Origin of the sequence: Pseudomonas sp. p99-361 (assembly GCF_003935475.1) — a bacterium.
Classification (GTDB): domain Bacteria; phylum Pseudomonadota; class Gammaproteobacteria; order Pseudomonadales; family Pseudomonadaceae; genus Aquipseudomonas; species Aquipseudomonas juntendi.
This window is the reverse complement of record NZ_RHQO01000005.1, coordinates 93,439-135,998: the sequence shown is the minus strand read 5'-3', so window position 1 is coordinate 135,998 and position 42,560 is coordinate 93,439. Positions and strand designations below refer to the sequence as shown.

The 42,560-nt window shown below is 63.5% G+C and carries 39 protein-coding genes; 27 read left to right on the top strand and 12 right to left on the bottom strand.

Features of this window, described 5'->3' with window-relative positions; genetic code table 11:
* Positions 1 to 227: 227 nt before the first annotated feature.
* The 4 genes from leuA to EGJ22_RS04370 form a co-directional block, all read right to left on the bottom strand.
* Positions 228 to 1,901 carry a 2-isopropylmalate synthase gene (gene leuA, locus EGJ22_RS04385; RefSeq protein WP_009683414.1) on the bottom strand — a complete coding sequence of 558 codons (1,674 nt, stop codon included), beginning with the start codon at positions 1,899 to 1,901 and terminating at the stop codon, positions 228 to 230.
* Positions 1,902 to 2,323: 422 nt separating this feature from the next.
* Complete coding sequence (locus tag EGJ22_RS04380; RefSeq protein WP_115293443.1) at positions 2,324 to 3,151, bottom strand: M23 family metallopeptidase; 828 nt, start codon at positions 3,149 to 3,151, stop codon at positions 2,324 to 2,326.
* Positions 3,152 to 3,154: 3 nt separating this feature from the next.
* Positions 3,155 to 4,534 carry an exodeoxyribonuclease VII large subunit gene (gene xseA, locus EGJ22_RS04375; RefSeq protein ID WP_125920147.1) on the bottom strand — a complete coding sequence of 460 codons (1,380 nt, stop codon included), beginning with the start codon at positions 4,532 to 4,534 and terminating at the stop codon, positions 3,155 to 3,157.
* A gap of 32 nt (positions 4,535 to 4,566) precedes the next feature.
* The gene (locus EGJ22_RS04370) at positions 4,567 to 5,451 is read right to left on the bottom strand and encodes a LysR family transcriptional regulator (protein ID WP_009683417.1); all 885 of its coding nucleotides are present in this window, start codon (positions 5,449 to 5,451) and stop codon (positions 4,567 to 4,569) included.
* A gap of 97 nt (positions 5,452 to 5,548) precedes the next feature.
* Between EGJ22_RS04370 and EGJ22_RS04365 the strand changes: the two genes are divergently transcribed.
* The 4 genes from EGJ22_RS04365 to guaA all read left to right on the top strand — a co-directional run bounded on the left by EGJ22_RS04365 (position 5,549) and on the right by guaA (position 10,227).
* Positions 5,549 to 6,304 (top strand): sulfite exporter TauE/SafE family protein, encoded by a 756-nt coding sequence (locus EGJ22_RS04365; protein ID WP_009683418.1) that lies wholly within the window; start codon positions 5,549 to 5,551, stop codon positions 6,302 to 6,304.
* Between the two features lie 47 nt (positions 6,305 to 6,351).
* Positions 6,352 to 6,906, top strand: coding sequence for a hypothetical protein (locus tag EGJ22_RS04360; protein WP_054912857.1), 555 nt, complete (start codon positions 6,352 to 6,354; stop codon positions 6,904 to 6,906).
* Between the two features lie 147 nt (positions 6,907 to 7,053).
* Positions 7,054 to 8,523 (top strand): IMP dehydrogenase, encoded by a 1,470-nt coding sequence (guaB, locus tag EGJ22_RS04355; RefSeq protein ID WP_003255025.1) that lies wholly within the window; start codon positions 7,054 to 7,056, stop codon positions 8,521 to 8,523.
* A gap of 126 nt (positions 8,524 to 8,649) precedes the next feature.
* Positions 8,650 to 10,227 carry a glutamine-hydrolyzing GMP synthase gene (gene guaA, locus EGJ22_RS04350; protein ID WP_009683420.1) on the top strand — a complete coding sequence of 526 codons (1,578 nt, stop codon included), beginning with the start codon at positions 8,650 to 8,652 and terminating at the stop codon, positions 10,225 to 10,227.
* A gap of 66 nt (positions 10,228 to 10,293) precedes the next feature.
* Here guaA and EGJ22_RS04345 read toward each other — a convergent pair whose 3' ends face one another.
* Entirely contained in the window at positions 10,294 to 11,238 is a 945-nt protein-coding gene (locus EGJ22_RS04345; protein WP_125920146.1) for an AraC family transcriptional regulator, read from the bottom strand.
* A gap of 173 nt (positions 11,239 to 11,411) precedes the next feature.
* On the opposite strand from EGJ22_RS04345, the gene EGJ22_RS04340 reads away from it, so the two are divergent.
* The 5 genes from EGJ22_RS04340 (at position 11,412) to tadA (ending at position 15,948) form a co-directional block, all read left to right on the top strand.
* A complete protein-coding gene (locus tag EGJ22_RS04340; protein WP_009683422.1) occupies positions 11,412 to 11,846 on the top strand; it encodes a hypothetical protein in 435 nt (144 codons plus the stop codon).
* 19 nt (positions 11,847 to 11,865) lie between these two features.
* Positions 11,866 to 12,525 (top strand): hypothetical protein, encoded by a 660-nt coding sequence (locus tag EGJ22_RS04335; protein ID WP_009683423.1) that lies wholly within the window; start codon positions 11,866 to 11,868, stop codon positions 12,523 to 12,525.
* A 12-nt stretch (positions 12,526 to 12,537) separates the two neighbouring features.
* The gene (locus EGJ22_RS04330) at positions 12,538 to 13,983 is read left to right on the top strand and encodes a M48 family metallopeptidase (protein WP_009683424.1); all 1,446 of its coding nucleotides are present in this window, start codon (positions 12,538 to 12,540) and stop codon (positions 13,981 to 13,983) included.
* A 103-nt stretch (positions 13,984 to 14,086) separates the two neighbouring features.
* Positions 14,087 to 15,469: a multicopper oxidase family protein gene (locus tag EGJ22_RS04325; protein ID WP_054890219.1), complete on the top strand. Its 1,383-nt coding sequence runs from the start codon at positions 14,087 to 14,089 to the stop codon at positions 15,467 to 15,469.
* A complete protein-coding gene (tadA, locus tag EGJ22_RS04320; RefSeq protein WP_009683426.1) occupies positions 15,469 to 15,948 on the top strand; it encodes a tRNA adenosine(34) deaminase TadA in 480 nt (159 codons plus the stop codon). The genes EGJ22_RS04325 and tadA overlap by 1 nt, the downstream gene beginning before the upstream one ends.
* A 109-nt stretch (positions 15,949 to 16,057) precedes the next feature.
* Here tadA and mltF read toward each other — a convergent pair whose 3' ends face one another.
* Positions 16,058 to 17,515 (bottom strand): membrane-bound lytic murein transglycosylase MltF, encoded by a 1,458-nt coding sequence (mltF, locus tag EGJ22_RS04315; protein WP_029885513.1) that lies wholly within the window; start codon positions 17,513 to 17,515, stop codon positions 16,058 to 16,060.
* Positions 17,516 to 17,804: 289 nt separating this feature from the next.
* Here mltF and purL point away from each other — a divergent pair, with 289 nt between their 5' ends.
* Together purL and EGJ22_RS04305 are read left to right on the top strand one after the other, a co-directional pair.
* Entirely contained in the window at positions 17,805 to 21,704 is a 3,900-nt protein-coding gene (gene purL, locus EGJ22_RS04310; protein WP_125920145.1) for a phosphoribosylformylglycinamidine synthase, read from the top strand.
* 3 nt (positions 21,705 to 21,707) lie between these two features.
* A complete protein-coding gene (locus tag EGJ22_RS04305) occupies positions 21,708 to 22,019 on the top strand; it encodes an NIF3 1 (RefSeq protein ID WP_009683429.1) in 312 nt (103 codons plus the stop codon).
* A 118-nt stretch (positions 22,020 to 22,137) separates the two neighbouring features.
* Here EGJ22_RS04305 and EGJ22_RS04300 read toward each other — a convergent pair whose 3' ends face one another.
* From EGJ22_RS04300 to EGJ22_RS04290, 3 genes are all read right to left on the bottom strand, one after another.
* On the bottom strand, positions 22,138 to 24,198 hold the full coding sequence (locus EGJ22_RS04300; protein ID WP_125920144.1) for a PhoX family phosphatase: 2,061 nt from the start codon (positions 24,196 to 24,198) through the stop codon (positions 22,138 to 22,140).
* A gap of 143 nt (positions 24,199 to 24,341) precedes the next feature.
* Complete coding sequence (locus EGJ22_RS04295; protein ID WP_009683431.1) at positions 24,342 to 24,896, bottom strand: murein L,D-transpeptidase family protein; 555 nt, start codon at positions 24,894 to 24,896, stop codon at positions 24,342 to 24,344.
* A 22-nt stretch (positions 24,897 to 24,918) separates the two neighbouring features.
* Positions 24,919 to 25,470: an NUDIX hydrolase gene (locus tag EGJ22_RS04290; protein WP_009683432.1), complete on the bottom strand. Its 552-nt coding sequence runs from the start codon at positions 25,468 to 25,470 to the stop codon at positions 24,919 to 24,921.
* A 124-nt stretch (positions 25,471 to 25,594) separates the two neighbouring features.
* On the opposite strand from EGJ22_RS04290, the gene EGJ22_RS04285 reads away from it, so the two are divergent.
* The 5 genes from EGJ22_RS04285 to purT all read left to right on the top strand — a co-directional run bounded on the left by EGJ22_RS04285 (position 25,595) and on the right by purT (position 28,878).
* The gene (locus tag EGJ22_RS04285; RefSeq protein WP_009683433.1) at positions 25,595 to 26,194 is read left to right on the top strand and encodes a CoA pyrophosphatase; all 600 of its coding nucleotides are present in this window, start codon (positions 25,595 to 25,597) and stop codon (positions 26,192 to 26,194) included.
* Positions 26,195 to 26,238: 44 nt separating this feature from the next.
* Positions 26,239 to 26,763, top strand: coding sequence for a gamma carbonic anhydrase family protein (locus tag EGJ22_RS04280; protein ID WP_009683434.1), 525 nt, complete (start codon positions 26,239 to 26,241; stop codon positions 26,761 to 26,763).
* Positions 26,756 to 26,950, top strand: coding sequence for a DUF1289 domain-containing protein (locus EGJ22_RS04275; protein ID WP_029885507.1), 195 nt, complete (start codon positions 26,756 to 26,758; stop codon positions 26,948 to 26,950). The genes EGJ22_RS04280 and EGJ22_RS04275 overlap by 8 nt, the downstream gene beginning before the upstream one ends.
* A gap of 202 nt (positions 26,951 to 27,152) precedes the next feature.
* Positions 27,153 to 27,620, top strand: coding sequence for a VUT family protein (locus tag EGJ22_RS04265; RefSeq protein ID WP_047150237.1), 468 nt, complete (start codon positions 27,153 to 27,155; stop codon positions 27,618 to 27,620).
* A 76-nt stretch (positions 27,621 to 27,696) separates the two neighbouring features.
* Positions 27,697 to 28,878 (top strand): formate-dependent phosphoribosylglycinamide formyltransferase, encoded by a 1,182-nt coding sequence (gene purT / locus EGJ22_RS04260; protein ID WP_125920143.1) that lies wholly within the window; start codon positions 27,697 to 27,699, stop codon positions 28,876 to 28,878.
* Between the two features lie 134 nt (positions 28,879 to 29,012).
* On the opposite strand, the gene EGJ22_RS04255 is transcribed toward purT, so the two are convergent.
* The 3 genes from EGJ22_RS04255 to EGJ22_RS04245 all read right to left on the bottom strand — a co-directional run bounded on the left by EGJ22_RS04255 (position 29,013) and on the right by EGJ22_RS04245 (position 32,609).
* Positions 29,013 to 30,311 (bottom strand): MFS transporter, encoded by a 1,299-nt coding sequence (locus tag EGJ22_RS04255; RefSeq protein ID WP_125920142.1) that lies wholly within the window; start codon positions 30,309 to 30,311, stop codon positions 29,013 to 29,015.
* Between the two features lie 273 nt (positions 30,312 to 30,584).
* Positions 30,585 to 31,790, bottom strand: a complete 1,206-nt coding sequence (locus tag EGJ22_RS04250; protein ID WP_009683439.1) for a transporter associated domain-containing protein — start codon at positions 31,788 to 31,790, stop codon at positions 30,585 to 30,587.
* A gap of 9 nt (positions 31,791 to 31,799) precedes the next feature.
* Positions 31,800 to 32,609: an inner membrane protein YpjD gene (locus EGJ22_RS04245; RefSeq protein WP_125920141.1), complete on the bottom strand. Its 810-nt coding sequence runs from the start codon at positions 32,607 to 32,609 to the stop codon at positions 31,800 to 31,802.
* 366 nt (positions 32,610 to 32,975) lie between these two features.
* On the opposite strand from EGJ22_RS04245, the gene ffh reads away from it, so the two are divergent.
* From ffh to EGJ22_RS26250, 11 genes are all read left to right on the top strand, one after another.
* Entirely contained in the window at positions 32,976 to 34,352 is a 1,377-nt protein-coding gene (ffh, locus tag EGJ22_RS04240) for a signal recognition particle protein (RefSeq protein WP_009683441.1), read from the top strand.
* Positions 34,353 to 34,599: 247 nt separating this feature from the next.
* Positions 34,600 to 34,851 (top strand): 30S ribosomal protein S16, encoded by a 252-nt coding sequence (rpsP, locus tag EGJ22_RS04235; protein ID WP_008094480.1) that lies wholly within the window; start codon positions 34,600 to 34,602, stop codon positions 34,849 to 34,851.
* 5 nt (positions 34,852 to 34,856) lie between these two features.
* Positions 34,857 to 35,393, top strand: coding sequence for a ribosome maturation factor RimM (gene rimM / locus EGJ22_RS04230; protein WP_009683442.1), 537 nt, complete (start codon positions 34,857 to 34,859; stop codon positions 35,391 to 35,393).
* A gap of 3 nt (positions 35,394 to 35,396) precedes the next feature.
* Positions 35,397 to 36,149, top strand: coding sequence for a tRNA (guanosine(37)-N1)-methyltransferase TrmD (gene trmD / locus EGJ22_RS04225; RefSeq protein ID WP_003252146.1), 753 nt, complete (start codon positions 35,397 to 35,399; stop codon positions 36,147 to 36,149).
* 42 nt (positions 36,150 to 36,191) lie between these two features.
* On the top strand, positions 36,192 to 36,542 hold the full coding sequence (rplS, locus tag EGJ22_RS04220; protein WP_003252148.1) for a 50S ribosomal protein L19: 351 nt from the start codon (positions 36,192 to 36,194) through the stop codon (positions 36,540 to 36,542).
* Between the two features lie 95 nt (positions 36,543 to 36,637).
* Positions 36,638 to 37,045: an acyl-CoA thioesterase gene (locus tag EGJ22_RS04215; RefSeq protein WP_009683444.1), complete on the top strand. Its 408-nt coding sequence runs from the start codon at positions 36,638 to 36,640 to the stop codon at positions 37,043 to 37,045.
* A gap of 171 nt (positions 37,046 to 37,216) precedes the next feature.
* Positions 37,217 to 38,113, top strand: a complete 897-nt coding sequence (gene xerD, locus EGJ22_RS04210; protein WP_009683445.1) for a site-specific tyrosine recombinase XerD — start codon at positions 37,217 to 37,219, stop codon at positions 38,111 to 38,113.
* A 152-nt stretch (positions 38,114 to 38,265) separates the two neighbouring features.
* Positions 38,266 to 39,009 (top strand): DsbC family protein, encoded by a 744-nt coding sequence (locus tag EGJ22_RS04205; RefSeq protein ID WP_009683446.1) that lies wholly within the window; start codon positions 38,266 to 38,268, stop codon positions 39,007 to 39,009.
* Between the two features lie 82 nt (positions 39,010 to 39,091).
* Positions 39,092 to 40,396, top strand: coding sequence for a homoserine dehydrogenase (locus EGJ22_RS04200; protein ID WP_009683447.1), 1,305 nt, complete (start codon positions 39,092 to 39,094; stop codon positions 40,394 to 40,396).
* A 168-nt stretch (positions 40,397 to 40,564) separates the two neighbouring features.
* Positions 40,565 to 41,974, top strand: a complete 1,410-nt coding sequence (gene thrC / locus EGJ22_RS04195) for a threonine synthase (protein WP_009683448.1) — start codon at positions 40,565 to 40,567, stop codon at positions 41,972 to 41,974.
* A 177-nt stretch (positions 41,975 to 42,151) separates the two neighbouring features.
* A partial coding sequence (locus EGJ22_RS26250) for a response regulator transcription factor (protein ID WP_148100463.1) occupies positions 42,152 to 42,560 on the top strand: 409 nt, incomplete at its 3' end.

The following is a 42,560-nucleotide window of genomic DNA, read 5'->3' as shown; positions in this document are numbered from 1 at the left end:
CCTGTCACAGGCGTTACTGGCCCGAAACAAACGTAGGAGCGAGCGCAGCTCGCGATGCGCCGCGCGGGCGGCGCTCGCTCTAACAGGCGCTGCATACCCTGTGGCAAACACCTGTCAGCCCTGATGCGATCCCCGTGGGAGCTGGCTTGCCAGCGATAGGCCCAGTACAAGGCCAACAAAAAAGCCCGCATCAAACGATGCGGGCTTTCTCATTCAGCAGGCAGGGCTCAGGCCGCTTTGGCTTCCTGCTGGCTCAACGAGCGGTTCAGGGCGCTGAACAATGCCTTGAAGCTGGCGGTGGTGATGTTTTCGTCGATACCCACACCGTGCACCGGGCGGCCACCGGCCACGCGCAACTCGATGTAGGCCGCCGCCTTGGCGTTGGTGCCAGCACCAATCGCGTGCTCGTTGTAGTCCATGATCTCCACGGCAACCGGCAGGCCGGCAACCAGGGCTTCCAGGGCGCCATTGCCCTTGCCGCGCCAGTGCAGGGTGGTTTCGCCTTCGCCGGCGACTTCCACTTCCACGGCGCTGTGGCCGTTTTCTTCCTGCAGGCGGTGGCTGACCAGGGCGTATGGCGCGTTGGCCTGCAGGTATTCCTTGTGCAGCAGGCTGTAGATTTGCTGAGCGGTCATTTCCAGGCCCAAACGGTCGGTTTCACCCTGCACAACCTGGCTGAACTCGATCTGCATGCGGCGCGGCAGGCTGATACCGTACTCTTGCTCGAGCAGGTAGGTGATGCCGCCTTTGCCCGACTGGCTGTTGACGCGGATGACCGCCTCGTAGCTGCGGCCGATATCGGCCGGGTCGATCGGCAGGTACGGCACTTCCCACAGCTCGCCTTCCTGCTGCTTGGCGAAGCCCTTGCGGATGGCGTCCTGGTGCGAGCCGGAGAACGCAGTGTGTACCAGGTCGCCGACATAAGGGTGGCGTGGGTGCACGGGCAGCTGGTTGCACTCTTCGACCACCTTACGCACGCCGTCGATGTCGGAGAAGTCCAGCAGCGGGTCGATACCTTGGGTGTACAGGTTCAGTGCCAAGGTCACCAGGTCGACGTTACCGGTCCGCTCGCCGTTGCCGAACAGGCAGCCTTCGGCGCGATCGGCGCCGGCCATCAGGCCCAGTTCGGTGGCGGCAATGCCGGTGCCACGGTCGTTGTGGCAGTGCAGGCTGATGATCACGCTGTCGCGGCGGCTGACATTGCGGCAGAACCATTCGATCTGGTCGGCGTAGATGTTCGGCGTGGAGACTTCCACGGTGGCCGGCAGGTTGAGGATGACCTTGTGCTCTGGCGTCGGGTTCCACACCTCGATGACCGCGTCGCACACCTCCTTGGCGAATTCCATTTCGGTCGCGCTGAAGGTTTCTGGCGAGTACTGGAAGGTCCAGTGGGTTTCGGGCTGCTGGGCGGCATACTTGACGAACAGCTTGGCGGCATTCACCGCGATGTCTTTCACGCCTTGCTTGTCCTGGTTGAAGACAATGCGGCGGAACGCCGGGGAGGTGGCGTTATACAGGTGGACGATGGCCTTTTTCGCGCCACGCAGCGACTCGAAGGTACGCGCGATCAGGTCTTCACGGGCTTGGGTGAGAACCTGGATCGTGGTGTCGTCCGGGATGTGGCCGTCTTCGATCAGGGTGCGCACGAAGTCGAAATCGGTCTGCGAGGCAGACGGGAACGCCGCTTCGATTTCCTTCACGCCCACCTGGACCAGGGTCTTCCAGAAGCGCAGTTTCTTCTCCGAATCCATCGGCTCGATCAGCGACTGGTTGCCATCACGCAAGTCGGAGCTGCACCAGATGGGCGCTGCGGTGATGGTCTTCGACGGCCAGGTGCGGTCAGGCAGGTCGATAGTCGGGAAGGCGCGGTATTTTTTCGAAGGGTCTTTGAGCATGGACATGGAAGCAATCCTTTTGTGTGCGGCCGAAATCGGGCCTGCCGAGCGATAACAAGATGAAGAGGCGAGGCGACGCGATTCAGCCTGGTAGTCGTGCGCTGACCAGGCTGAGGCTGCGATGTTGTCGGAGCAGGATGAGGGTGCTGAAGGTTTTCATGCCTTCAAACTTAACCAGTGGGGTGGGGGATGGCAAGCGTTCGGAAAAAATTGAGAGGAATGCTTAAAAAAAGCGTATGAGCGAGATTTTATGGCTGGATTCACCCTTGGGGTTGTTCATTGTTGCGCGGTAGTTTTAGCTGGCGCAACACAGTGGAACCCCGTTGACCAATTCTCGCCTCATCGCCGGCAAGCCAGCTTCCACAGCACTGTCACAGGGCTGAAACGCTGTGGAGGCGGGGTTTGTCGGCGAGTCTGGCGCTGCGGTCTCAGGGCTGAAACGCGCCGATGAAAATCGCCGGATCCACCCGCGCATCGTTCAGGCTCACGTTCCAGTGCATGTGCGGCCCGGTAGCCCGGCCGGTTGAGCCCACGCGCCCGACTACCTCGCCCCGGCGCAGTTGCTGCCCCACCTGCACATCGATCTTCGACATGTGGCAGAACATGCTGATGAAGCCCTGGCCGTGGTCCACGAATACCGTACGGCCATTGAAGAAGTAATCTCCCACCAGAATCACCTTGCCATTGGCCGGGGTCTTGATGGGCGTACCTGCCGGCACCGCGAAGTCCAGCCCGGCATGCGGGTTGCGTTCCTCGCCATTGAAAAAGCGACGCACGCCGAACTTGCTCGACAACGGGCCGTTGACCGGCTTGTCGAGGATCAGGTTGCTGGGCAGGGCAGGGCTGAAGCTGCGGTAGGCCTTGATCTGCTCGGCCAGCTCGCGGTCGATGCGCTTGAGGTCGGCGGGGTTCGGGTTGACCTGGCGGGTGTTCTTCAGGGTAATGCGCTGTTCGGGGTACTTTTTGCTACCCACGCTGAACGGCAGGTTGCGCCCGCCTTGGCTGAGCACGGCAGTACCCGGCTTCTGGGTCAGCGGGATTCCGACAATGGCCAACCAGTTCTCCTGCTCCTTGACCACCAGCACCGGCTTGCCGTCGAAGCGCGCTTCGGGGGCGCTGGCGGCAGGGCCGAGGTTGACCACCGCCACGCCGCCGGGCACCGGCTTGTTCAGCGCACGCGTGATGTAACTGGCCTGGGCGCCGCCGGCCAGCAGTAACAGGGAAAGGGCGAACAGGGTGGCAAGCAGGCGGGGCATGTGTCAGTCCAATAGCGAAAGGGTGACCGGAGTCAGGTGATTGTCTTCCACGCGCACCAGCAGCTCGCCCTGGTCCAGGCGTGCCGTAAGGCGTTGGCCGTTGCGGGTCTGTTCGGCGCTGCGAATCGCCTGGCCCTGGTCGTCGAGCAGGATGCTGTAGCCGCGCGCCAGTGTGGCCAGCGGGCTGACCACCTGCAGCGTCTGCAGCTGGGTCTGGAAGCGCTGGCGGCGGTCCTTGAGCAGTTCGCGCATGGCCCGTGGCAGGCGCTCGGCCAGGCTGTCCAGGCGCTGGGCCAGCAGTTTCAGGTTGCGCCCCGGGTGTTGCGCAGCCAGGCGGGTTTCTGCCCGCGCCAGACGCTCACGGCGCTGGTTGAGGCTGAGCAGGAACGCCCGGCGCAGGCGCATGTCCAGGTCGTCCAGGCGCTGGGCCTGCTGGCGCAAGCGCTCGCCTGGGTGGCGCAGGCGCCTGGTCAGCGAGTCCAGGCGCAGGCGGTCATGGCTCAGGCGGTTCTGCATGCGCAGCAACAAGCGCCGCTGCAGCCCGTCCAGGCGTTGGCGAATACCACTGCTGTCGGGCGCCAGCAACTCTGCGGCGGCAGACGGAGTGGGGGCGCGCACGTCTGCCACGAAGTCGCTGATGGACACATCGGTCTCATGGCCGACTGCGCTGACTATCGGTGTGACGCAGGCAGCCACGGCGCGGGCCACGGCTTCTTCGTTGAAGCACCACAGGTCTTCCAGTGAGCCGCCACCACGGGCCAGGATCAGCGCATCGAAGCCAAGGCCGTCGGCCAGGCGGATGGCACGCACGATCTGTGCGATGGCCTCGCGGCCCTGTACCGCCGTGGGAATCAGGTTCAGTTCCACCTGCGGGGCGCGGCGGCCGAACACACTGATGATGTCGCGGATCACCGCGCCGGTGGGGGAGGTGATGATACCGATGCGTTGCGGGTGGGCAGGCAAGGGCTTCTTGCGTTCGGCGCTGAACAGCCCTTCGGCACCGAGCTTTTCCTTCAAGGCCTCGAATGCCAGGCGCAGCGCGCCATCCCCCGCCGGCTCGACGGTGTCGAGAATCAGCTGATAATCACCCCGGCCCTCGAACAGCGAAACCTTGCCCCGCACCCGCACCGCCAGGCCATCGCGCAGCGCTTGGCGCACCCGCGTGGCGCTCTGCCGGAACAGGGCGCAGCGTACCTGGGCACCGCTGTCCTTGAGGGTGAAGTACATGTGGCCAGACGCCGGGCGGGCGAGGTTGGAAATCTCGCCTTCCACCCACACGCTGCGGAATACGTCCTCGAGCAGCACGCGGGCGCGGCCGTTGAGTTGGCTGACCGTCAGGACCTCGCGGTCCAGGCCGAGTCGTTCGAAAGGGTCTCTGATCATGGCCGGCATCATACCTTACCGGGCGTTGCGGGCTAGCCGTGATCTTTCATCGCGGCCACGAACTGGCGCACCAATTGCTCTGCATCGCGCCGGCACGCCAGGGCCACGGTACTTTCCCGGCCCCCCTCCAGGGTGACGAAACTGACCGAGGCCGGCGCAATGTCGCGCATGCATTGCGGCAGCAACGCCACGCCAAAACCTGCCTGGATCAGCTGCAACTGGGTCGTTTTGCGCGACAGCACCTGCGCCGCCTGCGGGAAAAAGCCCGCATCCATGCACAACGAGGCTGCCAGGTAGCTCAGCCCGCCGCGCTCACGGTGCGGAATGGAAATGAAGCGCTCGTCGCGCAACTGCTGCAGCGCCACCTGCGCCGCACCGGCCAACGGATGCCCGGCCGCCACCGCAAGCAGCACGGGCTCGCTGAACAGTTCATGCAGCACCACGCCTTCATGCTGGCGAAGCACCGGCAAGCGCAACAGGCCGATATCCAGCCGCCCCGCCGCGATGTCTTCCAGTTGGGCCTCCGACGACTGCTGGGCGATGTCCAGTGCAACCCCCGGGTTAGCGTGCAGGTAACCGCTCAAACGCGCCAGCAGCGGGCCGGTCAACGGGACGGTGCTGGAGTGGTTCAGGCGCAAGCTGCCTTGCAACCCTTGGCCAATATCGCGGGTCACCCGCTCTGCCTGCGCCAGGTCGGCCAGCAGGCGCCGTGCCCGCTCCAGCAACGCCTGGCCGGCCGGGGTCAGGCGCGGCAGGCGGGCGGTGCGCTCGAACAATGGCGTGCCCAGTTGCTGCTCCAGCTCCTTGATCTGCCGGCTGAGTGCCGACTGCGCGATGAACAGGCGTTCAGCGGCACCGCTGAAGCTGCCGCACTCGGCGATTTCCACGAAGTAACGCAACTGGCGGATGGACGTCATGTCATGCCTTTTCGAGATGGCTTTGGCGATAAAGCCATATTAGTCGGCATGGCTCTCAGCTGGCTAACCTTTGCCTATGCTCCCTGGAACTGCTGCCATGCTCACTGAACTGTCGCTCACCGGCCTTGACTGGCTGCCCATCCTGCTCGGCGTCGGCGTGGCCTACGTCGTCTTTGGCATTGCCGGTTTCGGTACGGCCCTGGTGGCGGGCCCGGTGCTGATCCATTTCATGCCGTTGTCACGAATCATCCCGCTACTGGTGTTGCTCGATTTTGTCGCCGCCTTCGGCAACCTGCTGCCTTCGCGCCGTGATGTGGTGCGCGGCGAGTTGCTGCGGCTGTTGCCGTTCATGGCCCTGGGCTGCACGTTGGGCGTGGTGTTCCTGCTGCGTTTGCAGTCTGACGTGCTGTTGCTGTTGATGGGCCTGTTCGTTACGGCCTACGCGCTGTATAGCCTGGCGGTCAGAGTACGGCCGGCGAACCTGTCGGGTTTCTGGGCAGTGCCAATGGGTACGGCAGGCGGGCTGTTCGGGGCGCTGTTCGGCAGCGGCGGTTTTCTTTATGCGCTGTACCTGAGTGCCCGCCTGGAACGAAAGGAACAGGTGCGCGCCACCCAGAGCGCGCTGATCAGCTGCAGCACGGTGGTGCGCCTGGCATTGTTCCTGGTCGCCGGTGTTTACGCCGATCAGAGCCTGCTCTTGCTGGCTGCATGCCTGCTGCCGGTCATGTTCATCGGCTTGTGGGTCGGCCGTGGGCTGACCCACAGGCTGTCGCGCGAAGCCTTTGTGCGCCTGGTCACCTGGCTGGTGCTGGCCAGCGGCTTGGCGCTGATCGGTCGCTACCTCGGCGCCTGAGCGGTAGAATTGCGCCCTTACCGCAGTTTTTCAGGCTTGTACCGTTCATGAACACCCAGAGCATTATCGTTCCCAAGCTGTCTACCGTGCCGGTGCACGAAGCCCGCGCCCGTGCCATCGTGCGCTGGCTGGTACGCGAGAAAGTGGTCGAGGAGCAGTTGAGCACCTGTGGCCGTACCGGCAACCGCATGGGCCACGCCCTGGCTGCAGGCGCCCGCAAGGTGGCCCTGCGGCCTGAGTTGTTGCCTTTTGGCGAGCAGGCCAACGGCCTGGAAGTGATGCTCAAGCGTTGCATCTATACCCCCACCGAAGGGTTTCTTGAAGAAGCCGGCTGCCCGCAGTGCCGGCGCGAGGTGGGCGAGCCGCTGTTCGAAAGCCTGGAAGAATGGATGCCGGCGGTCAGTGACAACTTCACCTGCCCGCTGTGCGGCTTCGAAGATGACATCAATGGCTTCATTTACCTGCAGCCATGTGCCTTTTCCAACCTGGGGTTCATCTTCAACAACTGGGGCGAGGCCGGGTTTACCCAGGCCTTTCTCGACAGCTTCGCCGACTGGCTCGACCAGCCGGTGACGGTGGTGCAAGTCAGTTGCAAGCCTTGAGTCGCAAGCTTCAAGAAAAAGCGGCCTGTATGCCTGACGACTCTCGTAGCTTGCCGCTTGTAACTTGAAGCTTGATTTACATTGAGCGGCGCGCCGTGCATGAGTATAATGGCGCGCTTCCATTTTTCCCGCCCGGGAGCCCCCGCGATGCTGCGTATCAGCCAAGAAGCCCTGACCTTCGACGATATCCTCCTTGTACCTGGCTATTCCGAGGTACTGCCCAATGAAGTCAGTCTCAAGACCCGTTTGACTCGTGGCATCGAGCTGAACATTCCGCTGGTTTCCGCCGCCATGGATACCGTGACCGAAGCGCGCCTGGCCATTGCCATGGCTCAGGAAGGCGGCATCGGCATCATCCACAAGAACATGACCATCGAGCAGCAGGCCGGCGAAGTTCGCAAGGTCAAGAAGTTCGAGGCTGGCGTGGTCAAGGACCCGATCACCATCGACGCCGACGCTACCGTGCGCGACCTGTTCGAGCTGACCCGCCTGAACAACATCTCCGGCGTGCCAGTGCTGGCCAACGGTGACCTGGTCGGCATCGTCACTTCCCGTGACGTGCGCTTCGAAAACCGCCTGGACGCCAAGGTCCGCGACGTGATGACGCCAAAAGAGCGCCTGGTCACGGTGCGCGAAGGCGCCGACAAGAACGAAGTGCGCGAGCTGCTGCACAAGCACCGCCTGGAAAAAGTCCTGATCGTTGACGACAAGTTCAACCTCAAGGGCATGATGACCGTCAAGGACATCGAAAAGGCCAAGGCCTACCCGCTGGCCAGCAAGGACGACCAAGGTCGCCTGCGCGTCGGCGCTGCCGTCGGCACTGGCAAGGACACCGGCGAGCGCGTAGCCGCCCTGGTTGCTGCCGGGGTTGACGTGGTGGTGGTCGACACTGCCCACGGTCACTCCAAAGGTGTGATCGACCGCGTGCGCTGGGTGAAGGAAACCTACCCGCAGGTGCAGGTGATCGGCGGCAACATCGCCACCGGCGCTGCGGCCAAGGCCCTGGCCGAAGCCGGCGCTGACGCGGTCAAGGTCGGTATCGGCCCGGGCTCTATCTGCACCACCCGTATCGTTGCAGGCGTCGGCGTGCCGCAAATCAGCGCCATCGCCAACGTTGCCGCTGCACTGGAAGGCACCGGTGTGCCACTGATCGCCGACGGCGGCATCCGCTTCTCCGGTGACCTGTCCAAGGCCATCGTAGCCGGTGCTTCCTGCGTGATGATGGGTTCGATGTTCGCCGGTACCGAAGAGGCGCCAGGTGAAGTCGAGCTGTTCCAGGGCCGTTCCTACAAAGCCTACCGCGGCATGGGCTCGCTGGGTGCCATGGCACAGGCGCAAGGCTCGTCCGACCGTTACTTCCAGGACTCCTCGGCCGGTGCCGAGAAGCTGGTACCGGAAGGCATCGAAGGCCGTGTGCCGTACAAAGGTGCGCTGGCGGCGATCATCCACCAACTGATGGGCGGCCTGCGTTCGTCCATGGGCTACACCGGCAGCGCAACCATCGAAGAGATGCGCACCAAGCCGGAGTTCGTACGCATCACCGGCGCCGGCATGGCCGAGTCCCACGTGCATGACGTGCAGATCACCAAAGAAGCCCCTAATTACCGCGTCGGCTAACGCCTCCAGCGGTAAGCGACAAGCTTCAAGCTACAAGCGGTAGTTGCGCTGCAGCGACTACCGCGTTCTCCCCGATCAACTTGCAGCTTGCGGCTTGACGCTTGCAACTGCATCAGAGATTGAGTCATGGCCCTCGACATTCACGCTCACCGCATCCTGATCCTCGATTTCGGTTCCCAGTACACCCAGCTGATTGCCCGCCGCGTGCGCGAGATCGGCGTGTACTGCGAGCTGCACCCGTTCGACATGGACGATGAAGCGATTCGCGAATTCAACCCGCGCGGCATCATCCTCGCCGGCGGCCCCGAGTCGGTCCACGAAGCCAACAGCCCGCGCGCGCCGCAGGCAGTGTTCGACCTGAACGTGCCGGTGCTGGGCATCTGCTACGGCATGCAGACCATGGCCGAACAGATGGGCGGCAAGGTCGAAGGTTCCGACCTGCGTGAGTTCGGTTATGCCCGCGTGGACGTGGTCGGCAAGAGCCGCCTGCTCGACGGCATCGAAGATCACATCGACGCTGACGGCGTACTGGGCCTGGACGTGTGGATGAGCCACGGCGACAAGGTCACCCAGATGCCGGGCAATTTCCATGTATTGGCCAGCACCCCAAGCTGCCCGATCGCCGGCATGTTCGACGACACCCGCGGCTACTACGGCGTGCAGTTCCACCCGGAAGTGACCCACACCAAGCAGGGCGGTCGCATCCTGTCCCGCTTCGTGCAGGACATCTGTGGCTGCGAGGCCCTGTGGACCCCATCCAACATCGTTGAAGACGCCATCGCCCAGGTGCGTGCACAAGTGGGTTCGGCCAACGTCCTGCTGGGCCTGTCTGGCGGCGTCGACAGCTCGGTGGTTGCCGCGCTGCTGCACCGCGCCATCGGCGACCAGCTGACCTGCGTATTTGTCGACAACGGCCTGCTGCGCCTGCACGAAGGTGACCAGGTGATGGCCATGTTCAAGGAGAACATGGGCGTCAAGGTCATTCGCGCCGACGCTGAAAAGCAGTTCCTCGACAACCTGGAAGGCGAAGCCGACCCGGAGAAGAAGCGCAAGATCATCGGCCGCACCTTCATCGACGTGTTCGATGCCGAGGCCAGCAAGCTGGAAAACATCCAGTTCCTTGCCCAGGGCACCATCTACCCGGACGTGATCGAGTCGGCTGGCGCCAAGAGCGGCAAGGCCCACGTGATCAAGTCGCACCACAACGTCGGTGGCCTGCCGGAGGAAATGAACCTCAAGCTGGTCGAGCCGCTGCGTGAACTGTTCAAGGACGAAGTGCGCAAGATCGGCCTGGAGCTGGGCCTGCCGTACGACATGGTCTACCGCCACCCGTTCCCGGGCCCAGGCCTGGGTGTGCGTATCCTTGGTGAAGTGAAGAAGGAATACGCCGACATCCTGCGTCGTGCCGACCACATCTTCATCGAAGAGCTGCGCAAAGCCGACTGGTACCACAAGACCAGCCAGGCCTTCGTGGTGTTCCAGCCGGTCAAGTCGGTCGGCGTCGTCGGCGACGGCCGTCGCTACGCCTGGGTCGTGGCCCTGCGTGCCGTGGAGACCGTGGACTTCATGACCGCGCGTTGGGCACACCTGCCGTACGAGCTGCTGGAAACCGTCAGCGGCCGTATCATCAATGAAATCGACGGCATCTCGCGCGTGACCTATGACGTGTCGAGCAAGCCGCCGGCGACGATTGAGTGGGAATGATCCCTCTCTGGCGTTGAACGAAAAGGGCCGCATTGCAGGCCCTTTTCTTTTGCCTGGGAAAAACTGCTATTCGCTGCCAGGCGGGTGGCCGAAATAGGCCTTGTAGGCATGGCAGAAATTGGCAGGGTTGGCATAACCGACCTGGTAGGCCACCTGCGACACCTGCCAGCGTCTTTCCAGCAGCAGGGTGCGGGCCTGCTCCAGGCGTTGCTGGCGCACGTACTGCAGCATAGGCCGGCCGAATTCGTCGCGGAACGCCCGGCGCAAGGTGGTCTCACCCACGCCCAGTTGGCGTGCAAGGCTGGCGGCGGTGGGGGGGGTGGCCAGTTGGGTGTCGAGCAGGCGCCGCGCTTCGATGGCCAGGTCGCGCAGCCCGCGGTCCGGGTTTTTCGTGCCTTGTGCAGGGCCTATCAAGTGGCGCGCCAGCTCCAGCACCACGGCCACGCTCAGGCTTTCGCAATGCAGGCGCCGTAGCCCACCGGTATAGGGTGACAGGTACAGCTGCTGCAGCAAGCGGCTGACGGCGGGGCATTGGGGGAGTTGATCGAAGCGCATGCCGTCTGCGGTCAAGGCCAGCAGGGGTAGCAATTGCGCATCGTCCCGCGCCAGCTCATGCAGGTAGTCGCCGGCAATGCGCACGCCCGCCATGCGCGCATGGCTGTCTGCAGGCAACTGGTCCTGCGCTTCCAGGCTTTCGCCCAGGCCCAGCAGGTGCAAGTGGCCGGGGGCGTAATGGTTGAGCGTGCCGTCGACCTTGTGCTGCCAGGCACCGTCGAACACGTGGACGATGCACAGGCTTTGCGGCAGCAGTTTGTCGATTTGCAGCGGTTCGGGAAACTGCAGGTTGCAATCGAAGTACTGCAGCCCCGCGTGCACGGTCTGCGCCCGATAATGCCCGGTTGCACGCCCCATGATCTGCGCCTTGCCGCTGTCCAACACGCCGGCGTCGGCGAGCGAGCCGGGGCTGTCGAAGGAAAAGGAGGTGTCCAGGTAGGGGCTGGTCGATCGCATGGGCGCTACGTCCTTGGTTGGCGGCGGCATGAGCGTAAATGGTAACGCGCGCACATTTTTGGCAACAGCCATTGTGCGCGGCGGCCCATCTTTTGTGCGAACCGGCCACAGGGGTTGGCAGTGCCGGCGTAGCTGTCTTCAATGATCGATCGTTTCGCATCATGGTGGAAAAAATGTTCGCTTATCGTAAATGGGCTGCCTTGCTGGTGGCATCGCTCACGCTTTGGCTAGGCCAGGCACACGCCGAACAACGGCCTGCAGTAGCCGAACAGGTCAAGGCCTATATGGGCACCGAGGGCGTCAAGGTATGGACGCTGCGCATTGGCGAGCGGGCCGCCAATGAGGCGCTGGTCCAGGTCGAAGGCGTCGATCACGACTGGAACATGCGCATTCAGAAAATGCAGGTCGAGAAAACCGCCAAGGACACCCGCTACTGGACGACGGCCGATGGCAACAAGTTTGTCGTGTTGATCGTGCAGGGCGGCTGGGGCGGCGAGCTCTACCTGCCGGGTGAGCCGCAACCGTTGCCGGTTGGCTACTCCGAGGGGCTGTCGCGCCAAGGTGATGCGCAGGCTTTTCTGACCGATTACCTGGCCAAGCAGCAGTGAACGGGGAGCACATCTGATCATGGCTAAACCCGACGATCCGCTGGCCGACCTTTCCGGCGCGCTTGGCGAAGACTATGAGCAAGCCCGTGCCGCCCAGCGCGAGCGGGTGGTTGCCGAACTCAAACAGGTAATCGAGCGCGTCCCGGAGCAAAGCGAATTCACCAACACCCGGCGTTACAAGGTCTGGGGGCCGATACTGCTGGTGGGCGCCCTGATTCTGCTGGTCACCACGTTCAACCCGCAACGCCTGGGCGCGGTCGCACTGGTGCTGTTCGTGTTGTGCATGGCGGCAGCGGTGACCTGGCAGCACCGCAACGCGGGCACGCAGGTGTTCATGCGCCTGACTCGCCGACAGCTGTTCGTCGATACCCTGGACGCCCCTGTCGACATGGCTGAAGTCGAGGACATCGCGGTCAAGGACGAAGGCCTGGTCATGGTACAGACGCTGGAGATGAGCAGCGAAGCTGCGCTGCCTAAGCATCGCGTGGTCAAGCTGCAGTTTTTCGGAAACCAGGCGATGGCCCTGAAAAAGCCGCGACCGCAGATTCGCATCATGTCTGCCGGCCTGGCCTTGAAGGGTCGCAAGCTGGGGAACGACGAAGTGCTCGAGCTGTTGGCGGCCTACCGCAATGCGGCCCATGCCCAACGACAACTGGAGTTGATGCAGGTAGATGTATAGCGGGGCGCTGCAATGAGGCGCCTGGGTTGGGGCCTGGTCATGCTGCTGTTGCCGCTGCTGCTGGTCGGCTGGGGCGGCGTGCAGCAATGGCGGGCCGAGACGGCGCAAGAGCAGGCGGGGATCATCCGGCAGTGGCTGGCAACGCCCAGCGAGGACTTGTTGCGCACACTGCCTTGGGCGGCGCGCAAGGAACTGGCAGGGCGCCTGGACACGCGTGAAGTGCTGCAACGGCAGTTGGATGAACTCGATACCGACCGCCACTGGCTTAGCGTGCGTAGAACGCTGGCCGGTGTCGGCGGCTGGCTGGCATGGGGCGCGCTGGTCGCTGGCATCGGCGCTTGGCTCAGGCTCAGGTACGACGCCTGGCGGGCCTTGCGCTCGGCGCATTACCTGCACCAGCGCATGACCGCCAGCTGGCGGGTGCTGGGGCGTTGGCTAAGCGTCTACATGGGGCTGCTGGCTGGCTCGTTGGGCCTTCTGCTGCTGTATGAAGTCAGCGCCGGCTTCAGCCATGCGGCACAGGGCGGGTATACCGTGCTGATCGTGGTGCTGCCGCTGGCGTCATTACTGCTCGTGTGCCTGCGTACCGCCTGGCGAATGCGCCAGCAATGGCCGCGCATCGGGGCGTCGAAGGCGAGCTTTCTCGGCCGACAGCTTCACCGTCAGGGGGCTCCGGCGCTCTGGCAATGGGTTGAGGGCCTGGCCACGCAGTTGCGTGCGCCAGTACCGGACAATATCGTGGTCGGCATCGACCAAAGCTTTTTCGTCACCAGCGTTCCAGTCGTGCTGCAGCCCTGTCAGTCGGTACTCAATGGCCGAACCTTGTATCTGTCGTTACCGTGTCTCGGCGCCTTGAGCCAGCGGGAAGCCGCCGCGATCATTGGCCATGAGCTTGGCCATTTTCGCAGCCGCGACACGGAGCAGGGCAGTGCGACCAACGCACGCTTCAGCTTGATGTGCGCCCAGTTCTCGACCCTGGTGGACGCTGAGCGCGGCGCCGCCTGGGTCGCTCGCCCGGTGGTATGGGCAGCCGGTCAGTTCCTGCACCATTTTCAGGTCGCGGTCCATCGCTGGGGGCGTGAGCAGGAATTGCTGGCTGACCGGGCCGGTGCCGAAGTGGCCGGGCCGGAGCTGTTCATGCAGGCGTTGTTGCGGGCGATCGCCCTGGGCAGCATGGTCGATGCCTTGCTGCACGAGTGCGGCGGCCAAGGCCTGCTGGCAGCGCTGCCCCGGCATTTGCAGCGCGTGCCATTGCGGCTGGATGAGGACGTGCTGGGCCTGACCATGCCCCATCCATTCGACTCCCATCCGCCACTGGCTGCGCGCCTCGACAACCTTCGCGTCAGGCTGGACGGTGCACTGCTGCAGGCTGCCATGCGCCAACCTGGCGACCATGACCGGCAGTGGTTCAATCAGTTGTGGGGCGGCGCCATGGAAGCGGAACGCCAGGGTCTCTAGAGACTTCACTTAATATTTCCCATTTGCAGGTGTATCGTATTCGCCCTTCATCGTCAGCCGAGGCTGGCAGCTTGATCGCACCGAACACGAGGTACCCGCACCGATGTCCTTCACCCGTCGACAAATGCTCAAGGGCCTGACCGGCCTGGTTGTGGTTGGCCTGGGCGCCGGTGGCGCGGCGCGTTACTGGCTGGGCAAGGTCGAGGACGACAACGCCGGCCATGACTACGAGCTGATCGCCGCGCCGCTTGACGTCGAGCTGGTGCCGGGCTTCAAGACCGAGGCCTGGGCGTTCGGGCCGTCAGCACCGGGCACCGAATTGCGTGTGCGCCAAGGCACCTGGCTGCGGGTGCGCTTCATCAACCACCTGCCGGTGGAAACCACCATCCACTGGCACGGTATCCGCCTGCCGCTGGAAATGGACGGCGTGCCTTATGTGTCGCAACTGCCGGTCAAGCCAGGCGAGTACTTCGACTACAAGTTCCGCGTACCGGATGCGGGCAGCTACTGGTACCACCCTCATGTCAGCAGTTCCGAAGAGCTGGGCCGTGGCCTGGTCGGCCCGCTGATCGTCGAGGAGCGCGAGCCCACCGGCTTCCGGCATGAGCGCACACTCAGCCTGAAGAACTGGCACGTGGACGAGGAGGGTGGCTGGCTGCCGTTCAGTATCCCGCGCGAGGCCGCGCGCAACGGCACCGCCGGGCGCCTGATCACCATCAATGGCCAGGCCGACGCGGTCACCGAACTGCCGGCCGGGCAGGTGGTGCGCGTGCGTCTGCTGAACCTGGACAACACCTGGACTTACCGGGTGAACCTCAAGGGCAACTGCGAGGCCCGGATCTACGCGCTCGATGGGAACCCGGTGACCCCTCGCCCCCTGGAGGACGAGTACTGGCTCGGCCCTGGCATGCGCATCTGCCTGGCTATCCGCATTCCCCAGGCGGGGGAGGAAATTTCCCTGCGCGATGGCTTCGTGCGCCTGGGCACCCTGCGCTCGGTGGCCAGTACCGATGCCCCGGGGGACTGGCCGCCAGCGCTGCCGGCCAACCCGATAGCCGAACCGGACCTGGAGAATGCCGAAAAGCTCAACTTCAATTTCGAATGGGCGGCGAAGGTTTCGGTCACCTCCGACCAGGACAAGCCACCGAGCCTTTGGCAAATCAACGGCCAAGCCTGGGACATCACCGACAAGACCTGCGCCGACCGCCCCATCGCTACGCTGCAAAAAGGCAAAAGCTACATCTTCGAGTTGAAGAACATGACCCAGTACCAGCACCCGATCCACCTGCATGGCATGAGTTTCAAGGTGATCGCCTCCAACCGGCACGACATCAAGGAACCGTGGTTCACCGACACCTACCTGCTGGGCAAGAACGAGCGCGCGCAGGTGGCCCTGGTGGCGGATAACCCCGGCACCTGGATGTTCCACTGCCACGTCATCGACCACATGGAAACCGGCCTGATGGCCGCTATCGCGGTGGTGTGATGCGCCCGCAGATTATCGATCGCAGCCGCGATCAGGAATACATGCGCCTGGCGTTGTCCCTGGCTGCCGAGGGTGCAGCGCTGGGCGAGGTACCGGTGGGGGCCGTGCTGGTCCAGCATGGCCAGGTGATTGGCCAGGGTTTCAACCGGCCGATCATCGACAGCGACCCCAGTGCCCATGCCGAGATGGTGGCGATTCGGGCGGCGGCCAAGGCGGCCAGCAACTACCGCCTGCCAGGCAGCACCCTGTACGTCACGCTGGAACCGTGCAGCATGTGTGCAGGCCTGATCGTACATTCACGGGTGATGCGGGTGGTGTTTGGCGCGCTGGAGCCCAAGGCGGGGATCGTGCAAAGCCAGGGGCAGTTCTTCGGCCAGGGCTTTCTCAACCACCGGGTGATGGTGGAGGGCGGGGTGCTGGCGCAGGAGTGTGGGCAGATCCTCAGCGACTTCTTCAAGGCCCGCCGGGCCAAGGGCTAGCCTGGGCCGGCCTGTTCGCGGGCACGCCCGCTCCCACAGGAATGCCACCCCCTCAGGCTTGTGGTGGACCTGTGGGAGCGGGCGTGCCCGCGAACAGGCCGCTACAGGCTCACATCGGCGGTGACTGGTCCGCAGGCTTGTCCTTGTTCACACCAGGCACATGCAGGTTGCCTTCGGCGACCTGGCCTTCGAGCTGCGGTTGGGTGACCCAGGTGAGGATGTCGTAGTAGCGGCGGATGTTGGCCACGAAATGCACAGGCTCGCCACCGCGGGCATAGCCGTACTTGGTCTGCCGGTACCACTGTTTCTGCGACAGGCGCGGCAGCATCTTCTTCACGTCCAGCCACTTGTTCGGGTTGAGCTTTTCGCGCTTGGCCAGGGTACGGGCATCTTCCAGGTGGCCGCTGCCGACGTTGTAGGCAGCCAGGGCGAACCAGGTGCGGTCGGGCTCCTTGATGCTGTCGTCGAGCTCTTCCTTGATTTTCATGAAGTACTTGGCGCCCCCCTGGATGCTCTGCCGCGGGTCCAGGCGGTTGGATACGCCCATCGCCTGGGCGGTGCGCTGGGTCAGCATCATCAGGCCGCGTACGCCGGTCTTGGAGGTTACCTCCGGTTGCCACATCGATTCCTGGTAACCAATGGCGGCCAGCAGGCGCCAGTCCACCTGCTCGACCTTGGCGTAGCTCTTGAAGTGCTTCTCGTACTTGGGCAGGCGCTGCTGCAGATGCTGGGCGAAGGTGTAGGCGCCCACGTAGCCCAGAACATCGACATGGCCGTAGTAGCGGTCCTTCAAGCGCTGCAGGGTGCCGTTTTTCTGCGCCTTGTCGAGGAATTCATTGATTTCGTTGAGCAGGCTGTTGTCTTCACCGGCCGCGACTGCCCAGCGTTGATCACGGGTGTCGCCCACGTCGAAGGCAACCCGCACGTTGGGGAAGTACACCTGGTTCATAGCCAGTTCGTTGGAGTCGACCAGGGTCAGGTCGATCTGGCCCTCATCGACCATGCGCAGCAGGTCGACCACCTCGACCGCATCGGACTCTTCATATTCCAGGCCCGGGTTCTGCTTTTTCAGCTCGGCCAGAAGGTCGGCATGGCTGCTGCCCTTGAGCACCATGATTTTCTTGCCGACCAGGCCCTTGGCGTCGGTCGGGCGTGGGCGGCCGTTGCGATAGACCACCTGCGGGGTGACTTCCAGGTAGGGGTGCGAGTATTTCACCTGCGCCTTGCGCCGTTCACTGCTGACCAGGCCGGCCGCGGCCAGCACCGGGCCGGCGGGTTTGCCGAGCGAATCATACAGTTCGTCGAGGTTGTCGGCGGTTTCGATCTGCAGTTTCACGCCGAGATCATCTGCGAAATGCTGGACAAGTTCGTACTCGAAACCGGTTTCGCCGTTGCGGTCCTGGAAGTAGGTGGCCGGGCTGTTGCGGGTGATCACGCGCAGCACGCCGTCCTCCTTCACGCGCTCGAGGGTGCTGGGTTTTTCAACGCAGGCACCGAGCAGCAGAAAGAGTCCGGTTGCGAGGAGCCATTTGGCGCAACGCTGGCGCAAAGCAGTGTGGGCGAACATAGCTTGCAGTATACGCAAAGGACCGGCGCAACCATATCTCGACAACTGTTAGGTTGTCTGGTAGCGGATTATGTGCTGCAAGCTTCAAGCTGCAAGCCACAAGAAATAGCAGCCGGGCAGGGCATGTTTTTTTCTTGTGGCTTGCAGCTTACGGCTTGTCGCTTTTTTTTGACCCCAAAGTCCGGTTCCGCCGCCCGGCAGCCATGGCTTAGAGCGGGTGCCGAAAGCCAACGATTTAGGCTAGAATGCACGGCCTCTAAGCACACCCCTTCCTGAGGCTGTCCCGACGATGTTGATCCTGCGCGGCGCTCCTGCCCTTTCTGCCTTTCGCCACGGTAAATTACTCGAGCAACTGAGCCAGAAAGTCCCCGCTGTTACTGGTTTGTATGCCGAATTTGCCCACTTCGCCGATGTTGAAGGCGAACTGACCGCCGACCAGCAGCAGGTGCTGGGCCGTCTGCTCAAGTACGGCCCGAGCGTGCCGGTACAGGAGCCGAGCGGCCGCCTGTTCCTGGTCGTACCGCGCCTGGGCACCATCTCGCCATGGGCCAGCAAGGCCAGCGACATCGCTCACAACTGCGGCCTGCAGGCAATCCAGCGCCTGGAGCGTGGTATCGCCTACTACGTTGCCGGCAACCTGAGCGACGCTGACGCCGCCCTGATCGCCGCCGAACTGCACGACCGCATGACCCAGCGCGTGCTCGGCCAGTTGGAGCAGGCCGCTGACATGTTCAGCCACGCCCAGCCCAAGCCGATGACCTCTGTCGATATCCTCGGCGGTGGCCGCGACGCGCTGGCCAAGGCCAACATCGACCTCGGCCTGGCCCTGGCCGAAGACGAAATCGACTACCTGGTCAATGCGTTCCAGGGCCTCAAGCGCAACCCGAACGACATCGAACTGATGATGTTCGCCCAGGCCAACTCCGAGCACTGCCGCCACAAGATCTTCAACGCCAGTTGGGACATCGACGGCCAGGCGCAGGAAAAAAGCCTGTTCGGCATGATCAAGAACACCTACCAGATGCACAACGAAGGTGTGCTGTCTGCGTACAAGGACAACGCCTCGGTGATCGTCGGCAACGTTGCCGGCCGCTTCTTCCCGAACCCTGAAACCCGCCAGTACGGCGCGGTGCAGGAGCCGGTGCACATCCTCATGAAGGTGGAAACCCACAACCACCCGACCGCCATCGCCCCGTTCTCCGGTGCGTCCACCGGCTCGGGTGGCGAAATCCGTGACGAAGGTGCTACTGGCCGAGGCGCCAAGCCCAAGGCGGGCCTGACCGGTTTCACCGTGTCCAACCTACGCATTCCGGGCTTCGAGCAGCCCTGGGAGCAGGCCTACGGCAAGCCAGAGCGCATCGTCGACGCCCTCGACATCATGATCGAAGGCCCATTGGGCGGTGCTGCTTTCAACAACGAATTCGGTCGCCCAGCGCTGACCGGCTACTTCCGTACCTTCGAGCAGGCCATCAACACCCCGCACGGTGAAGAAGTACGCGGTTACCACAAGCCGATCATGCTCGCAGGCGGCATGGGCAACATCCGTGAAGACCACGTGCAGAAGGGCGAGATCACGGTCGGCGCCAAGCTCATCGTGCTCGGCGGCCCGGCCATGCTGATCGGCCTGGGCGGCGGCGCTGCTTCGTCGGTGGCTACCGGCGCCAGCTCGGCTGACCTGGACTTCGCTTCGGTGCAGCGTGAAAACCCGGAAATGGAGCGCCGTTGCCAGGAGGTCATCGACCGTTGCTGGCAACTGGGCGATGCCAACCCTATCGCCTTCATTCACGACGTGGGCGCCGGCGGCATCTCCAACGCCTTCCCGGAGCTGGTCAACGACGGTGGCCGTGGTGGCCGCTTCGAGCTGCGCAACGTGCCCAACGACGAGCCGGGCATGGCCCCGCACGAAATCTGGAGCAACGAGTCGCAGGAGCGTTACGTGTTGGCCGTCAGCGCCGTCGACTTCGAGCGCTTCAAGGCCATTTGCGAGCGCGAGCGTTGCCCGTTTGCCGTGGTCGGTGAAGCCACCGAAGAAAAGCACCTGACCGTCAGCGACAGCCACTTCGGCAACACCCCGGTGGACATGCCCCTCGACGTGCTGCTGGGCAAGCCGCCGCGCATGCACCGTTCGGTCACCCGTGAAGCCGAGCTGGGCGATGATTTCGACCCAAGCGAGCTGGACCTGGACAGCGCCGTGCAGCGCGTGCTGAACCACCCGGCAGTGGCCAGCAAGAGCTTCCTGATCACCATCGGCGACCGCACCATCACCGGCCTGGTTGCCCGCGACCAGATGGTCGGCCCGTGGCAGGTTCCGGTTGCCGACTGCGCCGTCACGGCCACCAGCTTCGATGTGTACACCGGTGAAGCCATGGCCATGGGCGAGCGAACCCCGCTGGCCTTGCTGGACGCCCCGGCATCCGGCCGCATGGCCATTGGCGAAACGCTGACCAACCTGGCGGCATCGCGCATCGAGAAACTGTCCGACGTCAAGCTATCGGCCAACTGGATGTCCGCTGCCGGCCACCCAGGTGAGGACGCGCGCTTGTACGACACCGTCAAGGCGGTCGGCATGGAGCTGTGCCCGGAGCTGGGCATTACCATTCCGGTCGGCAAAGACTCCATGTCGATGAAAACCAAGTGGAGCGACGAGGGCGTCGAGAAGAGCGTGACCTCGCCGATGTCGCTGATCATCACCGGCTTCGCCCCGGTCACCGATATTCGCAAGACCTTGACCCCGCAACTGCGCATGGACAAGGGTGAAACCGACCTGATCCTGGTCGACCTCGGCCGCGGCAAGAACCGCATGGGCGCCTCGATCCTGGCCCAGACCTACGGCAAGATCGCGGCCCAGGCACCGGATGTCGACGACGCCGAAGACCTCAAGGCCTTCTTCGCCGTGATCCAGGGCCTGAACGAAGATGGTCACCTGCTGGCCTACCACGACCGTTCCGACGGCGGCCTGGCCGCCACCGTGCTGGAAATGGCCTTTGCCGGCCACTGCGGCCTGGACCTGCACCTCGACCCGCTGACCGACAGCAAGGCCGATGTGGCGGCCATTCTGTTCAACGAAGAGTTGGGGGCGGTCATTCAGGTTCGCCAGGACGCCACCCCCGACGTACTGGCACAGTTCAGCGCTGCTGGCCTGGGCGAAGGTTGCGTGGCGGTGATCGGCAAGCCGGTCAACAACGCCGAAGTGTCCATCAGCCTCAATGGCGAAGTGCTGTTCGACGACGACCGCCGCATGCTGCAGCGCCAGTGGGCCGAGACCAGCTACCAGATCCAGCGCCTGCGCGACAACGCCGACTGCGCCGACCAGGAGTTCGACCTGCTGCTGGAGGAAGACAACCCGGGCCTGTCGGTCAAGCTGGGCTTCGACGTCAACGACGACATCGCCGCACCGTACATCAAGAAAGGCGTGCGCCCGCAAGTGGCCATCCTGCGTGAGCAGGGCGTCAACGGCCAGGTTGAAATGGCTGCAGCCTTCGACCGCGCCGGCTTCGCCGCCATCGACGTGCACATGAGCGATATCCTTGCCGGCCGCGTCGACTTCGAGGCCTTCAAGGGCCTGGTGGCCTGCGGTGGTTTCTCCTACGGTGACGTGCTGGGCGCCGGTGAGGGCTGGGCCAAGTCGGCGCTGTTCAACAGCCGCGCCCGTGATGCCTTCCAGGCCTTCTTCGAGCGTACCGACAGCTTCGCCCTGGGCGTGTGCAACGGTTGCCAGATGATGTCCAACCTGCACGAGCTGATCCCGGGCACCGAGCACTGGCCGCACTTCGTGCGCAACCGCTCGGAGCAGTTCGAGGCACGTGTGGCCATGGTCGAAGTGCAGAAGTCCAACTCGATCTTCCTGCAAGGCATGGCCGGTTCGCGCATGCCGATCGCCATCGCCCATGGTGAAGGCCATGCCGAGTTCGCCAGCGAAGAAGCGCTGCTGGCCGCCGACATGTCCGGTTGCGTGGCCCTGCGCTATGTCGATAACCACGGCAAGGTCACCGAAGCCTACCCGGCCAACCCGAACGGCTCGCCGCGCGGTATCACCGGCCTCACCAGCCGCGACGGTCGCGTGACCATCATGATGCCGCACCCGGAGCGTGTGTTCCGCGCCGTGCAGAACTCCTGGCGCCCTGACGAGTGGCAGGAAGATGCCGCGCTGATGCGCATGTTCCGCAATGCGCGGGTGTGGGTGAACTAAGGCGTGTACAAGCTCGCCTTCTTCGTCCCCGCCAGTCATGTCGACGTGGTCAAGGCCGCTGTGTTCGCCGCTGGTGGCGGGCGCATCGGTGACTATGACCACTGCGCCTGGCAAACCCTGGGCCAGGGCCAGTTTCGCCCGCTGGACGGCAGCCAGCCGTTTCTCGGGCAAACGGGCCGGGTCGAGGTGGTGGAAGAGTGGAAGGTGGAGCTGGTGGTGGCAGACGAGCTGGTAGCGCAGGTCGTCGCTGCGCTCAAGCAAAGCCACCCGTACGAGGCGCCAGCCTATGAGGTGTGGCGGCTCGCCGAGTTCTAGACCGCATCAGGGCTATTCGCGGGCACGCCCGCTCCCACAGGGTTACACAACTTGTGGGAGCGGGCGTGCCCGCGAACAGGCCAGTAAAGCCAGCGCAAGGCTAGCTGTACCACACCGGTCAGACGGTGCCGATCTCCCCGCCATCAACCCGCTGAATCACCACCGTCGCAGCCCGCGGCCTTACCTTGGTACCCGCTGGCGTCGCGTCCGTAGCGTTGTCGGTGCATGGCCAGTTCCCTGGGTGCTGAATGTTGACGAACAGCGCCTTGTTGTCCGGGGTAAAGGTAATCCCGGTCACTTCGCAGCCATTCGGGCCAACGAAGAAGCGCCGCAGGTCCACCTGGTTCTGCGCATTCACCGGCACCTGTTTGCCGCTGGCGTCCACCAGGTCGGTAGGGATCACCGCCAGCAGCTGGTCGTTGGTGTAGTCGGTGACAGTGCTTTCGCCGTTGTCGGTCTCGAACCACAGCACGCCACGGCTATCGAAGCTCATGCCATCCGGGCTGGCGAACTGGTTCAGTTCGGTGAGGCCGGAACGGTTGATGTCGGCGGTGCCGGCCGCGTTGGCGCCAAACACGAAGATGTCCCAGGCGAAGCTCAACTGGTCGTCGCTGTCGTGCCAGCGGATGATATGGCCATGGCGGTTAGGCCCGCGCGGGTTGGCGGCATCGGCTTTCTCCGGGGTGCGCGCACTGTTGTTGGTCAGGGTCAGGTACACGTCGCCGTTCAGCGGGTTGACCGTGGTCCACTCCGGGCGGTCCATTGGCGTTGCGCCCACGGCATCGCCGGCACCCCGGGTGTTGAGCAGGATGCCCGGCAGGTCACCGTACAGCGCGCCCAAGGTGCCCCCGCCAGTGGTGGGGGTAGTCACGTCCAGCAGCAGCCAGACGCCAGTGCCGTCGGCATTGAAGCGGGCGACGTACAGCTTGCCTTGGTCCAGGTACTTGGCACCAGTGGCCAGTCGGTCGGCCGGGTTGGCATCGGCGGCATCCCACACGGCGCTGGACACCCACTTGTACACGTATTCGTTGTTGGAGTCGTCACCCATGTACCACACCAGTGGCTTGCCCGGCACCGGCAGGCCCGGGGCGCAGCCTTCGTGGCGGAAGCGGCCCAGTGCGGTACGTTTGGTGGCGAGGGTGCTGCTGTCGTAAGGGTCGATCTCGACGATGTAGCCATAGGTGCTGGCTTCGTTGCGGTAGTCGTCGGTGGCACTGGCGCCCTTGGCGGTCACGTCGAAACGGGCGAACTCGTCGGCTTCCTCGCTGGCGTCGCCGGCTGCACTTTCCCATTTGAACTGGCCGCTGGAGGTGCCCACGCCAATGCGCTGCTGGTCTTCAGGGCGGGTGCCCTTGTTGACGAAAATGCCCGGCCAGTTTTCTTCACAGGTGAGGTAGGTGCCCCATGGCGTATAGCCGTTGCCGCAGTTGTTGTTGGTGCCTCGGCAGTGGGTGCCGGCGGGGGAGTACTTGGTCTTGACGTGTTCGGTGCCACGCAGCGGGCCGCTGATGGCCATGCGCGATGCGGTGGTGAAGCGGCGGTTGAGCGGGTCGTTGTCGACCACCTGCCAGCGGCCATCGGTTTTCTGCAAGCGCACAACGCCAGCGCCGTGGGCGTTGATTTCCTTGCGCACTTCTTCGACCGGGCGTTTGCCATTGATATCGGTCGTTGGGCCGGCCGGGTGCAGGGCGGCGGTGTCGATGTACTCGAAGTTGATCGCCAGCAGGCCGTCTTCCGAGCTGCCGTTGATGGGGAAGAAATGCATGCCGTCATGGTGCATGCCCATGGCGTTGGCTTGATCGGTCGAGGTATTGCTGCCATCGGCTCGCCACGGCTTGGCGTTGCTGTTCAGCGGCGTACCCCATGGGGCGAGCACGTAGGCGCTGTAGCCGGCGGCGACTGCGCAGGCGTCGGTGCGCGATCCGGGGATGGACTGGAAGCCCAGCGCCATTTTCGGCTTTTCCGGCTCGGTAACGGGCGGCTGGGTGAGCGGATCATCGTTGGCGGAGCCGCCGCTGTCGAAGCAGCCTGCCAGGCCTGTACCGGCGATCATGGCGATGGCTGCGCCCAGGCTGCCGCGCATCACACTGCGGCGGCTGAGGTAGACGTCCATGACAGAGGCCATCGGCAGGTTGCCGCTGTGGTTCCGGTCCAGATTGTCGCCGGTATCTCGACTCATCAGAGTGTCCTTGTACTCGCTGGGTTGAAACAAACCGCGACTATAAGGCGCAAATATGATGATTCGTTGGCAGAAATGTTAACGAGCTTTTAAAGCAACCGGCTCCCGGCATTGCCTGGCCTGCGTGGCTGCGCTGGTAGGGCTCAGGGCCGGATTTCGATCAACGTCCCATCGCGTACCAGGTTCCACACCTCCTGCATGTCACGGTTACGCATGGCAATGCAGCCATCGGTCCAGTCCAGGGTGTGGAAATACCATTCCGGGTATTCATCGTTGATCGGTGTGCCGTGGATCATGATCATGCTGCCGGCACTCACCCCTTCACGGGTAGCGCGGGCGGCATCGTTGCTGTTCGGGTAATTGATGTGCATGGCCAGGTTGAAGCGATCGCTCTGCTTGCGCCAGTCCAGCCAGTACAGGCCCTCTGGGGTCTTCTTGTCGCCCTCGCGCTGCTTGGCGCCCTTGGGCTGCTTGCCCAGGGAAATGCGGTAGGTCTTCAGCGGCTCGCCACGGCTGATCAATTGCAGGCGCCGCTCGGACTTGATCACCAGCACCTTATCGATCAGCGGTTGCATCGCCTGCTGCGAGGGCGACGGGGATGGCGCGGCCTGCACAGGCTTGCGAATGATGGTCTCGGTAAATGCCGCCTGGGACACCGAGGTAACGCAAAGGCAGAAAATGGCAAGCAACCAGCGCATGTAACGGTATCCCTGAAGGCGTCTAGGTATTGGGTGAAACGAGCATCGGCGGCAGGTATTCATGGCCTATGGGGTAGTGCGCCCCGATGCGGTCGCGATAGTAGCATTCTAGTGTGCGCGTGACTGTGCGGAAAGCCAGCTCACCCCAGGGAATCTCGTGTTCCTCGAACAGCCGCACCTCCAGGCTCTCGACGCCCACAGCGAAATCCAGGTCTGCCAGTTCGGCGCGGAAGAACACATGCACCTGGTTGATGTGCGGCAGGTCGAACAGCTGGTACAGGCTGGTTGAGCCGACCCGGGCGCAGGCTTCCTCCACCGTTTCGCGACGGGCGGCCTGGTCGAGGGTTTCGCCGTTCTCCATGAAACCGGCGGGCAGGGTCCAGAAACCGCGGCGCGGCTCGATGGCGCGGCGGCACAGCAGCACCTGGCTGCCCCAGGTGGGCAGCACGCCGGCGACGACGTTGGGGTTCTGGTAGTGGATGGTCTGGCAAGCCTCGCAGACATACCGCAGGCGGCTGTCGCCTTCGGGGATCCGCAGGGTGACCGGGTGGCCGCACGCGCTGCAGTAGTTCATGGCACTATCCTTTATGTTCCGGGCTATCTTGGCGCGGCCGCAGGCGCGCCGCAAGCGCGGGGGCTTGGGTGCCACGCGGCTTTGGTGCATCATGCAAGGCAGGCCTTGGATACGAGCGTGCGCAATGCTGGACGAGCTACTTCGCCGAATGAGCAACCACCAACCCGCGTCACTGGAAACCGACCGGCGGTTCCCCGAAGCGGCGGTTCTTTTGCCCATTACCCGTAGCGAAGCGCCCGAACTGGTCTTGACCCTGCGCGCCCAGGGGCTGTCCACCCATGGCGGTGAAGTGGCTTTTCCCGGAGGCCGCCGCGACCCGGAAGACCCGGACCTGGTGTTCACCGCGCTGCGCGAAGCCGAAGAAGAAATTGGCTTGCCGCCGGGTCTGGTGGAGGTGGTCGGCCCGCTCAGCCCGCTGATTTCACTGCATGGCCTGAAAGTGACACCGTTTGTCGGCGTTATCCCCGACTTCGTCGAATACCGCGCCAACGACGCCGAGATCGCGGCAGTATTCACCGTGCCGCTGGAGTTTTTCCGCCAGGACCCGCGTGACCATACCCACCGTATCGATTACCAGGGCCGCAGCTGGTATGTACCCAGTTATCGCTATGGCGAATACAAGATATGGGGCTTGTCGGCGATCATGATCGTCGAACTGGTCAACCTGCTGTTCGATGCCGGCATCAGCTTGCATCAGCCCCCTGAGCGGTACATCGAAAACTGAGCGGGGCCAACCCCGTCGTCTGCGTTCCAGCCTGAGGAGCAAGCATGAAGTACCGCCTGGGCGACCTGCGGGTCGAGAGCCACCCCACCAGTTGGGCAGCGCCTAACGCCACGCTGATCGGCAACGTGCGCCTGCAAGCCAATGCCAGTGTGTGGTTTGGCGCAGTGCTGCGCGGCGACAACGAGCTGATCGACATCGGCGAAGACAGCAACGTGCAGGACGGCACGGTGATGCACACCGACATGGGGTCGCCGCTGACCTTGGGCAAGGGCGTGACCGTCGGTCACAATGCCATGCTGCATGGCTGCACGGTCGGTGACTACAGCCTGGTGGGCATCAATGCGGTGATCCTCAATGGCGTGCGTATTGGCAAGCATTGCATCATCGGCGCCAACGCGCTGATTCCCGAAGGCAAGGAAATTCCTGACGGTTCGCTGGTGATGGGGTCGCCGGGCAAGGTGGTGCGCGAGCTGACCGAGCAGCAGAAGCGCCTGCTGGAAGCCAGCGCCGCCCATTACGTGCACAATGCCCGGCGTTATGCGCGGGAGTTGGTAATTGACGATGAGTAATGTTGTGGAACGGCCGGTGGCTTCGCCCTGCGTGAGCATCTGTGCGCTGGACGAGCAGGACATCTGCACCGGCTGCCAGCGCAGCGTGGCCGAGATCGGCCGCTGGGGGCGGATGGACAATGACGAGCGCCGCGCGGTGCTCAAGCGTTGCCATGAACGGGCAGTAGAGGCTGGCCTCGTCCTCTAGTCTGATGCAGAGCCCTGTGGGAGCGGGCATGCCCGCGAAACCGCCACCGCGGTACATGGCACCGGCTCCGCCGGTGTTCGCGGGCACGCCCGCTCCTACAGGTACAGCATGAGCCTGGAGGGTTACGGATCATCTTTAGGAGCGGGTTTACCCGCGAACGGCTCGACGGTAATCTGTACCGCTTGCCCACAGATTACCCGCCATGTTCTATCTGCTTGCCTATATCAGCAGCGTAGTGCTGATCAACTACGCCTTTTCCAGTGCCCCGCACCTGGACGTCATCTGGTCTGCCTGGGGCGGCCTGGTGTTCATCCTGCGCGACATGGTGCAAACCCGCTTCGGCCACGGCGCCCTGGTCGCCATGCTGGTGGCGCTGGTGCTGTCGTATGTGACCTCGGAGCCGGCCATCGCCCTGGCCAGCGCCACCGCGTTCTTCATTTCCGAACTGATCGACTGGCTGGTGTTCAGCGTCACCCGGCGGCCGCTGCGTGACCGCCTGTGGTTGAGTTCGGCGTTGAGCATTCCGGTGGACACCTTCATCTTCTTCGGCATGATCGGTGCCTTGGCCCCGGCGGTGGTCGGCACGGCCATGGCCTCCAAGTTCACCGGTGTCACCGCGGTGTGGCTGGCCATGGCATTTCGCGCCCGGCGGGCTGCTGCGGCCAGCTGATGGTGTAGAATAGCGGTCCTTTTTCAGCGGGTCGCGCCAAGCCGGGTGCGGCCCCGGATGCCTTCGAGGACCTGAAATGACCCGTATCGGAACCCCCTTGTCGCCTACTGCGACCCGTGTATTGCTGTGCGGCTGTGGCGAGCTGGGCAAGGAAGTGGTGATCGAGCTGCAGCGCCTGGGCGTCGAAGTGATCGCCGTCGACCGCTATGCCAATGCCCCGGCCATGCAGGTTGCGCACCGCAGCCACGTGGTCAACATGCTCGATGGCGTGGCCTTGCGTGCCGTGATCGAGGCCGAGAAGCCGCACTACATCGTTCCGGAAATCGAAGCCATCGCCACCGCCACCCTGGTCGAGCTGGAAAACGGAGGCTTCAACGTGGTGCCCACCGCCCGCGCGACCCAGCTGACCATGAACCGCGAAGGTATCCGCCGCCTGGCCGCCGAAGAGCTGGAGCTGCCCACTTCGCCGTACCATTTCGCCGACACCTACGAAGACTTCGCCAAGGGCGTGGCCGATGTAGGCTACCCATGCGTGGTCAAGCCGGTCATGAGCTCGTCGGGCAAGGGCCAGAGCCTGCTGCGCAGCGACGCCGACCTGCAGAAGGCCTGGGACTATGCCCAGGAAGGCGGCCGCGCCGGCAAGGGCCGGGTGATCGTCGAGGGCTTCATCGACTTCGACTACGAAATCACCCTGCTGACCGTGCGTCATGTGGGTGGCACCACCTTCCTCGAACCGGTCGGCCACCGCCAGGAGAAGGGTGACTACCAGGAGTCCTGGCAGCCCCAGGCCATGAGCGAGAAAGCGCTGGCCGAGTCGCAACGTGTGGCCAAGGCGGTCACCGATGCGCTGGGTGGCCGGGGCCTGTTTGGCGTGGAACTGTTCGTGAAAGGCGACCAGGTGTGGTTCAGCGAAGTCTCGCCGCGCCCGCATGACACCGGCCTTGTGACCCTGATTTCCCAGGACCTGTCGCAGTTCGCCCTGCACGCCCGCGCCATTCTCGGGCTGCCGATCCCGGTGGTGCGCCAGTTCGGCCCTTCGGCCTCGGCGGTGATCTTGCCGCAGGGGCAGTCGCAGCAGACCAGCTTCGCCAACCTGGGTGCAGCCTTGAGCGAGCCGGATACTGCCATCCGCCTGTTCGGCAAGCCGGAAATCAACGGTACCCGCCGCATGGGTGTGTGCCTGGCGCGCGACGAGTCGGTTGAAGCGGCGCGGGCCAAGGCGACCCGCGCTTCGCAGGCGGTCAAGGTCGAGTTCTAAGCTTCAAGCTTCAAGCTTCAAGCTGCAAGAGAATGCGCATCGCTTGTAGCTTGCAGCTTGTAGCTTGTAGCTTGTAGCTTGTAGCTTGTAGCTTGTAGCTTGTAGCTTGTAGCTTGTAGCTTGCAGCTTGAGACTCACAGCTGAGTATTGCGGGTCTCTTTCAGGCACAGCACAGCGATCAAGCTGATCACTGCGGCTGCCGACACGTAGCCCCCCACCCAGCTCAAACCGCCCATGCTCACCAGCTTCTGGGCGAAGAACGGGGCCGCCGAGGCGCCGACAATCCCACCCAGGTTATACGCCGCCGAAGCGCCGGTGTATCGCACATGGGTTGGGAACAGCTCCGGTAGCAAAGCCCCCATCGGTGCAAAGGTCACCCCCATCAGGAACAGCTCGATGGCCAGGAACAGTGCCACGCCGGCGGTAGAGCCCGAGGTCAGCAAAGGCTCCATGGTAAAGCCCGACGCCACCGCCAGCAGGCCGCCGACGATCAGCACCGGCTTGCGCCCGTAGCGGTCGCTGAGCCAGGCCGACAGCGGCGTCGCCAGCGCCATGAATACCACTGCAAAGCACAGCAGGCCGAGGAACGTCTCCCGGCTGTACCCCAGCGTGGTCACACCGTAGCTCAGCGAGAACACGGTGGAGATATAGAACAGCGCATAGCACACCACCATGGCGGCAGCGCCCAGCAGGGTAGGGCGCCAGTGCCTGGCGAACAGGTCGACCACCGGCATTTTCACCCGCTCATGGCGGGCAACAGCCTTGGCGAACACGGGGCTTTCCTCCAGCTTCAGGCGCACATACAGGCCTACCAGCACCAGGGCGGCGCTGAGCAGGAACGGGATACGCCAGCCCCACTCACGGAACTGCTCGTCGCTCAGAGTCAGGGCCAAGGTCAAGAACAGGCCGTTGGCCGCCAGGAAGCCGATCGATGGCCCCAATTGCGGGAACATGCCGAACCAGGCGCGCTTGCCCTCCGGGGCGTTTTCAGTGGCCAGCAGCGCAGCGCCGCCCCATTCGCCGCCCAAGCCCAGGCCTTGGCCAAAGCGCAGCAGGCAAAGGATGATCGGTGCCCATACACCGATGCTGTCGTAGCCCGGCAGCACGCCGATGGCCGTGGTAGACACACCCATCAGCAGCAGCGAGGCGACCAGGGTCGATTTGCGGCCGATGCGGTCGCCAAAATGGCCGAACAGTGCCGAGCCCAGCGGCCGGGCAAGAAAGGCAATGCCAAAGGTCAGGAAGGCCGCCAGCATCTGTGCGGTGCCCGAGCCGGAGGGGAAAAACACCGGCCCGATGACCAGGGCGGCAGCCGTGGCGTAAACGTAGAAGTCGTAGAACTCGATGGCGGTGCCAATGAAACTGGCAGTGGCTACCCGCGCGGGCGAGTTGACCGGCGCCCCAGGGGCTTGGGCATAGGTGCTGCTTGTCATTAAGTAGGTCCCTAACAGTCTGGTCCGGCTCCGTGGGCTTGGTCCACGACGGGTGCGCTGCAAAGGCAGGCACGGCGGCGCGGGCGCCGGAGCGTTTTGTTGTTGTGTGCGCCCGACTGACGATAGCCCAAGGGGGATAGGGGCGGGGGCGGGCACTGTTCAGGGTGTGGAAGCAGGACCGCGGGGCGTGTCAGTGGGGCGGACTGGCCGTGAAACGCCGGGTGCGGGTAGCAGGCGTGGCGGCGGGGCTGGGTAAGCGTGGGGCGAGTATAGCTAGCGCGCCAGGGTCCACACCAGTACCTTGCTGGCACAATTGTCCTCGGTTTCGAGGATCTCCAGGCGATAGCGGCCGATCTTCAGGCAAACGGCACTTTCGGGAATGCTTTCCAGTGCTTCGGTCACCAGGCCGTTCAGGGTTTTCGGCCCACCGTCGCAGGGCAGGTGCCAGCCCAGGCTGCGGTTGATTTCACGCAGCGAGGCAGTGCCATCGATGACGAATGTGCCATCGGGCTGCGGATGCACGTGCGGGTTTTCCAGGCTCTGTTCGTCTTCGAACTCGCCGACGATTTCTTCGAGAATGTCTTCCAGGGTGACGATACCCAGCACTTCGCCATACTCGTCCACCACCACACCCAGGCGCCGTTGCTGTTTGTGGAAGTTCAGCAGTTGCATTTGCAGCGGTGTGCTTTCGGGCACGAAATACGGCTCGTAGCAGGCCCCGTGCAGCGCCTCCAGGGTCAACTCGGCCTTGGGCAGCAAATGGCTGATCAGCTTGGTGTTGAGGATCGCCTCCACCTGGTTGATGTCGTTGTGGTACACCGGCAGGCGGGTGTGGCGGCTGACAATCAGCTGTTCGATGATGCGCTCGATCGGCTCGTCGAGGTTGATGCCGTCCACTTCGCTGCGCGGCACCAGGATGTCGTTGACGGTGACCTTGTCCAGCGCCTGCAGGCCGTCGAGCAGGCCGTGGCGGGGCGCTTCGTGGCGCTCGTCTTCATCCGGGTCGTCATCTTCCTGCGGGTGCAGGGGCACTGCCGCTGGTTGCGCGCGAAATGGGCGCAAGATCAGTTTGGCGCAACCGTCGAGCAGGCAGGCGAACGGCTGCAGCAGCGTGAGCGGCGCTTTCAGCAGGCTTACGCCCAGGCTGGCCAGTGCTTGCGGGTTGCGCCGCGCCAGGCGCCGCGGCAGGAACTCGGCAAACACCAGCAAGGCCGCGGCAGCGGCCAGCCCGGCCAGCCAGAAGCCGTGTTCGCCGTCGTAGCGCTGCCCGACCAGGCACGCCAGGCCCAGGACCAGCAGTTTGCCGAGGCTGGCGCACAGCACCAGCGCCTGGGCGGGCAACGCTGGCTGGCCATCATCGCCACTGCGTAGCGCGCCAGCCAGTTGCAGGCGCGCAACGTCCACAGCAGTGAACAGCGCTGCCCAGAGCAGCGCCAATGCCAGCGTGACCAGTAGCGGTGCGTACGGCAGGGTGTCCATGGGTGGCCGTCAGATATGCAGAATGAATTCGCGAACCAGCTTGCTGCCGAAATAGGCCAGCATCAGCAGGCAGAAACCGGCCAGCGTCCAGCGAATGGCCTTGTGGCCGCGCCAACCCAGGCGGGTTCGCCCCCACAGCAGCACGCTGAATACGACCCAGGCAACGCAGGCCAGCAAGGTTTTGTGCACCAGGTGCTGGGCGAACAGGTTTTCGAGGAACAGCCAGCCGGAGATCAGCGACAGCGACAGCAGGCACCAGCCGGCCCAGAGGAAGCCGAACAACAGGCTTTCCATGGTTTGCAGCGGCGGGAAGTTGCGGATCAGCCCGGACGGGTGCTTGTTCTTCAGCTGGCGGTCCTGCAGCAGCAGCAGCAGCGACTGGAACACGGCAATGGTGAACAGCCCATAGGCCAGGATCGACAACAGGATGTGCGCAAGAATGCCCGGCTCCTCGTCGATCAGTGGCACCGTGCCGGGTGGCGCGAACTGCGCCAGCAAGGCCGTTACCGCGCCCAGCGGGAACAGCAGCACCAGCAGGTTTTCCACCGGTATGCGCAGGCAGGCGAGCAGGGTCAGGGCAATCACTGCCACGGCGATCAGGCTGGCTGCGCTGAAGAAGTCCAGGCTCAGGCCCAGTGGGGTGATCAACTGGAAGAACAGTGCGCCGGCCTGGGCCAGCACCGCAACGGCACCGAGCAGGCCGAGCAGGCGCTTGTCGGCCTTGCGGCCCTGGGCGAGGTATGAGCCCTGGTAGATGGCCGCTGCTACATAAAGGCCGGCGGCGATCAGGTTGGGGATGAGGCTGGGTGAGGAGAACATAAGTCCTGATTGGCGAGCCTTAAAGAGACGGAGTTTGGCATAGTGAGCTGCAAGCTGGAAGCTGCAAGCCTGAAGCGGGGGGCTTTAAGCGGCAAGCTTCAAGCTTCAAGCTTCAAGCGGCAAGCTTCAAGAAAAAGCAGCCATCCCGCGCATCGGCTCTTGCTTGTAGCTTGTAGCTTGTAGCTTGTAGCTTGTAGCTTGTAGCTTGTAGCTTGCCGCTTGCCGCTTGCCGCTTGCCGCTCGGAAGCCAAGGTGGGCGCCGCCGCCGCACTTCGCTATAATCGCCGCCTTGCTGTGCCTGGCGGGTATGCTTTTCCCTGCAGGCGCCTGACAAACCTCGGCTTTACTGGGCCTGAAAGGATCACCATGTTCGAAAACCTGACCGACCGCCTGTCACAGACGCTGCGCCACGTCACCGGCAAGGCCAAGCTGACTGAAGACAACATCAAGGACACGCTGCGCGAAGTGCGCATGGCCCTGCTCGAGGCCGACGTCGCCCTGCCGGTGGTCAAGGATTTCGTCAACAGCGTCAAGGACCGTGCGGTCGGCACCGAAGTGTCGCGCAGCCTCACCCCGGGCCAAGCGTTCGTCAAGATCGTGCAGGCCGAGCTCGAAAGCCTCATGGGCGCGGCCAACGAAGACCTGGCGCTCAATGCCGCCCCGCCTGCCGTGGTACTGATGGCCGGCTTGCAGGGCGCCGGCAAGACCACCACCGCTGGCAAGCTGGCGCGCTTCCTCAAGGAGCGCAAGAAAAAGAGCGTGATGGTGGTGTCCGCCGACGTCTATCGCCCGGCGGCGATCAAGCAGCTGGAAACCCTGGCCAACGACATCGGTGTCACCTTCTTCCCGTCCGACATCAGCCAGAAGCCGGTGGCCATTGCCGAAGCGGCCATCCGCGAAGCCAAGCTCAAGTTCATCGACGTGGTCATCGTCGACACCGCCGGCCGCCTGCACATCGATGCCGACATGATGGCCGAGATCAAGGCGCTGCACGCTGCGGTCAAGCCGATCGAAACCCTGTTCGTGGTCGACGCCATGACCGGCCAGGACGCCGCCAACACCGCCAAGGCCTTTGGCGAGGCGCTGCCGCTGACCGGCGTGGTATTGACCAAGGTCGACGGTGACGCCCGTGGCGGTGCTGCGCTGTCGGTGCGTGCCATTACCGGCAAGCCGATCAAGTTCATCGGTATGGGTGAAAAAACCGAGGCCCTCGAGCCGTTCCACCCCGACCGTGTGGCCTCGCGCATCCTGGGCATGGGCGATGTACTCAGCCTGATCGAGCAGGCCGAGCAGACCATCGACAAGGCCAAGGCCGACAAGCTCGCCAAGAAGCTGAAGAAGGGCAAGGGCTTCGACCTCGAAGACTTCCGCGACCAGCTGCAGCAAATGAAGAACATGGGCGGCCTGGGTGGCCTGATGGACAAGCTGCCGAGCATCGGCGGGGTCAACCTGTCGCAGATGGGCAACGCCCAGGGCGCGGCCGAGAAGCAGTTCAAGCAGATGGAAGCGATCATCAACTCCATGACCCCGGCCGAGCGCCGCGACCCTGACCTGATCAGCGGTTCGCGCAAGCGCCGTATCGCCCTGGGTTCCGGTACCCAGGTGCAGGACATCGGCCGGCTGATCAAGCAGCACAAGCAGATGCAGAAGATGATGAAGAAGTTCTCTGCCAAGGGCGGCATGGCCAAGATGATGCGCGGCCTGGGCGGTATGCTCCCGGGCGGCGGCATGCCCAAGCTGTAACACGTATTCCGGGTGCCTGCCTTTCGTCGGGCAGGCACCCAGAACCCCCGCCATGGCGGGGCAACGGCCGCGAATTTCGCGGCGCAACCGGCAAATCTGGACGGCGGGGCGGTGCCTTGCCGAAAAAGTCATTTGCAAATGTCCGTGTATTCCCCGAGAATATGCGGCCTTTTGGGCACCCGTGTGCCTATTTGGCATTCAGATTTGCAGTAAAAACTGCAACACCGACTATAGGAACGATGTTCACATGGTAACCATTCGTCTGGCCCGTGGCGGCTCGAAAAAGCGCCCATTCTACCACCTGACCGTGACCAACTCGCGTAACGCCCGTGACGGCCGTTTCGTTGAGCGCGTTGGCTTCTTCAACCCGATCGCATCGGGCGCCGAAGTCAAGCTGTCGGTCAACCAGGAGCGCGTCACCTACTGGCTGAGCCAGGGCGCACAGCCGTCTGAGCGCGTTGCTCAGCTGCTGAAGGACGCTGCCAAGGCCGCTGCCTGAAACGTATGAACGCGACGCCAGAAAAGGCTGACGACCTCATCGTCGTTGGCAAGATTTTTTCGGTTCACGGCGTTCGCGGCGAGGTGAAGGTGTATTCCTTTACCGATCCGATTGAAAACCTGTTGGATTATCCGCGCTGGACGCTTCGGCACGAAGGCAAGGTAAAGCAGGTCGAGCTGGTCAGCGGTCGTGGCTCCCAAAAGGGCCTGGTCGTGAAACTGAAAGGCCTCGATGATCGTGATGAAGCCCGGCTTCTGAGCGGTTACGAAATCTGCATTGCGCGGAGCCTTTTGCCCAACCTGGCTGCCGACGAGTACTACTGGTATCAGTTGGTGGGTCTGAAGGTCATCAACCAGGACGAACACCTGTTCGGCAAGGTCGATCACCTGTTGGAGACTGGCGCGAACGATGTAATGGTGGTCAAGCCCTGTGCGGGCAGCCTGGATGATCGCGAGCGGCTGTTGCCCTATACGGAGCAATGCGTGCTGGCAATCGACCTGGAAGCAGGCACGATGCGGGTTGAGTGGGACGCGGATTTCTAAACGATGGGTAACCTTCGCGTAGATGTCATCACGTTGTTCCCCGAGATGTTCTCGGCCATCACGGAGTACGGCATTACCAGCCGCGCGGTGAAACAAGGGTTGCTTCAGGTGACTTGCTGGAACCCGCGGGACTACACCACAGATCGTCACCACACGGTAGATGATCGGCCGTTTGGCGGTGGTCCGGGCATGGTGATGAAAATCAAGCCTCTGGAAGATGCACTGGTTAGCGCCAGGCAGGCAACCGGAGCTGCGGCGAAGGTGATCTACCTTTCGCCACAAGGCCGCAAGCTGACTCAGCAAGCGGTCAAAGGCCTGGCCGAACAGGAGTCGTTGATCCTGATCGCCGGTCGTTATGAGGGCATCGACGAGCGCTTTATCGAGGCTCATGTCGATGAGGAGTGGTCGATTGGTGACTATGTGCTTTCCGGTGGCGAGCTGCCGGCCATGGTACTGATCGATGCGGTTACGCGGCTGCTGCCCGGAGCTTTAGGGCATGTGGACTCGGCGGAAGAGGATTCCTTTACCGACGGTCTGCTTGATTGCCCGCACTACACCCGGCCTGAGGTGTATGCGGATCAGCGTGTTCCCGACGTGTTGCTAAGTGGCAACCATGCACACATCCGGCGTTGGAGGATGAAGCAGTCCCTTGGTAGGACCTTCGAACGACGCGCCGATCTTCTGGAAAGTCGCTCGCTTTCTGGAGAAGAGAAGAAGCTGCTCGAGGAATATCTCCGCGAGCGGGACGATAGTTAAACGTATCGATGGTGGATCGCGTATCCATCTTAGGAGCACAGCATGACCAACAAGATCATCCAGCAGCTCGAAGCCGAGCAGATGAGCAAGGAAATCCCGACCTTCGCACCAGGCGACACCGTTGTCGTTCAGGTTAAAGTGAAGGAAGGTGAGCGTTCCCGTCTGCAGGCGTTCGAAGGCGTCGTTATCGCCAAGCGTAACCGCGGTCTGAACAGCGCCTTCACCGTGCGCAAGATCTCCAGCGGCGTTGGCGTAGAGCGTACCTTCCAGACCTACAGCCCGCAAATCGACAGCCTGGCCGTGAAACGTCGTGGTGACGTGCGTAAAGCCAAGCTGTACTACCTGCGCGACCTGTCCGGCAAAGCCGCTCGCATCAAGGAAAAACTGTCCTGAGTACAGTTTGCCCGGTGGCCGAGGCCGCCTAGCGAGAGAAAAGCAGCCTTCGGGCTGCTTTTTTGCTTTTTCAACCTTCAGAAGATCGAATTGCGATGACTACCCGAGACCAGGAAATTCAGCGCCGCACCGAACTGTCGGTTACCCGCGTGACCAAGGCGGTGTTCCCCAACACCACCAACCACCACAACACCCTGTTCGGCGGTACTGCGCTGGCCTGGATGGACGAGGTGTCGTTCATCGCTGCCACGCGCTTCTGCCGCCTGCCGCTGGTGACCGTGTCCACCGACCGCATCGACTTCAAGCACCCGATCCCGGCGGGCTCGATCGTCGAGTTGGTGGGCACGGTGATCAAGGTCGGCAACACCAGTTTGCAGGTGCAAGTGGATGTGTTCGTAGAAAACATGTACCTGGACGGCCGTGAGCGTGCAATCCATGGGGTGTTCAGCTTTGTCGCCATCGACGAGGACAAGCGCCCGGTGCCGGTTTTGCCCCAGGCCTGAGTTCTTCTGCACTGGCCCTTTCGCCGGCGCGCTCGCTTCTACAAGCCATGCAAAGCATTCAAAGCCTGTGCAGGCCCTGTGGGAGCGGGCGTGCCCGCGAAGAGGCCGGTACAGACAACCCCCAGGCTGCTGTGAAACACTAGCCCCATCTCCAACACCCAGCAGCCCTGAATGCCCGCCCTAGACCACCCCCTGATCGACCAGTTCCTCGACGCCCTGTGGCTTGAGAAAGGCCTGTCCGACAACACCCGCGTGTCCTACCGCAGTGACCTGGCCCTGTTCAACGGCTGGCTGCATGAGCGCTCCGTGGCGCTGCCCGACGCTGGCCGCGACCTGATCCTCGACCACCTGGCCTGGCGCCTGGAGCAGGGCTACAAGCCGCGTTCCACGGCACGTTTCATCTCCGGCCTGCGCGGCTTCTTCCGTTACCTGTTGCGGGAAAAGCTGGTGGCCATCGACCCGACCTTGCAGGTCGACATGCCGCAACTGGGCAAGCCTTTACCCAAGTCGCTGTCCGAAGCGGACGTCGAAGCCCTGCTGCAGGCCCCGGACCTGGGCGAGGCCATCGGCCAGCGTGATCGCGCCATGCTCGAAGTGCTGTACGCCTGTGGTCTGCGCGTCACCGAACTGGTCAGCCTGGCCCTCGACCAGGTCAACCTGCGCCAGGGCGTGCTGCGGGTCATGGGCAAAGGCAGCAAAGAGCGCCTGGTTCCCATGGGCGAAGAAGCCGTGGTATGGCTGGAGCGCTACCTGCGCAGTGGCCGTGCCGAACTGCTCAATGGCCGCCCCAGTGATGTACTGTTCCCCAGCCTTCGCGGCGAGCAGATGACCCGCCAGACCTTCTGGCACCGCATCAAGCACCATGCCCGCGTGGCCGGTATCGACAAGCCGCTGTCCCCGCATACGCTGCGCCATGCCTTTGCCACCCATTTGCTCAACCATGGCGCCGACCTGCGCGTGGTGCAGATGCTGCTGGGCCACAGCGACCTGTCGACCACGCAGATCTACACCCATGTGGCCAAGGCTCGCCTGCAACAGTTGCACGCCCAGCACCACCCGCGTGGATGAATGTTTTTCATGTTCCGCCGACCGGTCCTTGCCAGGCCCTTCACCAGCAGCGTGATGTGGTAGGCTTGGGCGGTTTGCACCAAGGGCCGCACGCTCACCGCTCTTTTTCGCCGGTGGCGCCCTCCGGTCCCTGTCCGCCTTCAGGAGTTCCCATGCGCGTGACCCAGTTTTTCGCCGCCGCCGCGTTGGCGCTGGCCAGTACCTTTGCGCTTGCCGCGGCAACCGACAGCAATACCGGTGCCGAGCAGGCCATCCGTAAATCACTGCAAAACCTCGAGCTGGAAGTACCCGTGGAAAGCGTGGCCAGCAGCCCGCTGAACGGCCTGTACGAAGTCAAGCTGCAGGGCGGCCGGGTGCTCTACGCCAGCGCCGATGGCCAGTTCGTGATGCAGGGTTATCTGTTCCAGATCCAGAACGGCAAGCCGGTCAACCTTACCGAAAAAACCGAACGCCAAGGCGTGGCCAAGCTTATCAACGGCATTCCAGCCGCCGAGATGGTGGTTTATCCTGCCAAGGGCGAAACCAAGTCGCATATCACCGTCTTTACCGACACCACCTGCCCGTACTGCCACAAGCTGCACGCCGAAGTGCCTGAACTGAACCGCCGCGGTATCGAAGTGCGCTATGTCGCCTTCCCGCGCCAGGGCCTCGGTTCGCCGGGTGACCAGCAATTGCAGGCGGTGTGGTGCTCCAGCGACCGCCGCGCGGCGATGGACAAAATGGTCGAAGGCGAGGAAATCAAGGCGGCCAAGTGCGCCAACCCGGTCGGCAAGCAGTTCCAGCTGGGCCAGTCGATCGGTGTCAACGGCACGCCGGCCATCGTGCTGGAAAGCGGCCAGGTCATTCCGGGCTACCAGCCGGCGCCACAGGTCGCCAAGCTGGCGCTGGCCAAGTAATCCAATTCAGTACGCCGTCGTCATGGGGTGACGGCATGTTTCACGGTCGGCAAGGTGCCGGCCGTTCAATGGGGAGTTCACAGTGAAACCGGTCAAAGTAGGCATCTGTGGGTTGGGGACCGTCGGTGGCGGAACCTTCAATGTACTTCAGCGCAACGCCGAGGAGATTGCCCGTCGTGCCGGGCGCGGTATTGAAGTGGCACAGATCGCCATGCGCTCGCAGAACCCGAACTGCCAGATTACCGGTACCCCCATTACCGCTGATGTGTTCGACGTTGCGAGCAACCCCGAGATCGACATCGTCATCGAGCTGATCGGCGGCTACACCATCGCCCGCGACCTGGTGCTCAAGGCCATCGAGAACGGCAAGCACGTGGTCACCGCCAACAAGGCGCTGATCGCCGTGCACGGCAACGAAATCTTTGCCAAGGCCCGCGAAAAAGGCGTGATCGTCGCCTTCGAAGCGGCCGTGGCCGGCGGCATTCCGGTGATCAAGGCCATTCGTGAAGGCCTGTCAGCCAACCGCATCAACTGGCTGGCCGGCATCATCAACGGTACCGGCAACTTCATCCTCACCGAAATGCGCGAGAAGGGCCGGGCCTTCCCCGATGTGCTGGCCGAAGCCCAGGCGCTGGGCTACGCCGAAGCCGACCCTACCTTCGACGTCGAAGGGATCGATGCTGCGCACAAGCTGACCATCCTCGCCTCCATCGCGTTCGGCATTCCGCTGCAGTTCGACAAGGCCTATACCGAAGGCATCACCCAGCTGACCACCGCTGACGTGAACTACGCCGAGGCCCTCGGCTACCGCATCAAGCACCTGGGCGTGGCCCGGCGCACCGCGGAAGGCATCGAGTTGCGCGTGCACCCGACCTTGATCCCCGCCGACCGCCTGATCGCCAACGTCAACGGCGTGATGAACGCCGTGATGGTCAACGGTGACGCCGCCGGTTCGACCCTGTACTACGGTGCCGGTGCCGGCATGGAGCCAACCGCCTCGTCGGTGGTTGGCGACCTGGTCGACGTGGTCCGTGCCATGACCTCCGACCCGGAAAACCGCGTACCGCACCTGGCCTTCCAGCCCGATTCGCTGTCGGCCCACCCGATCCTGCCGATCGAAGCCTGCGAGAGCGCCTACTACCTGCGTATCCAGGCCAAGGATCACCCAGGCGTGCTGGCCCAGGTGGCCAGCATCCTTTCCGAGCGTGGTATCAACATCGAGTCGATCATGCAGAAGGAAGCCGAGGAACAGGACGGCCTGGTACCGATGATCCTGGTCACCCACGGCGTGGTCGAGCAGCGCATCAATGATGCCATCGTCGCCTTGGAAGCCCTGCAGGACGTGGTCGGCAAGGTTGTGCGCATTCGCGTCGAGCAGCTCAACTAAGCGGCAAGCCTCAAGCTGCAAGCTGCAAGTGAAGGCAGTGCAGTTTTGAGGCTTCGAACAGAGTAAATTCGCGGGAACAGCGAGATGCGGAGCACAAGAGCAAGGCCAGTCGGCTTTTCTTGTAGCTTGCCGCTCGCAGCTTGCCGCTCAAATCAAAGGTTTGCACCCATGCGCTATATCAGTACCCGCGGCCAGGCACCGGCCCTGAATTTCGAAGACGTGCTGCTGGCTGGCCTGGCCAGTGACGGCGGCCTGTATGTGCCGGAAAACCTGCCACGTTTCACCCAGGAAGAAATCGCTTCGTGGGCCGGCCTGCCGTACCACGAACTGGCCTTCAGGGTCATGCGCCCGTTCGTTGAAGGCAGCATCGCCGACGCCGACTTCAAGAAGATCCTCGAAGAAACCTACGGCGAGTTCGCCCACGCAGCGGTGGCCCCGCTGCGCCAGCTGAACAGCAACGAATGGGTACTCGAGCTGTTCCACGGCCCAACCCTGGCGTTCAAGGACTTTGCCTTGCAACTGCTCGGGCGCCTGCTCGACCACGTGCTGGCCAAGCGCAACGAGCGCGTGGTGATCATCGGCGCCACCAGTGGTGACACCGGCTCCGCGGCCATCGAAGGCTGCCGCCGTTGCGACAACGTCGACATCTTCATTCTGCACCCGCACCAGCGCGTGTCGGAAGTACAGCGCCGGCAGATGACCACCATTTTCGGTGACAACATCCACAACATCGCCATCGAAGGCAACTTCGACGATTGCCAGGAAATGGTCAAGGCCAGCTTCGCCGACCAGTCGTTCCTCAAGGGCACCCGCCTGGTGGCCGTGAACTCGATCAACTGGGCGCGCATCATGGCCCAGATCGTCTACTACTTCCATGCCGCCCTGCAGTTGGGTGGGCCGTCGCGTTCCGTGGCGTTCTCGGTGCCGACCGGCAACTTTGGCGACATTTTTGCCGGCTACCTGGCGCGCAACATGGGCCTGCCGGTCAGCCAGCTGATCGTGGCCACCAACCGCAACGACATCCTGCACCGCTTCATGAGCGGCAACCAGTACGTCAAGGAAACCCTGCACGCCACCTTGTCGCCGTCGATGGACATCATGGTGTCGTCCAACTTCGAGCGCCTGCTGTTCGACCTGCACGGCCGCAACGGTGGCGCAATTGCCGAACTGATGGCCAACTTCAAGCAGGGTGGCGGCTTCAGCGTCGAGCAGGACCGCTGGACCGAAGCCCGCAAGCTGTTCGATTCGTTGGCCGTCAGCGACGAGCAGACTTGCGAGACCATCGCCGAGGTGTTCGCCGCCACTGGCGAGGTCCTCGACCCGCACACCGCGATCGGCGTCAAGGCCGCCCGTGAGTGCCGCCGCAACCTGGACACGCCGATGGTGGTGCTGGGTACCGCGCACCCGGTCAAGTTCCCTGAAGCGGTAGAAAAGGCCGGTGTGGGCAAGGCACTCGAGCTGCCGGCGCACCTCAGCGACCTGTTCAGCCGTGAGGAGCGTTGCACGGTGCTGGCCAATGACCTGAAAGCGGTACAGGGCTTTGTCAGCCAGCATGGCAACCGCGGCAAGCCATTGTAATGGGTGTGCCTGGGGCTGCTGCGCAGCCCCGTCGCGATACAAGGCCGCTCCTGCAGGCAACCGCGTTGGCTTCAGCTGACGCGGTATAGCCAGTTCCCGCAGCTTAATCAGAATCATCCTATTCAGGCGGCATTCACCAGCGCCTAAATTAGCCGGTCCTCCCATCAGGAGCGGCTCATGCACCAGACCGTCGTGTTGATTCATCAGGCACGCCCATCGCACCAGATCCTGCTGCACCAGGCCCTCAACGCCCAAGGCGTGTTCGCTGTGCGCATCAGCGCGACCACCGCTGAACTGGATGCCCGCCTTGGCGCCGAACGCCGCCCAGACCTGCTGATTCTCGACCATGCCATGCCAACCAGGGCCGGCCGTGCCCTGCTCGCACGGCTGACACAGGCCCGTGCCCTGTTGTTCGTCGGCCAGCCTGCGCCGCAGCGTTTCGACCTGGCCCAAGAGGCGCGCAAGCAAGGCCTGTGGGTACTCGCCGAGCTGCCCTGGCCGTTGTCGATGCCGCGCCTGCAGCGGCCCCCCCCCGCGCCGCCCGCCGCCGGGCCGGGGCCCCCCCCCCACACCGCCACCCAAAACG

Coding starts and splice junctions, on each gene's coding strand:
- EGJ22_RS04255 (WP_125920142.1), bottom strand. CDS start 30,311: ATGACAAGCAGCACCTATGCCCAAGCCCCTGGGGCGCCGGTCAACTCG.
- trmD (WP_003252146.1), top strand. CDS start 35,397: ATGGGTAACCTTCGCGTAGATGTCATCACGTTGTTCCCCGAGATGTTC.
- rpsP (WP_008094480.1), top strand. CDS start 34,600: ATGGTAACCATTCGTCTGGCCCGTGGCGGCTCGAAAAAGCGCCCATTC.
- EGJ22_RS04325 (WP_054890219.1), top strand. CDS start 14,087: ATGTCCTTCACCCGTCGACAAATGCTCAAGGGCCTGACCGGCCTGGTT.
- EGJ22_RS04280 (WP_009683434.1), top strand. CDS start 26,239: ATGAAGTACCGCCTGGGCGACCTGCGGGTCGAGAGCCACCCCACCAGT.
- leuA (WP_009683414.1), bottom strand. CDS start 1,901: ATGTCCATGCTCAAAGACCCTTCGAAAAAATACCGCGCCTTCCCGACT.
- EGJ22_RS04205 (WP_009683446.1), top strand. CDS start 38,266: ATGCGCGTGACCCAGTTTTTCGCCGCCGCCGCGTTGGCGCTGGCCAGT.
- EGJ22_RS04215 (WP_009683444.1), top strand. CDS start 36,638: ATGACTACCCGAGACCAGGAAATTCAGCGCCGCACCGAACTGTCGGTT.
- xerD (WP_009683445.1), top strand. CDS start 37,217: ATGCCCGCCCTAGACCACCCCCTGATCGACCAGTTCCTCGACGCCCTG.
- EGJ22_RS04345 (WP_125920146.1), bottom strand. CDS start 11,238: ATGCGATCGACCAGCCCCTACCTGGACACCTCCTTTTCCTTCGACAGC.
- EGJ22_RS04250 (WP_009683439.1), bottom strand. CDS start 31,790: ATGGACACCCTGCCGTACGCACCGCTACTGGTCACGCTGGCATTGGCG.
- guaB (WP_003255025.1), top strand. CDS start 7,054: ATGCTGCGTATCAGCCAAGAAGCCCTGACCTTCGACGATATCCTCCTT.
- EGJ22_RS04290 (WP_009683432.1), bottom strand. CDS start 25,470: ATGAACTACTGCAGCGCGTGCGGCCACCCGGTCACCCTGCGGATCCCC.
- EGJ22_RS04330 (WP_009683424.1), top strand. CDS start 12,538: ATGAGGCGCCTGGGTTGGGGCCTGGTCATGCTGCTGTTGCCGCTGCTG.
- EGJ22_RS04245 (WP_125920141.1), bottom strand. CDS start 32,609: ATGTTCTCCTCACCCAGCCTCATCCCCAACCTGATCGCCGCCGGCCTT.
- EGJ22_RS04285 (WP_009683433.1), top strand. CDS start 25,595: ATGCTGGACGAGCTACTTCGCCGAATGAGCAACCACCAACCCGCGTCA.
- EGJ22_RS04335 (WP_009683423.1), top strand. CDS start 11,866: ATGGCTAAACCCGACGATCCGCTGGCCGACCTTTCCGGCGCGCTTGGC.
- EGJ22_RS04265 (WP_047150237.1), top strand. CDS start 27,153: ATGTTCTATCTGCTTGCCTATATCAGCAGCGTAGTGCTGATCAACTAC.
- EGJ22_RS04365 (WP_009683418.1), top strand. CDS start 5,549: ATGCTCACTGAACTGTCGCTCACCGGCCTTGACTGGCTGCCCATCCTG.
- rimM (WP_009683442.1), top strand. CDS start 34,857: ATGAACGCGACGCCAGAAAAGGCTGACGACCTCATCGTCGTTGGCAAG.
- ffh (WP_009683441.1), top strand. CDS start 32,976: ATGTTCGAAAACCTGACCGACCGCCTGTCACAGACGCTGCGCCACGTC.
- guaA (WP_009683420.1), top strand. CDS start 8,650: ATGGCCCTCGACATTCACGCTCACCGCATCCTGATCCTCGATTTCGGT.
- EGJ22_RS04340 (WP_009683422.1), top strand. CDS start 11,412: ATGTTCGCTTATCGTAAATGGGCTGCCTTGCTGGTGGCATCGCTCACG.
- EGJ22_RS04295 (WP_009683431.1), bottom strand. CDS start 24,896: ATGCGCTGGTTGCTTGCCATTTTCTGCCTTTGCGTTACCTCGGTGTCC.
- EGJ22_RS04360 (WP_054912857.1), top strand. CDS start 6,352: ATGAACACCCAGAGCATTATCGTTCCCAAGCTGTCTACCGTGCCGGTG.
- EGJ22_RS04370 (WP_009683417.1), bottom strand. CDS start 5,451: ATGACGTCCATCCGCCAGTTGCGTTACTTCGTGGAAATCGCCGAGTGC.
- thrC (WP_009683448.1), top strand. CDS start 40,565: ATGCGCTATATCAGTACCCGCGGCCAGGCACCGGCCCTGAATTTCGAA.
- purL (WP_125920145.1), top strand. CDS start 17,805: ATGTTGATCCTGCGCGGCGCTCCTGCCCTTTCTGCCTTTCGCCACGGT.
- EGJ22_RS04300 (WP_125920144.1), bottom strand. CDS start 24,198: ATGAGTCGAGATACCGGCGACAATCTGGACCGGAACCACAGCGGCAAC.
- rplS (WP_003252148.1), top strand. CDS start 36,192: ATGACCAACAAGATCATCCAGCAGCTCGAAGCCGAGCAGATGAGCAAG.
- tadA (WP_009683426.1), top strand. CDS start 15,469: ATGCGCCCGCAGATTATCGATCGCAGCCGCGATCAGGAATACATGCGC.
- purT (WP_125920143.1), top strand. CDS start 27,697: ATGACCCGTATCGGAACCCCCTTGTCGCCTACTGCGACCCGTGTATTG.
- EGJ22_RS04380 (WP_115293443.1), bottom strand. CDS start 3,151: ATGCCCCGCCTGCTTGCCACCCTGTTCGCCCTTTCCCTGTTACTGCTG.
- EGJ22_RS04275 (WP_029885507.1), top strand. CDS start 26,756: ATGAGTAATGTTGTGGAACGGCCGGTGGCTTCGCCCTGCGTGAGCATC.
- mltF (WP_029885513.1), bottom strand. CDS start 17,515: ATGTTCGCCCACACTGCTTTGCGCCAGCGTTGCGCCAAATGGCTCCTC.
- xseA (WP_125920147.1), bottom strand. CDS start 4,534: ATGATCAGAGACCCTTTCGAACGACTCGGCCTGGACCGCGAGGTCCTG.